The organism is Xanthomonas sp. GPE 39 (assembly GCF_000963005.1).
In the GTDB taxonomy this organism is placed as follows: Bacteria; Pseudomonadota; Gammaproteobacteria; order Xanthomonadales; family Xanthomonadaceae; genus Xanthomonas_A.
The window spans coordinates 1,256,935-1,314,226 of the sequence record NZ_JZHZ01000007.1 but is presented as its reverse complement, the minus strand read 5'-3'; the positions used below and the strand labels follow the sequence as shown (position 1 = coordinate 1,314,226).

Sequence of the window (57,292 nt, the reverse complement as noted above, 5' to 3'; positions counted from 1 at the left end):
GGCAGCGCCGCAGCCAGGTCGCGCTGCGGATCGATCGCCTGCAACAGCGGCGCGGACCACTGCCGGCTGCGCACATCCAACCAGCCGCTGCCGGAGGCATCACCGAATTCGGTGTAACGCTCGCCGGTGAGCCAGAAGTTGACGTAGTCATGCGGCAACAGCACCGAGGTCATCGCGGCGTAGGCCGTATGACGATGCTTGCGCGTCCACGGCAGCTTGGAAGCGGTATAGCCGGCCATGATCGGATTACCGGCCAACTCCACGCAGCGCTGCGCGCCACCGACCGCCTGCATGATCTCCTCGCACTCGCGCTGGGTGCTGGTATCGCACCACAGCTTGACCGGCGCGGTGACCTGCCCTTGCGCGTCCAATGGCACGAAACCGTGCTGCTGCCCGGAAACGGCGATCGCCCGGACCTGCGCACGGCGTTCGGCACCGAGCGCGGCGAAGCAGGCAACGATACCGTCGATCCACCACTGCGCCTGTTGTTCGCGAGTGCCATCGTCGCGACTGATGAGCTCCAGCGCATGACCGTGCGTGGCGACCACGCGGCGGCTGTCCGCATCATAGGCGAGCAGTTTGACGCTCTGTGTGCCCACATCCAGGCCGATATACAGGCTCATCGCCGCACCCACCGCTCGTTGCGCAAACCCAGGTCCATTGTCGCTCCAAGATAAAAAGCGGCGGCCAGGGGCAGGCCGCCGTCGACACAGTGTAGTCCGACAGACGCCTGTTGCTCAGCCCCGCCGACCTCCGGCACGCATCGCATCAGCTTGCCGGCGCGCCTGCGATGTGCATCGAGGCAAGTGCGAAGCAAACTGGAGCGCCTGGAAACACGGCATGCAGCAACGTCTGTGTGCACTGCAACAAGTGTGTGCGCTGCAGCAAGGCTCGTGGGCGGGCTCCGGAATCAGTGCAGCGCCGGGGACGAAGCCACAGGCCTGGCCACACGCACGGCATCGCCACGATACTGCACCTGCAGGTCGGCCCTGGGCTCAAGTGCGCCGGTATCGGCACGCGGACCATCGACGAAGCGCACCTTGAAGGTACGCCGGGCCTGCATCCCCGGCCAGCGACCCTCGCGCGCGCCGATGGTCAACACCCCTGTGCGCTGGTCCCAGGCCAATGGAATCCGGCTGAATTGCCCCTGCTCGTAGCCGTAGCCATTGCCATCGTCCTCGTACAACGAGAAGCGACCATCGGCCCCCGTATAGACCACAAGCGTCAGCGGCGCATCCGGCGTTTCGTCAACGTACTGCTGCACGCGCGCGGTCGGCACGATCGCGCCGGCACGCACGAACAACGGCATGCGCTCCAGCGGCGCGGCCGCATCAATGGTCTGGCCGCCGTCGTAGCGCTTGCCGCTGTTGAAGTCGATCCAACTGGTCCCGGCCGGCAAGTACACCTGACGCGAGGTCGCGCCGAAACAGGTCACCGGCGCGACCAGAAACGCCGGCCCGAACAGATACTCGTCGTTGATGTCGGCGACCTTGGGATCGTGCGGGAAATCCATCGGCAAACCACGCATGATTACCCCATCATGGTGGTAGGTGTCGCCGGCGAGGGTGTAGAGGTAGGGCAACAAGGTGTAACGCAGACGACTGTAGTACGCCATGCTGGCGTAGTACGGCGTGCCTTCCGGGGCGATGTTCCAGATCTCGCGGTACGGAAACTGCCCGTGCGAACGGAACAACGGCACGAACGCGCCGAACTGGAACCAGCGCGTATTGAGTTCGCGCCATTCCGGCAGATGCGCCGGATCCTGGTGTGCGTCATGCGTCTCCACCGCAAAACCGCCGATATCGAAGGTCCAGTTCGGCAGGCCCGACATCGACAGGTTGACGCCGGCGGAAATCTGCTCGCGCAGATCGTCCCAGCGCGATGCGATGTCGCCGCTCCACACCGCCACCGCATTGCGCTGGATGCCGGCGTAGCCCTTGCGCGAGAGGATGAACACGCGTTTGCCATCGGCAGCGCGATCACCGGCGTAGACGCCATGGGTATGCGGCAACGGATAGGAATTGAAGAACTCGGTGGAAGGCCCCAGCGCGGTCGGCGTAGTGCGCGCCTTGCGCTCGGCGATATCCAGGTTGGAATGCACGTCGGGTTCGTCGGCATCCAACCACCAGGCATCGAACCCCTTGCGGTTGAGCGTCTCGTCGACCTGGCGCCAGTAGATCGCCTGCGCCTGGGCCGCGTAAGGATCGTAGAAGGCATTTTTGTAACCCTTGCCGATCCAGTCGCGTTCACCGACCTGGACATTGCGTCTGTAGATGTAGCCGGCCGCGTCGAGTTCTTTGTAGTGGGCGGTGCTCGGATAGAACTTGGGCCATACCGAGATCATGATGTGCGCGTGCAGGTCGTGCACCGTCTTGACCATGCCATCGGGATCGGGGAAACGGCTCTTGTCGAAGGTGTGCGCTCCCCAGGCATCCTCGGGCCAGTAAGACCAGTCCTGCACGATGTTGTCGATGGGCAAGCTGCGCCGGCGATACTCCGCCAGCACCGCGAGCAATTCGTCCTGGCGTTTGTAGCGTTCGCGGCTCTGCCAAAACCCATAGGCCCATTTCGGCAGCAACACCGCCTTGCCGGTGAGCGCACGGTAACCGGCGATGACTTGATCGGCGTTGTCGCCGGCGACGACGTAGTAGTCGATCATCTGCCCGGCCTCGGACCACAGCGACAGATCCTTCGCCTCGGTCGCCGGTAAGGGATCGCGATGCAGCAGCGCGATGTAGCTGGGATCGATCAGGTTCCATTCCAGCTTCAGCGTATGCCGCTGGCCCGGCTTAAGCTGCAACGCGAACTCATGGTGCCAGGGGTTCCAGTTCTGCCGCCAGCGGTCGAGCACCAGCCTGCCGTCGATCCACAGCTTGGTGTATTCGCTGGCATACAGCGAGAACGTATGTTCGCCGCCACTGCGGGCTTCGAACGCGCCCTCCCAGACCACCTGCATGCGGCGCGTGTCGCCGGGCTTGACCTGTTTCGGAAACTTGGCGAGATCCTTGATGTACTGGTAGTCGATCTCCTTCTCGCGCCGTTCCAATACCGGCTTGCCGTCGAGCGCATAGCGCGCCGTCAACGCACCGGGCTTGCCCTGCGCGTCGTACAGGGTCAACGATGCCGGTAGCGGTTGCAGACCGCGCGGATCGCCCATGCGGGTGATCGCGTTGTTGTCCCACAAAATGCCGTAGTGGCGGCTGGATAGAAAAAACGGCACCGCCATGTCCAGATTGCTCTGCAACAGTTCGATGTTGTGCCCTTTCTGATTCATCCAGCCTTGCTGATGCTGGCCGAAGCCATACAAGGCCTCATCGTCCGGTGAGGCGAAGCGCTGACGCACACTGAAGTACGCCTTGCCCTCCACCGTCAACGGGACAAAGCTGCGCCCACCCGGCACTTCCGACAACAACGACCGGCCGTGCGCATCGACAACACTGACGTGACCATCGATCGTGGAGACTTGTGCGCTCAATCTGGCGGTCCGGATCCGCACCGCATCGCCCTGACGCTCGAAACGGAAGCCGGTATCGCCCTGCACCGGCACACGCATCAGGCTCGGGGTGCGTTGGAAGGTGCCATGCGGATCGGCACTGACCCGCAACAGATTGCTGTCCACCACCTGCAGGCGAACCGGCACGCTGCCCTTGGCGCTGGGCCGCACGGTGATGCCATCGGCCTGCTGGGTCACCTGCTGGGCGAGCGCGCCGTCGGCAACGCACACACTCATCGCCAAAACCACGGCGAATAGATGCCGCAGCGGCGTCATCATCGAACGGACGGTGTGACTGGAAATATGCATCCTCGTTCCCTTCCCACACGCAAACCTAAAATTGCAGCAGACACCTGCAACCAGCACACCATGCTGGCTGCGGGATAAGAACCACCGGAAAGCGCCGCAGCTCACCAGGTATCGGTACGGAACGGAGACACTGGCAATTGCTCGCGATTGACCAGGTTGGCGTCGGCCGGGTTCTCGCTCCAGGCGTAACGCACCGACTGCGGCTGCGGCACCGCCGCGCTGCGCACCAGCACGTGGTCGCCCTCGATGCGCGCTTGCGCAGGATGAAAGCGGCGATCGGCTCCGGCAACAACGAAACCATGCAATTCCCCGCCACCACGTACTGCCAGCGCGCTGCCGCGCAGATCGAAACGCAGCCTCGCCTGACCGTGACCGAAATGCGCATCGGCCAGCATCGGCGCGGTGTAGATCAGGTTTTCACCGTAGGCGACGTGGCGCGCGGCAAGCGCCAGACGATGACCGACATCCTGCTTGTCGGGCGGATGGATATCGCCAGGCGTGCCGATATCGATGGTCACCACCTGCGCCGTCGCTGGCAGCGCCAGCGCTTTGGATTGCGATTCGCGCAGCAGCGCCCATGGACTGAGATCGTCCGTGTCGCTACCAGCACGGAAATTGGCCAGTTGCACCCACAGAAAAGGCAGTTGTGGCTGCCCGCGTTCCTCGCGCCAGTGCCGGATCAGCGTGGCGAACTGCTCGCGATAACGCAGCGCGCCGGACACGGTGGCATTACTCTCGCCCTGGTACCAGATCACGCCGCGAACCGGGAACGGCTGCAACGGATGGATCATGGCGTTATAGAGCAACGTCGGCTCGTGGTACTTGTCATCGCTCAAATTCACCGTGACCTTGGCCGGGCGGAATGTCCAACCCTGCAATAGGCGTCTGGCACCACCAGCGACTTCGACGAAACGCTCGCTATCCTCGCCATGCAGACCACCACCGCCACCGAGATCGGTCACCTGTACCGCAATCGAGTTGACGCCAGGCTTCAGCACCGTCGCCGGCACTGGATACACGCGCGCCTGGTTCCAGCGGTTGTCGGTGCTGCCGACCTGCTGACCATTGACATACGTGACATCGGAATCGTCAACCTTGCCCACGCCCAGCACAATTCCAGCCTTGGCTTCGGCGGCGCTGAGGACGAAGGAAGTGCGGTACCAGGCGATACCGTCCATGCCCTCGTAACCGCTACTTTCCCAAGTGCGTTCGACCGAAATGTGGTCCCACTGACTGTCGTCCAGATCCGCCGCACGCCACTGCTGCGCGCTGTCCTGCACCGCCGGCCAACGTGCGATGCGCTCGCGCACCTGCGCCAGGGTCCGCGCGTCCTTGGCCTGCTGCTCGGCGTTGCGCTGTGCAATCTGCGCCTGGTCCATGCCCAACGCTGAGCGGTCCATCCATGCCTCGATGGAACTGCCACTCCACGTGCTGTCGATGATGCCGATCGGCACGCTTGTCTGTTTACGCAGTTCGCGCGCGAAAAAATAAGCCACAGCGGAAAACGTGTAGGCATGCTCGGGCGTGGTGGCCTGCCATGCTCCGCCGGCCAAGCGCGGCTGCGGCTGCGGCGACCAGGTGTGCGGCACCTTGAAATCGCGCAATTGCGGGTCCTTCGCGGCGGCGATCTCGCTTGCGCTGTCGCGCGCCATCACGATCGGCATTTCCATATTGGACTGGCCGCTGGCCAGCCAGACATCGCCGATCAGCACATCGTCGATCCGCTGCTGGCTACCGTCGCCCTGCACCTCCAGCACATAGGGACCGCCCGCCGCATGCGCTGGCAATTGTGCCTGCCAGCGACCATCCAGCGCAGCGACGGCGTTGGCCTGCGCACCATCCAGACGTACCTGGATGCGCGCCCCCGGGGTAGCCCATCCCCACACGGGCATCGGCACATCGCGCTGCAACACCGCACCATCGGCGAACAGCAAGGGTAATTGCACTTTTGCCGCCGCCGGCCACGGCAGCGCCGCCACGGCCAACAGGGTCAGCCAGCGAACGGAGGAAAACCTGAAAACGGGCATGGCGTGAATCCTGGAACGTGTCATTCGAGGGCGAGATGCGTGCGAAACCGATGGAGCCACTTGCGACAAGGCGTGTGCCTTGCCCAGGCGGTAGCCGCCAGGGCAAGGCGCGCACCGAGGTTTCGGCACGCTCCGGATCGCGTCCGGCAACGCTGACCGTCAGCGGCGCGCTGCCGCTGCGGCAGGATCACCATTACCAGTTGGCGCGCAACACCAGCGAATAGCGACGGTCGTTGACGAACCAACTGCGGGTGTACAAGTGCGGATCGACCTCGCCGTCGCTATAGGACGTCGGCCCCATCAGCACCTTGGTCACCGTATTGGTGAGGTTGTTGGCCTGGATCCCCAATTGCAGGTGCGGCGTGAAGCGGTAGAACAGCGAGGCATCCAGTTGCCCGAAATCGTCCGACCACGCCGGCAACTTGGTGATCACGTCGCTGGCGGTCAACAGGTAGCGCGAGCGCCAGTTGTAGGCCAGACGCACCGACAGCGGCCCTTTCTCGTAGATCCCGGCCAGGTTGTAGCTACGCCGCGACAACCCTTCCAACGGCAGGCGCACGCCGGTGACGGTGGTCTTGGTGTAAGGATCGGTCGCGGTATTGACTCCACCATTGCTATCAACAAAGGTGAAATTGGCATTGACACCAAGGCCGCTCATCCAGCCTGGCAGGAAATCGAAGAACTGGGTATACCCGTATTCGAAGCCGCCGATATGTCCCTTGTCCATGTTGTAAGGACGCGTCACTAGCCACGGCTGGCCGTTGTAGATCTCGGTGACGGTCTGGTTGGAGAAGTAATCCCTGACGTCTTTGTAGAACAACGTCAGATACATCATGTCGCTCTTGCCGAAATACCACTCCAGCGCGGTGTCGTACTGGTTGGCCTTCATCGGTTTCAGGTTCGGGTTGCCGGCGGTACCGGTCCATTGCGTCACCACGCCATCTTGAATCGTCGCAGCGAGCAACAGATACGGCTGTAGCTGGCTGTAATCCGGACGCGCGATAGCCTTTGAAGCGGCAATACGCCACTGCAGCGCGTCGGAGAACTTGAAGCGCATATTGAAGCTCGGCAATACGTTGGTATAGCTCCCCTTGGCATTATTGGGGAAGTACTGCCCGGTGTACTCCGCCGCCAGTGCGGCCGAAGAGGTGCTGGCAGATAGGTCGGGAAACTGACCATAACCCGTCGCAGTGGTCTTGGTCTGTACCACGCGTACGCCGACATTCCCATCCACGGGAACACCCAAGGCCGTATCGTTGCCGAAGTACAGCATCATGTACGCGGCCTGGGTACGCTCGAACTGACGATTGATGTCCTGCAATTGGTAATGTTCCGGCGACCAGCCGGTACCGCGCAATGCGACGATCTGCTCGATCAACTTGGTGGTGCCGGCATAATCCTTGACCGCCGCATCGCTGGGGAAATACAACTGTTTCGGTACGTTCACATTGCCCCGGAACAGGTTCGACAAGGTGTACCAGGACGAGGATTGGGTCATGTAATCGGCCAGATCCGCCAGCCCGGTGGACGTCCCGGGAATGGGTGCCCAGTTATCCGAAATCACGCCCCAGTTGTAGCGGGTGTTCTTGTTGGTCTGGGTGCGGGAGGTGCCGCGAATACCCGCACGGAAACTGCGCAACCAGGGGTTATCGTCGTAGCTGTAGTCCAGATCGAAGCGCGTGGCCAATTCGCGGCCACTGTTTTGCCCCAGGTGATCCATCGCCGCGCTCCAGAAATAATTGGCAGGAGCGGAGAGATAACCAGGATTGGCAAGCGTCACCGAGGGGTATTTGCCACTCAGGTCGAAGGTCAGGCCCGGCAGGTAGATCGAATCGAATAGGGTGAAATCCAGCGCATCGCTGTGCGACTGCACCAACTGCATGTCGCCGCGCAGGCTCAAGCGGTCGGTCAGGCGATGGGTGAAACCACCGGACAGATCCGCGGTGGTGGTGGTCTGCTGCGCGTAGCGATTCTGGGTATAGAAGCGCACGCCGTCATTCCCGGTGATATTGCCGCGCCAGGAGCTGGACACCGGCTCACCACTGACGAAGCGACCTTCGTCGTTATAGGTGAACATGGTCCCCGGCGCAGGGCCGACCGCATTGCTCTGATCGTTGAAGAACGCCGCGTGCTCCTGCCAGTTCATGTCGTAGGTCGAGCGCAGGTACTGCACATAGATATCGGTGGCATCACTGGGACGCCACTGGAACGCGGCCGCGATGCCCTTGCGCTTGCGCTCGGAATCCATTTGCCGCCAGTTGACCCCACCCGGCACATAGACCTTGGAAAAATTGGTCCCGGCCAGCAACGCCGGATCGGTACGGCGCACGAACGGCTCGACCTGCACGCCATCGCTGCGCGTGGCCATCGACGAGTACGCCGCGTCCAGCATGAACCCCATTTCGCCCAGGTCGGTGTTCCAGCGGTCACTGAACAGGAACGAGCCGGACGGCTTGTAGGTCTTACTGAGGTCGCCGTAGTTGGCGTCGGCGTTGAAAGCGATGCTGCGCCCCGGCTGGTCGAACGGCATGCGCGTGCGCAGGTTCACCGTACCGCCAAGTCCGCCTTCAATGATCTCGGCCGATGGATTCTTGTAAACGTCCACACCGGCCATCAGTTCGGCCGGGACATCCTCGAAGCTGAGGCCACGACCACTGGCGGCGCTGAAGCTGTCGCGACCATTGAGCTCACCGCGGACCTGGGTCATGCCGCGAATCATCACGCCACTGCCTTCGGCAGAGAAATGATCAGGATCGTTGCGGGCCATGAAGTGATCGATGGTCACGCCACTGACCCGCTGCAGGCTCTCGGTCACGCTGCGATCGGGGAGCGCGCCGATATCCTCGGAACTGACCGAATCGACGACTTGTTCAGCATCGTGTTTGATCGACTGCGACTTGATCAAACTGCCGCGCACGCCTTTGACCTGCACCGCATCGAGTTCGGTGACGGACGCATTTTTTTTATTGCCGCTATCGTCGGCCTGCTGTGCCAGTGCCTGCGCACTGAGCAATAAACCGATACTCACAGCGATGACGGAGCGGGCCAGAATGTGCGTTGCACACGGCCGTTCGGTCGGCAGAGCCGAGCCGAGTGGGTACTGCGATGACATGACCAATCCCTCCCAGGATACACGCACACAGACACAGGCAACGGATGCGCGAAAACGCTCCGCCAGATAAGTTGAAAAAATAAAAACGTGACAAGAACCACAGCGGATCGATGGCCGCATGAGCGCCATACACGGCGCTCACATCGCATTAACTATCCACCGTAATGGAGCGAGACTAGGAACGAACCACAAAACGAACAAATGAAAGTTTCCGGATGAGCTATGTGCGTTTGGACTATGTGAACCCACTCGCACATCTCACCCGCACCCACGCGGGTGACACGCACACGCACGCCTTCATCAACACCCCAATTGCTCCGCAGCCGCAATCGCGGCACCACACAGCTCACGCCAGCGACACATGCTCCGGATACAAACGTCGTGCTGCGTTGCGCAACGCCATCAACACGCGCTCGGCACCCGGTGGCAGCAGGTAATCGCGACGACGGATGATTCCGAACGACTCCATCCGCACGCCCAACCCAATCGGCAGCACCGTCAGCAGTTTGGCCTGCACATAGGGCGCCACCGCCTCCGCCGGCAACGCAGCGAGTAGATCGCTGCCACGCAACAAACTGGTGATCACCGGCAACGACGAGGTTTCGATCACGTTCTGCGGCACCGGCACCGCATGTTCCAGAAACATCGCATCCAGGCGTGCGCGCAACACGCTGTCCAGCGGTGGCAACACCCAGCCGTACCGCGCCAGATCAGCATGGCGCAGCTCCGCGCGGGCGGATAACGGATGACCGGCACGCGCCACCACCGAATGCGGCTCGTCCGCCAACGGCTCGAAGTCCAGTTCCTCGCCGCCGTATGGGCCAAGGATGCGACCGATCACGATGTCGAGCTGGCCATCCAGCAGCCTGGCCACCAGTGGCCGGCTGTAATCCATCTCCACCCGTACCAAGATGCCCGGAAACTCGCGCTTGACCTCGATAATCGCCTGCGGCACCAGATTGGTCCCCGGGTTGACCACCGTGCCGATCGAAACCTGACCCACGCGCCCTTGGCGCAGCGCGGCGATCTCCTCCTGGGCACGACCGATCTCCGACATCGCCGCGCGGGCGCGGCGGATCAGCACCTGCCCATACCAGGTCGGCTCCACCCCACGCGCATGCCGCTCGAACAGGCGCACCCCCAACAAGTCCTCCATCTCTGCCAGCAACTTGGACGCCGCCGGCTGGGTCATGCTCGCCGCCTCTGCGGCGCGCAACACGGAACGGTGTTCGTGCAACTGCAGCAACAGCAGCAGATGCCGGGTCTTCAAGCGCGATGCATTGAACCAGGGATTATTGGAAGCGATCATCGTGAACGAACATCCTGAATGGGGGTTTTGTATTCGCAAGAAGAATAGGATATGCCTAAAATTTCATTTGCAGCACATAGCTGACACGCGCACGCTAATTGTTCGCGGCTGCTCTTGTCGCAGTGCCGTTGCACCGTTCTCTCCCAACCGACGGACCCGTTTGCGGGTCCGCGTCAACGCGGAGGCGCTGGACGCTCGGCGCGTTGTTGCGGCATCGATGGCTCGCCACTTCTCTGTCCCTATCGCGGCGCACGCCGTGTATTTCCCTGCCAGCTAAGCCGATGCCCGCCACCTCCGTGTTCAAACTCCCCCTGATTGCGATCTTGCGCGGCATCCCGCCCGAGGACGCACTGGCGCATGTCGGCGCGTTGGTCGACACTGGTTACGACGCCATCGAGATCCCGCTCAATTCGCCACGCTGGGCCGACAGCATCGGCTCCGCCGCGCAGGCGTTCGGCCAACATTGCTGGATCGGCGGCGGCACCGTGCTGCATATCGACGACGTCGATACCCTCGCCGACTTGGGCGCGCGCTTCATCGTCACCCCCAACACCTGCCCAACGCTGATTCGCCACGCACTGACGCGCGGCCTGCAAGTGGTGGCCGGCTTCGCTACCGCGACCGAGGCATTCGCCGCACTCGACGCCGGCGCGCAAATGCTCAAGCTATTCCCCGCCGCCACCTACGGCCCCGGCCATGTGCGCGCATTGCGTGCCGTGTTGCCGGCACAGGTGCCGGTGTTCGTGGTCGGCGGCGTCACCATCGACACCCTGCACGACTACCTTGCCGCTGGTGCAATCGGCGCCGGCATCGGCGGCGAACTGTATCGACCGGGACAAGCGCTCGCGCAGACCCAGGCACATGCCGCCGCCTTCCGCCACGCCTATCAGGATCGCGCATGAAAATCGTCCGCCTCACCACCTACCACGCGGCGCCGCGCTGGCTGTTTCTGAAGGTCGAAACCGACGAAGGCATTACCGGCTGGGGCGAACCGGTCATCGAGGGCCGCGCGCGCAGCGTCGAGGCTGCGGTACACGAACTCAGCGGCTATTTGATCGGTAAGGATCCCGGAAGAATCAACGATCTGTGGCAACTGCTTTATCGCAGTGGCTTCTATCGCGGCGGCCCGATCCTGATGAGCGCCATTGCCGGCATCGACCAGGCCTTGTGGGACATCAAGGGCAAAGCACTCGGCGTGCCGGTCTACGAACTGCTGGGCGGGTTGGTACGCGAACGCATGAAAACCTATCGCTGGGTCGGCGGCGACCGCCCCGCGGCGACCATCGCGCAGATCCAGAGCTACCGCGACCTCGGTTTCGACACATTCAAATTCAACGGCACCGAGGAGATGAAGCTGATCGACGGCCCCCGCGCGGTGGACGCGGCAATCGCCAAGGTCGCGCAGATCCGCGAGGCCTTCGGCACCAGCATCGATTTCGGGATCGATTTCCATGGCCGGGTCGCCGCGCCGATGGCGCGCGTGCTGCTGCGCGAGCTGGAACCGTTCAAGCCGCTGTTCGTGGAAGAGCCGGTGCTGCCGGAACTGGCCGAGTACTACCCGCGCCTGGCCGCGGCCACACCGATCCCGCTGGCCGCCGGCGAGCGCATGTTCTCGCGCTTCGACTTCAAACCGGTGCTGCAAGCCGGTGGCCTGTCGCTGCTGCAACCGGATCTCTCGCACGCCGGCGGCATTACCGAATGCCTGAAGATCGCCAGCATGGCCGAGACCTACGACGTCGGCCTGGCCCCGCACTGCCCGCTCGGCCCGGTCGCCCTGGCCGCCTGCCTGCAGGTGGACTTCGTCTCGCACAACGCGGTGCTGCAGGAGCAAAGCATCGGCATCCACTACAACGAAGGCGCCGACCTGCTCGACTACGTGCTCAATCAGGACGACTTCGCCTGCGACGCGAGCGGCAGCATCGCCGCATTGCCCAAACCGGGCCTGGGCGTGGAAATCGACGAAGACCGCCTGCGCCATGCCAGCGCCAATCCACCGGACTGGCACAACCCGGTCTGGCGCCACGCCGACGGCAGCATCGCCGAATGGTGATTGCATGAACACACACGCCTCTTGTGCCCAACACAGCGCGACGCTGGCCGTGGATAGCCGCTGCGCGCATGGCGAAAGCATCCTGTGGTGCGAGCATCGCCAGGTACTGTTCTGGGTCGACATCACCGGCCGTCGCTTGTGGCGGCACGCCCCAGGCAGCGGCGCGACCCGGCACTGGGACCTGCCCGACCGTCCCGGCTGCCTGGGCCTGTTCGACGATGGTCGGCTACTGCTGGCGATGGTCAAGGGCGTGTACGTCGCCGACCCGGATGCCGCCACCGACACGGCCAGCACCTTGTTGCCGCTGCAGCAACTCGCCGAACTCGAACCCGAGCGCGACGACACCCGCAGCAACGATGGCCGCAGCGATCGCCACGGCAACTTCGTGTTCGGCACCATGAGCGAGCGCGCCGATCGGGCAGCGGTCGGCAGCTTCTACCAATGGTCCGCGCGCCACGGTCTACGCCGACTGCCACTGCCCGGCGTGGCCATTCCCAACGCGATCTGCTTCAGCGCCGATGGCCGCACCATGTACTACTGCGATTCGGTGCAACCACGCATCCTGTGCTGCGACTACGACGCCGCCAGTGCTCACACCAGCAATAGCCGAGTGTTCGTCGAACTGGAGCGCGACGGCGGCGAACCGGACGGCGCCATCGTCGATGCCGAAGGCCATGTGTGGAACGCACAATGGCGCGCCTGGCAGGTGGTGCGCTACCGCCCAGATGGCAGCATCGAGCGGCGTGTCGCACTGCCGGTCAAACATCCCAGTTGTCCCGCCCTGGGCGGTGCAGACGGCACCACGCTGTACCTGAGCACCTCGCGCCAGGACCACAGCGAGGCCGAACTGGCGCGCACACCGCAGGCCGGTGGCGTGTTCGTCGCCGCAGTCGGCATTGCCGGCCTGCCCGAAGGACGCATCGCCAGCGCATGATCGTCATCGACTGGGGGACCAGCAGCCTGCGCGGCTATCGGCTCGACGCCGACGGCGGCATCCTCGAACAACGCCGCAGCGATCAAGGCATCGCGGTCTGCCAAGGCCATTTCGCCGCGACCCTGGCCACATTGATCGACACCTGGCCGGGCGACGTCGTGCTCTGCGGCATGATCGGCAGCCGCAATGGATGGATCGAACTGCCCTACGCGCCCTGCCCCGCCGACACCGCCGCACTCGCTGCGGCGATGCGCCCGCTGCAGGATCCGGCGCTGCCTGGACGCACGCTGTGGTTCGTACCCGGCGTCGCCACCAGCACCCATGCACCCGTGCCGGACGTGATGCGTGGCGAGGAAACCCAATTGATCGGGCTGCTCGACATCCTGGCGCAGGAGCGGCAGGACCACGCCCACCACAGCGTTTGCCTGCCGGGCACCCACAGCAAATGGGTGGATCTGGAACACGGCCGCATCGCCGCACTGGTGACAATGATGACCGGCGAACTCTACGCACTGCTGCGCCAACACAGCCTGCTGGCGCGGCTGATGGAACCCGACGACGCCACGTTCGATGCCCCCGGCTTCGCTGCCGGGGTGCAGCGCAGCGGCGATCCCGGAGGATTGCTGCATCATCTGTTCGGCGTGCGCAGCCTGGGATTGTTCGAACGCCTGAGCGCAGCGGCGGCGCCGTCCTACCTGTCCGGGTTGCTGATCGGCCACGAACTGCGCGCACGCCTGCCGCTGGCGCCAATGGTGCATCTGGTCGGAGGCAGCGGCCTGCTGACGCGCTACACGCACGCATTGCGCGCACTCGGCAGTACCGTGCACACCCACCCGGAAGATCTGGCCGCACGCGGGCTATACCGGCTGGCACGGCAGCACGGCGGCATCGCCAGTTGATCCGTCCCCGTCAGGCGAGCGGCCACGGATCCATTCTCCACTCCACGACATCGACTGTTTTAGAATTGCAGGCTTAATTTACGGATCGAACCATGCCTTTCGTCGTCACTGAAAACTGCATCAAATGCAAATACACCGACTGCGTGGAGGTGTGCCCCGTGGATTGTTTCCACGCCGGCCCAAACTTCATGGTGATCGACCCGGACGAGTGCATCGACTGCACCCTGTGCGAACCGGAATGCCCGGCCAACGCCATCTATCCCGAGGATGACGTGCCGGCCGGCCAGGAAGGCTTCGTCGCGTTGAACGCGGAACTGGCCAAAGCGTGGCCGGTCCTGACCACGCGCCAGGAACCGCTAGCAGATGCGGCCGAATGGGACGGCAAACCAAACAAGTTGTCGTTACTGCAGAAATAGGCGACGCGCAATCATGCGCGGCTGTGCAGCTCCATGCCTGCCCGGCCAGCACGAGCGCTCCCGAAAAACCTGGTGACGCTCGCGCACAACCACATCAAAAACGCCGCGACACAAAAACGAACGGGCACCCTGAGGTGCCCGTTTCATGTTTTGCGCGCCACAGCGGGCGCGAACGCCACACTGCCAACGCTTGCTCAAGTTCAGTGGACGAGCTTGGCCTTCAGCGCCTCGATCAGCTTGACCGGGGCCTCACCGGACGCCGGCAGGCCACGCGCATCGACCGCCGACACCGACACCCCGGCATCCACGGGCACCACGCGGATCAGGAAATTGCTGCCTTCATAGCCCACGTCATAGGAGCCGAGCAATTTCGCGCTGCTGGCAATGGTGACGCCCGGGATACCGCCCAGGGCATCGCCGACCTGGCCGAACACCTGATCGCGCGCGCCCGGCACCACGAAGCCACTATTGGACGCGGCCGGAGCCTGGGCCGCCGCCGGACGTTGGGCCGACGCCAGCGCTGGGACCTTCATCGCCGCCGAAGTATCTGGCACGCTCAGGTCCGGTGGCACTTCCAGCGGCCGCATGGCGGGCGGCAACAAGTAATCGCCCCGCGGCTTGCCCTTGTGGAACCAGTGGCAACCGCTGGTGGCCGCGACCATGGTGGTCGCCAGAACGGCGGCCGATAGCACGCGGACGTAGGGAACGGAAGCACGCATCAATCAATCTCCTGGGGTCAGGCCGCGAGCGTTTCGCGGCTGGATAAATGTTCCAACGCGACGGCGTCGGCAGCAAGACGGTCGGCCGTGGCATGGTGCGCCGCCGACAACGGCAGCAGCGGCAGCCGCAAGCCCTGGCCGATCCCGGCACGCTGCAATAGCGCTTTGACCGGGATCGGGTTGGATTCGATGCCGCAAAAGGCGTGGAAGGGCCGCAGACGCGCATCCCAGGCCTGCGTCGGCTCGACCTGCTGGGCCCGCGCCAGATCGCACAAATGGCGATAGGCGCCGGGCAAGGCATTGGACGCCACCGAAATTAGGCCGTCGAAGCCGCTCAGCATGGCCTGCGCGGCGCTGCCGTCGTCACCGCTCAGCACGGCAAAGTGCTCACTGCGCAGGGCCGCGAGCGCGGCGATACGCTGCGGATCGCTACTGGCCTCTTTGATGCCGACGATCGCGGGGTGCTGCGCCAGTTGCGCCACGGTTTCAGGCAACAAATCGCAGCCGGTGCGTCCTGGCACGTTGTACAGCACTACCGGCAGGCCACCTTGATCGGCCACTTGCGTGTAGTGCGCCAGCAAGCCAGCCTGCGTCGGACGCACATAAGGCGGCGTCACCACCAGCGCGTACTGCGCGCCATTGGCCGCCGCGCGACGCGTCAACGCCACGGTCTTGGCGGTAGCGGACAAGCCCGTGCCAGCCAGCACCGGCACGCGCCCACCGATGGCAACAACCGCCTCGCGCATCAGCAGATCGTATTCATCATCCAGCAACGCGGCCGCTTCGCCGGTCGATCCCGCCACCACGACACCCTGAACACCGCCTCCGAGCTGAGCCTTGAGCAACCGCTGCCAGGCGTCGAGATCGAGATCGCCATTGACCTGGAAGGGCGTGGCCAGAGCGGTGATGATGCCGGAGAGAGACAAGATGCCGAGTGCTCGCTGGGAAATGAGGGCCGCGCGGCCTGCGCCGACGGGTTTGCCGTGCATGTTACTTGCGGCCCGAAAGCGCGGGCAAGTATGCTGCACTTCATGTCGGGCCACTGCCCTGACGCCGTTCAGCCATACGCAATGCCGGAAGCCCCTTTGACAGACACCACAACCCGGCCCGCGCCGACCGAGAACCACCTCCTGATCAACGCCTACTCGACGCATCCGGAGTCGCCCTTATTGCCGGTCACACGTCGTATCACCGATAGCGGTTGCAACCTCGTCGATGCGCGTCTGGCCACTGTCGGTCGCGACGTGTCGGTGACCGCATTGGCGACCGGCTCCTGGGACGCGGTGGCCAAACTGGAAGCGATGCTCACCCGGCTGGAGCGCGATGAAGGCATGAAGCTGGTGTGGTACCGCACCGGCCCCAAGCAAGCGCAGTCCAACCTGCTGCCTTACATCGTCGAGGTCATCGCCGCCGACAAACCGGGCATCCTGTTCCAGTTGGCCGATTTCTTCGACCGCCAGGGCATCACCATCGAAAACCTGCAAAGCACGCGCTACCGCGCAATGCAGACCGGCGCGGAAATGTTCTCGGCGCAGGTGACGATCGGGGTGCCGGCGAATATGCACATCGCCGCACTGCGCGACGACTTCCTCGAATTCTGCGACCACCTCAACCTGGACGCGATCATGGACCCGATGAAGTTCTGAGACGCGCTGGACAGCGACGCAACCGAACGCCGATGATGGCGATGCACGCGGAGGACACCCCATGAAGGATGGCGATACCCTGGATCGAAGCACGCTGACCTTGCCGCTGGCCCTGTCTGGGGGCACCAGCGCAACGCTCGGCGACTATGCCGGTGGCTGGCTGGTGCTGTATTTCTATCCCAAGGACAGCACGCCTGGCTGCACCACCGAAGGGCTGGATTTCAACGCGCTGTTGCCGCAATTCCAGAAAGCCGGCGCCGTGGTGCTTGGTGTATCGCGCGACTCGGTGAAGTCGCACGACAACTTCTGCGCCAAGCAAGGCTTCCGCTTTCCACTAATCAGCGATGCCGACGAGGCGCTATGCCACGCCTTTGACGTGATCAAGGAAAAGAACATGTACGGCCGTCAGGTGCTCGGTATCGAGCGTAGCACCTTCCTCATCTCGCCTTCGGGCCAAGTGCTGCACAGCTGGCGCAAGGTCAAGGTTGCCGGTCACGCCCAGGCCGTTCTCGACACACTGCAGACCGCCACCCAGCAGTGACAACCCTGGTTCACAGTACATCGCATCCCCCTGCCAAGCAGGCGGCGATGGTTTTTCCCTGCCCCTTTTCCAGGAATCCACGATGACCCGAGGCAAGCGCATCTACGTGTTGGATACCAATGTGCTCATGCACGATCCGACCGCGCTGTTCAAGTTCGAGGAACACGACGTATTCCTGCCGATGCAGGTGATCGAGGAACTGGACAACGCCAAGAAGGGCATGTCCGAAGTCAGCCGCAACGCACGGCAGGTCAGCCGCTTCCTCAACGAGTTGATCGAAGGCGCCGGCGCCGAGCAGATCGCCTCCGGCATCCCACTGAGTCACCCGCAAGGCATCCAACTCAAGAGCAACAGCGGCATCGGCAAGCTGTACTTCCAGATCCAGCCGGTCGAGCCCGCGCGCAGCTTCGGCAGCGTCGCCCCGGACAACAAGATTCTGGCCTCCGTGCTGGCGCTGTGCGAGGAGCGTCCGGAAACGCCGGTGATTCTGGTCTCCAAGGACATCAACCTACGGATCAAGGCGGCGATCAGCGGCCTGGCCGCCGAAGACTACGAGAACGACCGCGCGCTCGACGATTTCAGCCTGCTCTACACCGGCGCGATCGAACTACCAGAGCATTTCTGGCAGAAACACAACCAAGACCTGCGTAGCTGGAGCGACAAGGGGCGCACCTGTTACGAAATTGCGCTGGCCACCGACGAGGACTGGTATCCGAACCAGTACCTATATCTGCCCGGCGACGACGAGGTGGAACTACGCGTCACCAAGGTCAACGCTGACCGCAAGGCCACGCTGGCGCTGGTGGACGACTTCCGCAGTGGCCAGCACGCGGTGTGGGGCGTTGCCGCGCGCAACCGCGAGCAGAACTTCGCGCTCAACGCACTGATGGACCCGGAAATCGACTTTGTCACTCTGCTCGGCACCGCCGGCACCGGCAAGACCCTGCTGGCGCTGGCGGCGGGTCTGGCACAGACCATGGACCAGCAGCGCTACCGCGAAATCATCATGACCCGTGCGACGGTCAGCGTCGGCGAAGACATCGGCTTCCTGCCTGGCACCGAGGAGGAAAAGATGACCCCATGGATGGGCGCACTGACCGACAACCTGGAAGTGCTGACCCACACCCAGGAAGGCGGCGCCTGGGGCCGCGCGGCGACCAACGACCTGCTCGCCAGCCGGATCAAGATCCGCTCGATGAACTTCATGCGCGGGCGCACGTTCCTGTCGCGCTATCTGATCCTGGACGAAGCGCAGAACCTGACGCCCAAGCAGATGAAGACGCTGATCACTCGTGCCGGCCCCGGCACCAAGATCGTCTGCCTGGGCAACGTCGAACAGATCGACACCCCCTATCTGACCGAAACCACCTCCGGCCTCACCTATGCGGTGGACCGCTTCAAAGCTTGGCCGCACAGCGCGCACATCACCCTGCGCCGTGGCGAGCGCTCACGTCTGGCCGACTATGCCTCGGAGGTGCTGTGAGTATCGTGGGCGTGCGCCTGAGCGGCGCGGCACTGGTCATGGCCCTGCTCGGCGCCTGCGCCACCGCACCCGGTCCAGCCAGCGTACCAACCGCGCTCAAGGTCGGGCAATCGTGGGTGATCACGCGTAACAGCACCGCCGCACAGGTGCTGGACACCTGCGCGCGCGACAGCCCCGCACACCACGAGCGCGCGGTGAGCGGCTACTGGATTCCAACGCCTGAGCAGATCGCGCAACTGGAAGCGCATCTGGCGCAACTACAGCCGCAGATCGCCGATCCATCGGGCTCAGATCGCCAATATGTGGGCATCGTGTACAACGGTAAGCAAGCGATCTATGTCAACGCTTTCGCCCCGGACGACGACAGCAATCGCAACCCAAGCGTCGATGCAGTACGCGCCTGTGGCGGCGGCGGTCGCTTCTGGGGCGCGGTCTACGATCCGGCCAACCTTAGCTTCTCCGAGATCGCGGTCAACGGCAGCCACTGAGATGGCCGCGTGCCTGCGCCGCTGTCAGATACATGCGCGTCAGCAAACCGCATGAGCTTCGCGTTGCCAGGCTGGGCTTGGATTTTCGCCGCTGCATTGGCCAGCGTGGCCGGCATGGTCAACGTGGTGGGCTACCTCGGCTTCGAGCATCAGGCGGTGACCCACCTCACCGGCACCACGACCTTGCTCGGCGCGGCGCTGGCTGACGCTGACCTGCGCGCCATCGGTCAACTCAGTGGTGTGGTGCTGGCGTTCCTGAGCGGCGCGGTGCTGGCGGGCGGCCTCGTGCGGGATCGCCGGCTGCGCCTGAGCCGGCGCTATGGTCTGGCGCTCGCACTGGAGTCACTGCTGTTACTTGCGGCAATACAGGCATTCAAACATCAGCCGTTGTTTGGCGCTCTGCTCGCCGCAACCGCCTGCGGCCTGCAAAACGCCACCACCACGATCTACAGCGGCACAGTGGTACGCACCACCCACCTCACCGGCATGTTCACCGATCTAGGAATCGGCCTGGGCCAGGCACTCAGCGGCCTACCGCTACCGCGCCAGCGCATCCGTCTGAGTCTGCTGATCATCGGCGGATTCCTGCTCGGCGGCGTCATCGGCGCATTGGCGTACCGCCGCATCGGCTTCAATGCGCTGTTGGTGCCGGCGCTGCTGACTGGCACGGCCGGCACGCTGTACATCCTGCTCCTGCACTCCCGCTACCGTGAGCGCGAAGAGTGATCAACAAAAGCCTCGCCAGTCGCGGGTGAGCGCGGACAGCACGTAAGCAACCCAGGGTGCTGCCAGCACATGAGGATTCAACGCACTGCCTGTGCCCAAACAGCGGCAACACCGCCGTGTTGTTAGCGGCGCTAAGCACACCATCGCCAAGGCATCGCCAGCACGGCACAATCCAGGTATGAACGACCCCATCGCCGTCTCCGCGCTGAGCATCGCCGGCACCGATTCCGGTGGTGGCGCCGGAATCCAGGCCGATCTGAAAACCTTCGCCGCGCACCGTGTGCACGGCCTGTCTGCGGCGGCCGCACTCACCGCGCAACACACCCGCGGCGTCACCGCCGTGCATATTCCGCCATTGCCATTCCTGCGCGCGCAGATCGACGCCTGCTTCGCCGATTTCGACATCGCCGCGGTCAAGCTCGGCATGCTCGCCAATGCTGCGGTGATCGACCTGGTCGCCGATGCGCTGGAACACCACCGCCCGCCTTACGTGATTCTGGACCCGGTGATGGTGGCGACCAGCGGTGCCACCCTGCTGGAAGACGATGGGCTGGACGCGCTGCGCCAGCGCCTACTGCCGTTGGCGACCTTGGTCACACCGAATATTCCGGAAGCGCAATTACTGCTGCGTCGCCCGATCGAGAACGCCGACGATGCCGAGCACGCGATCGCCGCCCTGCTTGAGTCTGGCGCGCGCGCAGTGTTACTGAAAGGCGGCCATCTACACGAAGGCCAACGGGTGATCGACCGCTACGACGATGGCGCCAGCCGCAGCGAATTCAGCCATGCACGGCTGCCGCTGGACGCGCACGGAACGGGCTGCACCCTCGCAGCGGCGATCGCCGCACAACTCTGCCAGGGCCTGTCATTGGCAGCGGCCTGCGCAGCGGCGATCGACTACGTGGCCCGCGCACTGCGCGGCAGCTACCGTCCTGGTCGCAGCGCAGTGGTTGTATTGGACCATTTCGGCGCCGCACGCGGCGAATGAACAAGCTTGTACATCGCGGGAAAGAGACATCGCGCCACTGCCTGCAATCGACACCGCTCCAGCATCTACTCGTCGCTACGCCTTCGCCGCAGCGAAAGCTGTTGTGGCAGAACCTCCCAAGATGATGCGCGCATCCGAGGTACGCACTGATCTGAACCACCTACGCGATGGCGGGCACGACAGTGGATCTGCTTTTCAGCCTGCCCCAGGCCGCCCTGCGGGAGTGCTGGCGCCCCCGGAAGATTGGTGTGTAGAGCTGCGCATGCCCGCAAGCTCATGCCCATGGATGCGTACAGCCCGAGCCGAGCCGGCCGGCCACACCTCCTGAATCGAGCAAGCGGTAATCCTGGCGCAAGGCCTCGCTGAACGAGATCGGCTGAATTTTTTGAAGGAAGGATTGACGCCTCCAACCATCTCACGCATAATTCCGCTCCTGACAACGCGCCCGTAGCTCAGTTGGATAGAGTACCTGGCTACGAACCAGGCGGTCGGGAGTTCGAATCTCTCCGGGCGCACCAGTCAGATAAAAAACGACAAGCTGTTGCTTGTCGTTTTTTTTGTTTTTAGCAAGCTCAATCGCGGCGACGAACAAAGCGCCCGCGATGTCATCACCGCCAGCCTGCATAGAACACCTTTTGCACGCAAAGCGCAGCGGCACGCAGGCATTACCCTCCTTGCGCCCACACGCTCACGCAGCACCCACACCGTGATGCGACGCGACAGGCGCAGCCCCGACCTCGCCGACCGCCATCACCGGATAACCGGCCATCTGCCACGCCTCCAACCCACCCCGCAACGGCACCACGTCATCGTAATGCCGCTGGCGCAGCCGCCTAGCCAGCACCGCGGCCGACACTTCATTCGGGCACGCACAGTAAATGACGATCTTGCGCTCGCGCGGCAACACCGCGACGATGTCATTGATGCGTCGCTCGTCCACACACATCGCCCCCGGAATGACATACGACTGCAGCGTGCGATAGCCCGGAGCACGGATATCCAACACCACCGGCACCGCATCGCCCTGCATCAACGCGTAGAGTTCGTCCACGTCGATGCGCGAGGCCTCCATCGACTTCATCAACCTGTAACGACGCCAAGCCCGATAACCCACATAGAAGGCCAGCAAACCGGCAAGCAACAGCGACGCGCGCACTCCCAGCAAACTCAACCAATCCAGTAATGCCTGCACTTGGCCGGCAAAGCATAGACCGAGCAGCAGACCACAAGCCGCCCACAGCGCGGCCCCCAACGTGTCGTAGCGTAGGAACGCGGCAAGTCGCACCTGCATCGCACCAGCCATCGGCACCGAGACCATGGACAAGCCAGGCACGAACTTTGCGATCATCAGCACGCCAACCCCCCAGCGTGCATAGAAGCGCTCGGTTTGCCTCATGCAGCTGTCGCGCGACAGCGAGAGCCGGCACAGCGACTGCAACGTGCGATTGCCATAACGGCGACCAGCCCAGAACCAGAGCAGATCACCGAGCAGGCTAGCCAGAATCGACACCGCAAGCGCGCTCAACAGTGCAACCCACACCCCCACACCATGGAGTAACGCATAAGTCGCACCCACCAGAATCAGGGTTGGCAATGCGGGGACAGGCAAGCCCAACGACAACGCCAACACGTTGACGAAGAGCAGACCCAGGCCATAACGCGCGATCAATTCCTGCATTTCATGCTGTGCTCAAGACGAAAAACAACCGCCGCCATTATCCTCCCGACACCGACGGCACGCGTACACGCCGACGCATCACCAACGGAACAGATCCACCCATCTTCACTCAAGGCATGCACACGACGATCCTCACCATCCACACCTCGCCCGGACCACAGCAAGCGCAGTCAAGCGCACCAACCAGCCAATGCAGGCGACTCCCTGCCAGCGCACCAAACAGCCTGACATCACTTATCGATGCCTTTAGCCCGCCGAACCGCTCGCGCCGCAGCGCGCAGCGAGAGTCCGCGCAACAGATTCCCGACAGGCCAGCGATACGCAGGCAGCCCCGCTACAACCAGCGCATGCCACGCATATCGAAAATGCGCACGGCATCGTGAGCGAATAGTCTGGCAAGCTGATGCCGCGCCAAGTCCACCAGCACTATCATGCAATGTGCACGCAACCCGGGGCAGCGAACACGGGCGCGTCATTGCACCGGCAAGCACAAGGCCCACCTGCGTCGCAGCAAGGATCGGCATTCGCAGTGCAACGGACTTCTATCTATCCGCCCTCTCGTCATTGCCTGGAAAATCCTCACCGACCAGACGTTCGATGAGCTTATACGCTGCCGAACTCGCAGTGGGTTGAACACACAAACGAACGTCGTCGTGGCGCAATGGCGTCGCGCGGAGGACAGTCCAAAATCGTATACAAGCGTCTCGCCATAGCGAGAGCTCACTGGCGAGAAAAAAGAAACGCCTGCAAATCATTACTTTGCAGGCGTTCCTTCACTACTGGCGGAGTGAGAGGGATTCGAACCCTCGATAGAGCTTTTGACCCTATACTCCCTTAGCAGGGGAGCCCCTTCAGCCGCTCGGGCATCACTCCGGATTTAAGCGTTGCGGGTATTCCGCGACCGGCCGCGAAGAATACAGGGTTGGAGCATCTCAGGTAAACCCTTTCTTCAAATCAATCGACGGACGAGTCACCATGCCCACCGGAGCCATGGGAATTCGGCTCGTCGCCGCGCTGGATGCGCTGATAGATCTCTTCGCGATGTACTGCCACGTCCTTCGGCGCGGTGATGCCGATACGCACTTGATTGCCCTTGACCCCGAGCACAGTCACGGTGACCGCATCGCCGATCATCAATGTTTCGCCTGCCCGGCGAGTCAAGATCAACATTTTTAAAATTCTCCTTAGGACCGGCACTCCCACCAGCACGACACCCCACATGGGGCGCGCCATAACCAATAGGGAAAATGAAGTTCGATATTAATCGAAGCCGTGCGCTCGCAGCAAGCTGCGCCGATAGGGGTTCAGGGGAGATGTTGTTTGACCCATGCCGGGACGCCTGCCAAGGCATGGACAAGGGCGGGCCCGTCCTCACCACCACCCTGGGCGAGGTCCGGGCGACCGCCGCCCTTGCCCGATATTTGACTGGCGATCTGGCTCAACAGTTCCCCGGCCTTGACCCGTCCCATTGGGCTGCCATTCACCCCTGAAACCAGGGCGGCCTTGCCCTCGCTAGCGCCAGCCAACACGATCACACAGTCGCCAAGCTGCTGCTTCAAGCGATCCATCGCCTCGCGCAATGCCTTGGCGTCGAACCCCTCCAGCCGTACCGCGAGCACTTTCACCCCGCCCACATCGACCGCAGAACCGGCCAAGTCGGCCGTCGCACTGGAGGCCAACTTGGCCTTTAATGCCTCCATTTCGCGCTCCAGGCGCCTGTGCTTGTCACCAAGCTGACGAATCTTGTCTACCATGTCAGTCGCGCTGCCACCGACTAACTCGGCAGCCTCATGCAACATGGCTTCTTCGGCCGACACGTAATCCAACGCGCCCTGACCTGTCACCGCCTCGATGCGGCGGACGCCGGCAGATACGCCGCCTTCACTGGTGATTTTGAACAGGCCGATGTCGCCTGTCCGCGTTACATGCGTACCGCCGCACAGTTCAGTGGAGTAGTCGCCCATCTTCAGTACGCGCACGCGCTCGCCATATTTTTCGCCGAACAGCGCCATCGCACCGAAGTCCAGCGCTTCCTGCATTCCCATCTGATGCACTTGGACCGCATTGTTCGCGCGCACCTGCTGGTTGACCTTGCGTTCGATCAGTGCCAGCTCCTTGGCCGCAATCGGCTGGAAGTGCGAAAAATCGAAGCGCAGGCGATCTGGCGCCACCAGCGAGCCTTTCTGCTGGACATGCGTTCCCAAGACCTCGCGGAGCGCGGCATGCAACAGATGCGTCGCAGAGTGGTTGAGGATAGTTGCACGACGCCGCTCGGCATCGACCTGACCGGAAAGCACATCGCCGATCTTCAGAGTACCCTCGATCAACGTACCGACATGGCCATGGAACTGACCGGCGAACTTCTGCGTATCGGTCACAGCAAAGCGCGTGCCGCCCTGCAGCAACATGCCGATATCACCGACTTGACCGCCAGATTCCGCATAGAAGGGTGTCTGATCGGTCAGCAGGATCACCGCATCGCCTGCCTGCACAGACTGCACCGGCCGCCCGTCCTTGAGCAATGCGACCACACGCAAGTCATCGGACTGCAAGCTGTCGTAGCCCAGGAACACGGTCGGCGCCAGTGTCGCGACCAAGTCGGCCGGCAACTGCACGCCGCCGCCGAACTTGCCGGCCTCGCGCGCGCGCCTGCGCTGCTCTTCCATTGCCGTCTGGAAACCCGGCTCATCCACGCACAAAGCGCGTTCGCGGGCGATGTCCTGAGTCAAATCCAGCGGAAACCCGTAAGTGTCGTACAAACGGAAGGCATCTTCGCCAGCAATCACGCCTCCCTGCGCACTCGCAGCAACGTCTTCGAAGATCTTCATCCCGGCGTCGAGAGTTTCGGCAAAGCGCTCTTCCTCGGCCTGTAACGCGCGCAACACGGTGTCCTGCGCCGCGACCAGTTCGGGATAGGCCTCGCCCATCAGCGCAACCAGGGTGGGCACGAGCTTGCTGAAGAATGCCTGCCGCACGCCGAGCATCCAGCCATGGCGCAAGGCACGGCGGATGATCCGACGCAGGACATAACCACGCCCCTCGTTGGATGGCAGCACACCATCGACGATCAAGAATGCGCATGCACGGATGTGATCGGCGATCACACGTAACGATTTGTTCTCCAGATCGGCCGTCGCGGTCAGCTCGGAAGCCTTACGGATCAGCGTCTGGAACAGGTCGATTTCATAGTTGGTGTGCACATGCTGCAGGATTGCCGCCAAGCGTTCCAATCCCATCCCGGTATCCACACAGGGTGCCGGCAGCGGCACCAGGTTCCCGTCGGGCTGGCGATCGAACTGCATGAACACAAGGTTCCAGATTTCGATGAAACGATCGCCATCCTCCTCCGGCGATCCCGGCGGGCCTCCCGGGATATGTGCGCCATGATCGTAGAAGATCTCGGTACAGGGCCCGCAGGGCCCGGTATCGGCCATCTGCCAGAAGTTGTCCGAGGCGTAAGGCGCACCCTTGTTGTCGCCGATCCGCACGATGCGCTCTTCGGGCACACCCACCATATCGCGCCACAAGCCATAGGCCTCGTCGTCCGTGTGGTAGACCGTGACCAACAGACGCTCGGCCGGTAATTTCCACACCTGCGTCAGCAACTCCCAGGCCCAGCTGATCGCCTCTTTTTTGAAATAATCGCCGAAGGACCAGTTACCGAGCATCTCGAAGAACGTGTGATGGCGGGCGGTATAGCCGACCGAGTCCAGATCGTTGTGCTTGCCGCCAGCACGCAGACAGCGCTGCACATCCGCCGCGCGCACGTAACTGCGCTTCTCCGCACCAAGGAACACGTCCTTGAATTGGACCATGCCGGAATTGGTGAACAGCAGCGTCGGATCGTTACCGGGGACCAGCGGGGCGGAGGGCACGATGGTATGGCCCTTGCCCTTGAAGAACTCGAGGAAGTCACTACGAATCTGGGAGGTGGAGAATTTGGCGGGTGCGTTCATGGGCTGGCTGTAAACGAGCGGGCGGGTTTTCAGGTGCGCCCTCAACGATCAAGACGCATAGAAACCGGACAAGATAAGCCGCCAAGGGTAACAGGCCCGACCTCTTCAGTCCTCCGCAGCATCGCGCATGGCTGCGCGGATGCTGTCGCCGTCGAAACCCCGCCGTGCCAGCAGGTCGGCGGCCTTGCGCTGTTGTTGCAGATCTGTTGACCCTTCCGCGCCGAAACGCCGCATCACCAAGTCGCGGGCATTTTCGACCCAATCGCCTTCGAACGTTGCCATGGCCATCGCGATGGCATCGCTATCGAACCCATGCGTGCCTAGAATTGCGCGGATATACAACGGCCCATAGCCCAGGCTGGCACGGCTGCGGACCAAGAGTTCAGCGAACCGGCCATCGTCCTGCCAGCCATCTTCACTGAGACGATCCACTGCCGCATTGGCGGCCTCTACCTCCACACCGCGCGCTAACAGCTTGCGGGTCAATTCCTTGCGTGAATGCTCGCGCCGCACCAACAGTCCCAAAGCCTTCTGTAGCGGTGTCTGCTCAGGTTGTCGGCGACGCCGATGTCGCGTTTGTGCAGGCTCTTCACTCATGAAAATCCACCACCCGTCATGCGTCCCTCCCTGGCACGCGTGCTCCTTCGCTTGATCAAGACTGCCGAGGGAGACGAGCGGCACTGACTCCACCGCTCCCCCGGCAGAAAACCATTACGCTTCCAGGTCTTCGGCGTCGGCTTGGCTGGGTGCGATTTCCGTGGGTTGGAACTTCTCGCGTAGTTCGCTTTCCAACTTGGCCGCGACCTGAGGGTTGTCGCGCAGGTAGCCGCGAGCGTTGTCCTTGCCCTGGCCGATGCGCTCGCTGCCGTAGCTGTACCAAGCACCCGCCTTTTCAACCAGTTTGGCTTCCACACCCATGTCGATCAGCTCGCCCTCGCGGCTGATGCCTTCACCGTAGAGGATTTCGGTGACGACCTGCTTGAACGGGGGAGCCAGCTTGTTCTTGACCACCTTGATTTTGGTCTGGTTGCCGATGATTTCATCGCCCTTCTTGATCGCGCCGATGCGGCGGATATCCAACCGCACCGAGGCGTAAAACTTCAGTGCGTTACCGCCGGTGGTGGTTTCAGGACTCTGCCCCGGCATCATCACGCCGATCTTCATGCGCAACTGATTGATGAAGACGACCAGGGTATTGGAGCGCTTGATGTTGCCGGTGAGCTTACGCAGCGCTTGGCTCATCAGACGCGCCTGCAGGCCGGGCAGTTGATCGCCCATTTCCCCTTCAATTTCGGCTTTCGGAGTCAACGCGGCGACCGAGTCAATCACCACGATGTCCACCGACCCCGAGCGCACCAGCATATCGGCGATTTCCAGCGCTTGTTCGCCGGTATCCGGCTGCGACAGCAATAATTCGTCGACATTGACGCCAAGTTTGGCGGCGTAGACCGGGTCCAGCGCATGCTCGGCGTCGATGAACGCAGCGGTGCCGCCGTTCTTCTGACACTGCGCGATGGCCTGCAGGGTCAGGGTGGTCTTACCCGAAGATTCCGGACCGTAGATCTCGACCACCCGCCCCTTCGGCAGGCCGCCGATGCCGAGTGCGATATCCAGCATCAGCGAGCCGGTCGGAATCACTTCCACGGCTTCGATGACACGATCGCCCATCCGCATCACCGAGCCCTTGCCGAACTGCTTTTCGATCTGACTCAGGGCGGCCGCGAGCGCGCGCTTCTTGTTCTCGTCCATTGTTGTTTCCTTGGAAGGTGAGGAGGATGTGCGGAGTGGGTTCAATGTAATGGCCTGGTATCGCACAGGCTGAGACGACGCGTGGCGCAGCCAAAATAATGTGATCGAGCGTGCCTAGGACAGCGGCGAATGGCGATCTGCAAGGTCGGGGAAGTCCCAAGAACTGTGTCGTGCATGCCCTGCCCCCGCTGCATCAGCGATTTGGACGCAGCAGACCGCAATACAGCCCTTCGATGGCGAAGTCCTGATCGGGCAACACTTCGATCGGCGCGTAGTCCGGATTGCGTGGTAGCAGACGAATGCGGTCCTTGCCGATCTTGAGCAGCTTGACGGTGATTTCTTCCTCGATCCGCGCCACGACAATCTGGCCCGAACACGCATCGCGAGTACGGTGGACACCGATCAGGTCGCCATCGAAGATGCCTTCGTCGCGCATCGAGTCGCCCTGCACTTTCAGCAGGTAATCCGGCGCTGGCGAGAAAAACACCCGGTCCAGTACCACGAAATCGTCGGAGCCGATGTCCGCACCAATCGGCAAACCGGCCGCGACGCGCCCCAGCACCGGTAGGCGCAGGACCTCGGCCTTATCCACCTGCGGCGGCGGTGCCGGCACGCCCGTTCCGCCCAGCAGGCGGATTCCACGCGCCTGTCCCGGCACGCGCCGGATCGCGCCTGCCTGCTCCAGCGCCTCAAGGTGATATTGCGCGGCGCGCACGCCCTTGAAGCCGAGGGCACGGGCAATTTCCGTTTGCGACGGCGGGACGCCCTCGTGTTCGATGCGCTCGGCGATCAAGTCGAGAATCGCCTGCTGGGTTTCGGTTAGCTCCATGGTTAGTAGTAATACTACTAAAAACCTAAAAAGGCAACCCTCCATGTCGCCACCACGCACCAATCACTCCAATCGCATGCTTTGCCCGACGTGATTGAGCGCTTGACAGCACGGCACGCAAGGGTCGCTCCGACTGCAACCATCAGCATGCTCAGCATTCGTTGCGCCAGATCCAGAAGAACATGCCGCAGGCTCGAACCGGCAAGTATCGTGCGGCAGATCGCCAGGCGGTTGCCGTGCGGCAAGCACGACGCGGCAAGCAAGAGAAGTGACGCCAACAGAATTGAAAATCGCCTTATCGTTGCCTCGCCCAGGGCATCGATGAGCTGCGGCAGGCTGACGGGTGATCCAACGTCGGCGCCACGATCACGGTTTTCCACATCGCGCACATCCGCTATCGCATGTGCTCAGCGGCGTTCACAGCAGCGCGTCCAGACCGCGTAGTGCCGCAGCCACGGTCTGCCGACGCACCGCGTCGCGGTCACCGGGGAAGTGGAACAGTTGTGCACTGGCATAATCACCGCGCCGCTTCCAGCCCAGCCAGACGCTGCCCACGGGCTTGTCCGCCGAACCGCCACTAGGTCCGGCGATGCCGGTGACCGCAACCGCGATGCTGGCCCCGGAACTGACCAACGCGCCAGACACCATTTCGATCACCGTCTCGCGGCTGACCGCGCCATGCTGCTCCAGCGTCTGCGGACGTACTCCGAGCAACGCCTGCTTGGCTTCGTAGCTGTAGGCGACGATGCCGCAGTCGAACCAGGCCGACGAGCCGGCCACGTCGGTCATCACTTTGGCGATCCAGCCACCGCTGCAACTCTCGGCGGTGACGAGCCGTTCGCGTGCGCAACGCAGTCGTTCACTCAGCTCGGTGGCAAGATGCAGCAGGTCTTGATCGGTGGGCAGGCTCATGGCACAACTCGGAAAACCAATGCGCTTTGTAGCCCAATTCGCCGTGGCTGTCGCGCGCGCACGCGCCAGCACATGGCCTGGACGTTTGTAACAGCGACACATATGCCAGATCGACGCCGATAGCGCTTCGCCTGATCAATGTCGTGCGACAGCTCAGCACCAAGCAGAGCGCTCAGCGCTGCTGCCATTCCTCTTGCTCGCGCGGCGGCAACAGCGCGCGGATCGGCGCGCCGTCAGCGCTTGCGGCAAGGCGCTCGGCTTCGGTGATCGGGATGTCCACCTGCAGCAGCCAGCCATCCTCGTCGCTCTGCTCACTGCGGATCACTTGCAACTGGTGCAACTGCGAACGCAGGCGCCCAGCGCTCGGTGGAAGGCGCAAACGTCCCTGCACGTGACGCAATCCCAGCCGCTGGCCGAGCACCTGTTGCAGCAGATCCTGGCCACGTCCGTCGCGTGCCGAGATCCACACGCGCTCGCGCCGCGCCGTGTCGGGGACGCCATCCTGTGCATCGTGGCGCGCTTCGGCACCCTCGATACGATCGATCTTGTTGAACACCAGCAACTGCGGCAGCTCGCCAGCGCCGACCGCGTGCAGCACCTCGTCGACCTGGGCGATGCGCTCCTCGCGCAATGGATCGGCAGCATCGACGACATGCAGCAGGAAATCGGCCTCACGCGCCTCGGACAGGGTGGAGCGGAACGCGGCGACCAGTTCGTGCGGCAGGTTGCGCACGAAGCCGACGGTATCGGCGAGCATTGCATTGCCACCAGGCAAGGCGATCCGGCGCACGGTCGGGTCCAATGTCGCGAACAACTGATCGGCGGCATAGGCCTCGGCACCGGTCAGCGCATTGAACAGGGTCGATTTGCCCGCGTTGGTATAGCCGACCACGGCGATCCGTGGCAGTTCGCTGCGTACCCGCGCGCGACGCATCTGCGTGTGCTGGACTTCGACCTTTTCCAGGCGCTTCTGCAACTGCTCCACCCGCTTCTGCAGCAGGCGTCGGTCGGTTTCCAACTGGGTTTCGCCAGGACCGCGCAAGCCGATCGCACCACCGCGCTGACGCTCCAGGTGGGTCCATCCACGCACCAGGCGCGTGGCCATGTGCCGTAATTGCGCCAGCTCGACCTGCAGTTTGCCTTCGTGGCTGCGTGCGCGCTGGGCGAAGATGTCCAGAATCAGCCCGGTGCGGTCGATCACGCGCCGCTCCAAGTATTTCTCCAGATTACGCTCTTGGCCCGGGCTGAGCGCGTGATTGACCAGAATCAGATCGGCGCCGCTGGCATCGGCGGCCGCCTTCACTTCCTCCAGCTTGCCGCTGCCGATCAGGGTGGACGGGCTGGGCTTGTCGATGCGCGCGGTCACGGTCACCGCGATGCTGGCGCCAGCCGAGCGTGCCAGATCGGCGAACTCTTCCAACACGTCGTCTTGCAACGGACCACCCGCGTAGGGCTGGATCAACAGTGCGTGTTCGCCGCGACGCGACCGATCAAACACCTGCAACTCCAGCCATCAGCAACCCACTACTCAGCTTCGTCATCGCCCGCACTGCCACCTTCATTCTGCTGCACATAACCGCCGCCCGGCCCCACACGCACATTGCGCGCCGGCACCACGGTGGAAATGGCGTGTTTGTAGACCATCTGACTCACGGTGTTACGCAACAGCACCACGAACTGATCGAACGACTCGATCGTCCCCTGCAACTTGATCCCGTTGACCAAATATACCGACACAGGCACCCGTTCACGCCGTAGCGCGTTGAGAAAAGGATCTTGCAAGGATTGCCCCTTAGACATGCTTCACTCCCGAACTTATAGTTTTTATTGTCCGGCACGCCAATGCAGCTCCCCTGCCGTGGTCCGGAACGCTGATGGTACACAACCACGAGCGCAAGCACAGCGCGACAGGAATCCGGCTCAGGCGAGGAAGGATTCCAGCGCCGCCTGCAACCGCCCAGCATCGCCCTCCGGGTCGAACCAGCGCGCGTCCAGTTCGCCGCGTAGCCACGTCAATTGACGCTTGGCAAGCTGGCGGGTGGCGGCGATACCGCGTGCGCGGAAGGTCGCCGCGTCGGTCTCGCCGTCCAGGTGTTCCCATGCCTGACGATAGCCGACCGCACGCACCGCTGGCAGTTGCAGTGGCTGTTCCAGCGCAACCATGGCGGGCAAAGCGCGCAATGCACGCACCTCGTCGAGAAACCCTTGCGCCAGCATCGCGTCGAAACGCGCTTCGATGCGCCGATGCAGCACGCTGCGCTCGCTGGGTGCCAAGACCAATTTGAGTACCCGTAGCGGCAACCGAGGTGGCCTGGGCTGGGCCTGCCAGTCACTGATCGGCCGCCCACTGTGTTGGTACACCTCCAACGCGCGCTGGATGCGCTGCGCATCGCCGGGGCCGATCCGCTGCGCTGCCACCGGGTCGACCTGCTGCAATTGCGCATGTAATGCGGCCCAGCCTTCGGCACCCGCACGCGCGGCCAATGCGGCCCGAAATTGCGCATCGGCCGCCGGCATCGGCGCCAGGCCTTCGAGCAGGGCCTGAAAGTACAGGCCGGTCCCGCCGGCAAGGATCGGCAGGCGACCACGGGCGACGATTCCCTGCAGTGCGGCACGCGCATCCACCGCGAATTCGGCCGCCGAATAGGTCTGCCAGGGATCGCGCAGGTCCAGCAGATGGTGCGGCACCCGTGCCCGCTGTGTGGGGTCGGGCTTGGCCGCGCCGATCTCCAGATTTCGGTAAACCAGGGCCGAATCGACACTGACGATCTCGCCACCGTAGCGCTCGGCCAGGGCGATGGCCACCGCGGTCTTGCCCGAGGCAGTCGGGCCCATCAACGCGATCGCGCGCGGACGCTGGTCGGCCGGCATCAGTCCTCGTCCGGCCAGCGGATCGGCGTTGCCGTCCCGGTCGCAACACGTGGCGACGGCACGGCGTGTACCGCCTGCCAGACCGTCAGTGCATCCACGGTCGCGGTGACGTCGTGCACGCGCAGCAGCAATGCGCCGCGCTGCGCCGCCAACAGGTGCGCGGCGACCGAGCCGGCCACACGCTGTTCCGGCGCCGCGCGTCCGGTCAACTCGCCGATACTGCGCTTGCGCGACAAACCCGCCAGCACCGGAACGCCCAACTCGCACAGACGCGGCAAGTGCGCGAGCAACTGCACATTGTCGGCAGTGCTCTTGCCGAAGCCGAAGCCTGGATCGATCAGCAAGCAACGCTTTTCAATCCCAGCCATCTCCGCAGCGAAAATCCGCTCGACCAGGAATCGATGCACCTCAGCGACCACGTCGTCGTAGTGCGGCGTATTGCCTGCCGCGTAGGCGTCGCCGGGCATGTGCATCAGGATCACGGGCACGCGCAAGTCCGCCGCCGCATCCAACGCGCCGGGTGCACGCAAGGCTTGCACGTCATTGATCATGCCGGCACCGGCCGCCACCGCCGCGCGCATCACCTCCGGCTTGAAGGTGTCAACGCTCAGCGGCAGCGAGGTCTGCGCGGCCAGGCGCTGGATCACTGGAATGACGCGACGCAGTTCTTCCTCCACCGGCACCGGGGTGGCGCCAGGCCGGGTCGATTCACCACCGATATCGAGCAGGTCCGCGCCTTCCTCGGCCAGACGCAGGCCATGCGCAACCGCCGCTTCGACCGTCGCATGCGCGCCGCTATCGGAGAACGAATCGGGGGTGACGTTGACGATGCCCATGATCCGTGGGCGGTCCAGCATCAGGATGCGGCCAGCGCAATCCAGGCGAGGCGAGGTATCGAACATCAAACAAGTCTCCTGGTCATCTGTGCAGCCGGAAAGGGCCGCCTACGCGCCGCGACGGTTACGCCGATAACAGCACACGAGGGCAACAACGGCATGCCGTTGACGGCCGCGTCGAACGGGACCGCAGCATGGCAATGGACACACCGCGAAACATCATTGTCGCGCAGAACCACAGTCGCGCGATAAGCATGGTGTTTGCGCACCCCGACCAAACTTCCGCCGGAGACAAAAAAGCCAGGGATCGCTCCCTGGCTCGTCTGCGCACGTGAGCGCTGGCAACGCTACAACTGCTCGGCAGGCCCGGCAATCGGCGGTAATGGCCGCGAACTGCCCTGGTCGTTCCCACCGTCCTTGCCGGACTTGCCCCAGCCCATCGGCGGCGGCGGATCGCGGCCTTCCATGATCGCGTCGATCTGCGGGGCGTCGATGGTTTCGTACTGCAGCAGCAACTGCGACATGGTGTGCAGCTTATCCAGGTTTTCGGTCAGGATCTGCGTGGTCTTCGCATACGCCTTGTCCAGGATCGAACGCACCACTTCATCGATCCGCCGCGCGGTGTCATCGGAGACGCTCTTGTGCTGGGTCACCGAACGGCCCAGGAACACTTCGTCGTCTTCTTCGCCATAGGCAATCGGCCCCAGTTCGTCGGACAGCCCCCACTTGGTGACCATGTTGCGCGCCATCTTGGTCGCACGCTCGATGTCATTGGAGGCGCCGGTGGTGACCTTGTCGGTACCGAAGATCAGTTCTTCGGCCACGCGACCACCATATAGCGAGCACAACTGCGACTCGATCGCCACGCGATTCATCGAGTACTTGTCGCCCTCCGGCAGGTACATGGTCACGCCCAGCGCCCGCCCGCGCGGGATGATGGTGACCTTGTAGACCGGATCATGTTCAGGCACCAATCGGCCGACGATGGCATGGCCGGCCTCGTGGTAGGCGGTGAGGGTTTTCTCGTCCTCGCTCATCGCCATCGAGCGGCGCTCGGCGCCCATCAGGATCTTGTCGCGGGCGCGGTCGAAGTGTTCCATCCGCACCTCTTTGACCGACTCGCGCGCGGCGAACAGTGCCGCCTCGTTGCACAAGTTGGCCAGGTCCGCGCCGGAAAACCCGGGTGTCCCACGCGCGATCACCAGCGGCTCGACATCGTCGGCCAGGGGCAGCTTGCGCATGTGTACCTTGAGGATCTGCTCGCGACCACGCACATCGGGCAAGCCCACTACCACTTGGCGGTCGAAGCGCCCCGGACGCAGCAACGCCGGATCGAGTACGTCGGGACGGTTGGTGGCAGCGATCACGATCACGCCCTCGCCGCCCTCGAACCCGTCCATTTCCACCAGCAACTGGTTGAGCGTCTGCTCGCGCTCGTCGTGGCCGCCGCCCAGACCAGCGCCACGGTGACGGCCGACCGCGTCGATCTCGTCGATGAAGATGATGCACGGCGCATGCTTCTTGGCCTGCTCGAACATGTCGCGCACGCGGCTGGCACCGACGCCGACGAACATCTCCACGAAGTCCGAGCCGGAGATGCTGAAGAACGGCACCTTGGCCTCGCCAGCGATTGCCCTGGCAAGCAGGGTCTTACCGGTGCCGGGCGGGCCGACCATCAGCACGCCGCGCGGAATCTTGCCGCCGAGTTTGGTGAACTTGCTCGGGTCGCGCAGGAAGTCGACCAGTTCGCCGACCTCCTCCTTGGCCTCGTCGCACCCGGCGACGTCGGCGAGGGTGATCTTGATCTGGTCCTCGCCCTGCAGCTTGGCCCGCGATTTACCGAAGGACATCGCGCCCTTGGCACCGCCACCACCGCCCTGCATCTGGCGCATGATGAACAACCAGAAGCCGATGATCAGGATGACCGGCAGGAAATTCAGCACCAACGACCAGAAGCCCGGCCCGCTGGTCGGCTTCTGCCGGGTCATCTCCACGTTCTTGCTGTAGAGCACGTCGACCAGCTTGTCGTCGCGTGGGCCGTAGACCGTGGCTTCGCTGTTGTCGTCGCGCTTGAAGCGGATTGCCGTGACCGACAAGCCAGTGTCGTCGGTGAAATCGACCGACTTCACCCGGCCAGCATCCACGTCCTTCAGGAACTGCGTATAGGTCACGGTGTCGTTGCCCCCGCCACCGGCCAGCCGCGGCGAGAAACTCTGGAAGACCACCATCAGCACGACGGCGACGACTACCCACAACAGCAGATTTTTGGTCAAGTCGTTCATCCTCATTGGCTCCGGTGCCCCTTCAACTCTGTCTCGATGCGTAACATAGCGTGTTCAGTTTACTTAATTTGGTCGCGCTTACCCTGTCCCAGGGCATAGACCTCCGGCGAGCGCTTGCGCGAGGCGGCCGGCTTGCGGATGGTCACCTTCTCATAGCGGCGGCGCATCGCGCGAATGTAGTCGTCGAACCCAACTCCCTGGAACAGCTTGATCAAGAACGCACCGTTCGGCTTGAGGTGGCTATCGGCGAACGCCATCGCCAATTCCGCCAGATGCATCATGCGCGGCTGGTCCACCGCATCCATTCCACTTTTATTTGGGGCCATATCCGACAACACAAGGTCCACCGCCGTCTCGCCCAGCATGGCTTCAAATTGCGATAGCACGGCTTCTTCCCTGAAGTCACCATGAAGGAACTCCACACCGGCCAGCGGCGGCATCTCCAGGATGTCCAGCGCCAGGACTCGACCGCGCTCGCCCATCGATTTGCGCACCTGCTGCGACCAGCCACCGGGGGCTGCGCCAAGATCGACCACGACCATGTCCGGCTTCAACAGCCTGTCGCGTTGCAAGAGTTCTTCGAGCTTGTAGGCGGCGCGCGAACGCATGCCTTCGGCCTGGGCCTTCTTCACGAAGGGATCGGCGAAATGTTCGCGTAGCCAGCGTTGGCTGCTTTTGCTGCGGGTGGCCATGGACGGGCGGGCGGAAAGGGCGACCATGATACCCTGATCGCCCCTGCCAACCCTGCTACCACTTGCATGTCGATCCGACTGACCCCGTCCCAGAACCGCTTCCTGCGCGGCATGGCACACGACCTCAAACCCCTGTTGCAAATCGGCAGCAAGGGCGTCACCACGGCGTTCCTGGCCGAATTGGACGAGGTGCTGGAACGTCACGAACTGGTCAAAGTGAAAGTCGGCGGCGACGACCGCGAAACCCGCGATAGCGCCATCGGCAGCTTGGTCGAACAGTCGCACAGCGCGCTGGTGCAGCGGATCGGCCACACTGCCATTTTGTACCGTCCGGCCAAGGAAGACCGCCAGATCGTGCTACCACGCGGCTGACCGCAACAGGGTGACGTCATGCAACTGACCCAGGAGCTGCCCGATTACAGCTACGCCCTGCGCATGGCCGATGGCCGTCAGGCCAAGGTGAACGAACGCCTGCTGACCCGCAGCTTCATCCTCGCTCCGGACACCCTTGTCGAGGAATGGGAGACGGCAACGGCGAGCGAGTTGGATCCGCGGCATCTGCAACCCCTGCTGGCGTTGAACCCGGCCCTGGTCATTCTCGGCACGGGCGAGCACCAGGTATTTCCCTCGGCGGCGGTGATGGCGCTGTTCCTTACCCGCGGCATCGGTATCGAGGCGATGAGCAACGCCGCCGCCGCCCGCACCTACAACGTACTGGCGGCCGAGGGTCGGCGCGTGGCCGCCGGCTTTCTGCTCGAAGGCTGAGCGCAAACACGCCGTCCGTCGGCGCGCGGCGGCGTCCACGCTACTCTGCGATCCCGCTTTGCGGCTGACGCATTCGCCGCCAGCGCGATACGCATTGGTCCGGAACGATAGGTTTTGATCCATGCGCGCAGCGTGCTGCGATTCATCGGATTGCACAGATCGAGCACAGCCGGCCGATCTGGCTTGAATCGGCTCAGAACCGGCAGCGCGGGACAGCAGCGGCTACTTGGCTGGCAAGTACAGCAGCGGGTCCACCGGTTTGCCGTTGTAGCGAATCTCGAAGTGCAGCATGTCGCGCGCCGCGCCGCTGTGGCCCATTTCGGCGATCTGTTGGCCAGCCTTCACGTTCTGGCCTTCGTTGACCAGACGCTTGCGGTTGTGACCGTAGGCCGACAGCCATTGATCGTTGTGCTTGACGATGATCAGCTCGCCATAGCCAACTAGGCCGGCACCGGAGTACACCACCACGCCGTCCGCAGCGGCCCGCACCGGCTGACCGCTGCTGCCAGCGATATCCACGCCCTGCCTGGTCGCCTCGCCACCGACGAAACGGCTGACGATCGCACCATCGGCCGGCCAACGCCACCCGAAACCGCTGCTCGCCGGGGTTGTCGCTGGGGTTGCGTTCGCAGGCCGGGCCTCCGTGGCTGCGGCGGTGACGGTGGCTCCGGTCGGCGGCGGCGACACCGACGCACTACCGGGCTGAGCCGCAGTCGTTGTCCCAGGTGGATAAAGCTTCAGCGACTGCCCAGGATAGATCGTGTACGGCGGCGACAACCGGTTCCAGGCGGCCAGATCCTGCGGGGTGACATTGTTGGCGCGGGCGATCGCGTACAGGGTGTCGCCGTGATGCACGGTCGCGCTGACACCGGGCTTGGCGGCGGACACGCGCGGCGTCGGGACGCTGGAGCGCACCGGTGTCTGGGCAGAAGAGGAAGTCCGCACCACCGTGGCACTACTGCACGCACCGAGCGCCAAAGCGAGCAGCACCAGGGCGCCACCACGCAGACCACCCCGCATGATCGGATCGATGCTCATCCGTATTTCGCTCTCCATAGGATCCACAGCACCAACAGCACCAGAATCGCCATCGCGCACCAGCCCAGCAGCTCGATCCAGCGGCGCAACGCAGCTTCCGCACGTGGGCCGCCGAGACGGATCGCGCCTGCCAACAGATAGACACGTTTACCGCGACCGACCAGCATGCTCGCCAGAAACGGTAGCAGCGGCACTCCAACAATGCCTGAGGCCCAGGTGAATATCTTCAGCGGGATCGGCATAAAGCCAGCCAGGACCAGCAACCAGAATGCCTGCCAGGGCGAGGCGACGACCACCTCGCGCAGGTGGCTGACCTGCGCATCGATTTTCTGCGTCCATCCCAGCCAATCGATCAGCGGCTGTACTGCGGCGAAGGCGAAGTGACCCAGCAGATAGCCGATCATGGCACCGGCGATCGAGCCGATCAGGCTCAACGTGGCGAACCACAGCGAACGCCGCGGCTGCGCCAGCGACATCGGGGCCAGCATGACTTCCGGCAACACCGGAAACACGATGGCTTCGGCGAAACTCAGCGCGGTCAGCAGCATCGGCGCGTGACGATGCCGCGACCAGAGGATGGCACGCTCGTACAGCGGCCCGAATATCTTCATGCGGTGCGGCTCCGGTGGTTCAATCCAGCATGCCCGACAGCAACGGGACAAAGGTCACCGGGGCCAGCACGTCGTGTTCGATGACGCCGTCAGCATCGCGACGCAGGCGCACCAGCGACTGCGCCGATGCCTCGCCCACAGGTGCCACCAGGCAGCCACGCGGAGCCAATTGCTCGACCAGCGCATCCACCAGCGCCGGCGCTGCGGCGGTGACCACAATCGCATCGTAGGGACCATGCTCGGGCCAACCGATACGACCATCGTCATGCTTGCTGCGCACGTTCATCCCGAGCTGGCGAAAGCGCTTGCGCGCCTGCCGCAGTAAATCGCCGATGCGCTCGACCGTATGCACCTCCAACCCCAGCGCGGCCAGAATCGCCGCCTGATAGCCGGAGCCGGTGCCGACTTCCAGCACCTTCTTCGGCGCGACGTCGAGTACGGCCTCGGTCATCCGTGCAACCACCCAGGGCTGGGAAATGGTCTGCCCGTGACCGATCGGCAGAGCGGTGTCCTCGTAAGCACGCGACGCCAGAGCCTCATCGATGAACAGATGCCGAGGCACGGTACGCACGGCGTTGAGCACGCGCTCGTCGGCGATACCGGACTCGCGCAGACGCGTCACCAAACGGTCGCGCACGCGCTGCGAGGTCATACCGATGCCAATCGCTTCCGATTGCAGGCGCAACCGTGGGGTCATGCCGACCGACCCAACGCCGCGCTGAGGCCACCGACCCAACTGGCGAGCGTTTCCAGCGCCTGATAGCGGGTGAGATCGACCTGGATCGGGGTGATCGAAATGAAGCCGGTACGCACCGCATGGAAATCGGTGCCTGGGCCGGCATCCTGCTCACGCCCGGCCAGGCCGATCCAGTACACGGTGCACCCACGCGGATCCGATTGCGGCAGGCAGGCTTCGGAGCGGTGGCGATTGCCGAGCCGGGTGACTTCGAAGCCTTTGATGTCCTGCCATGGCAGGTCGGGTACGTTGACGTTGAGAATGGTGTCCGCCGGCAGCGGATCGGCCTTCAGTTGCGCCACGATCTCGACGGCGGCCCGCGCGGCGCTCTGGAAATGCTGCGGAGCGTGGTTGTGCGAGGCTAACGACACCGCCACCGCAGGCAGGCCCAGGAAGCGGCCTTCCATTGCCGCCGACACCGTTCCGGAATAGATCACATCGTCGCCGAGGTTGGGCGCGTTGTTGATCCCGGAGACCACCATGTCCGGCTCGAAGTCGAGCATACCGGTCAGCGCCAGATGCACGCAGTCGGTCGGCGTCCCGGCAACGCTGCACGTGTCGTGGTCGATGCGCTTGATCCGGATCGGTACATCCAGAGTCAGCGAGTTGCTCGCACCGGAGCGATCACGGTCGGGCGCGACCACCGTCACCTGATGGCCGGCACCGCGCAGATGCTCAGCCAGCATACGGATGCCGGGGGCGTCGACGCCATCGTCGTTGCTGACTAATACGCGCATGGTGCTCCTCGAAAACCGAAGCATGATACCGGATGCACTGTGCCAGGTCGCTGCCGACATGCTGACGCGGCACACCATGCCATCTCGACGAGCCGCCCACGCACGGCACCATTTCCCCTCAACCCACACGACACGCTCTAAGCTGTGCGCATGTCGCATCCCGAAGACGAAGACCCCACCGCCTTGTTCCGCGCGGCAATCGGCCCGGTGGCGCCGCTCAACGCGACGCCACCAGCCAATCCCAAGCCACGGCCCAAGCCGCGTGCGCGCATGGCCGAACGCGATGATGCCCAGGCGCAAAGCGAGTTCCAAACACTGCTACGCGAACGTGCGCCGCTGGAAGCCGGCGATATCGCCAGCTATCGCCGCGCACATCTACCGGCGCGGGTGTTCCAGCGGCTGCGCAAGGGCCAGTTCTCGGCACAGGACGAGCTGGACCTGCACGGCGCTACCGCCACACAAGCCGAGGCGCTGCTACGCCAGTTCCTGGCCGAGGCGCACGCGCACGAATTGGGTTGCGTGCGCATCGTGCATGGCAAGGGGCTGCAATCGTGCGGCACGCCGTTGTTGAAGAATCTGGTGGACCGCCTGCTGCGCCAGCGCAACGACGTGCTGGCGTTCCATTCCGCGCCACCGGCCCAGGGCGGCACCGGCGCGCTGCTGGTGCTGCTGGCGCGGCGCTGACACCGCGCGCGGTTACGGCGACTCCGCAGTGGAATCGTCGCGTGTCTGGCCCGCGTCGACGACCTCGCCCAGTTCGTGCAACAAGGCCGTGGCGTAACTGCCCGGCGGCAGCGCGAAACGCAACTCCAGCACGTCATCGCGCCCGTCCAACCAACGCCAATGCAGATCGGCGACACGCAAGCGGGTCGCACGCCGTTCCTGTTTCAGCCCCTCGCGCTCCAGCCCATCGCGCAGACGCAGCGCAAGCGCATCGTCCAATGCCGCCAGTTCCAGCGCCTGCGCCGCTTCGGCGCTGCGCAATGCGCCACTTCCCCACAGCGGTGCCGAAGGATGGATATCGAAGCGCTGCAGACGCTCGGCCAGCGCATCGGTCCATGGCTCCGGACCGAACACGCTGCGGCTGCCATCCAGCATCCAGACTTCGCCATCGAGCGGGCGATCCCAACTACCCGCGCTCACCCGCGCCGCCAGCACCCGGTTGAACAATTCCGAACGCGCCGCCGACAGCAGCAGCGTGCGCTGCTCGCGACGCACCCGACGTCCGCCGAACATCGCCAGCGCGGCTGCAACGTTGCCGCCGTCACGGCCGAAGCGCTGCTCGCCGAACCAGTTGGGAATGCCACGCGCGGCGATCTGCGCCAACTGCGCATCAATCGCGGCACGCGCGCCACGCACTTCGCGCAACACCAGCACGAAGGCATTACCGGCCAGCGCGCCACGCGGCAGCTTGCGATTGTGCCAATGCGTTTCCAGCACTTGCAGGTCGGCATCGAGCAAGGTTTCCAGGGCTGGAGCCACGCGTTTGGGCAGATGCACCGAAAAACGCTGGGTGGTGACCGCATGGCGATCCTTCATGCCCGCATAGCCGATCGCCATCTCTGCCACGCCAGCCCACTGCGCAAGGCGGCGGGCGACAAACGCGGTGTTCATGCCACGCTTGCGCACGCTCAATAACAAGTGCTCACCCTCGCCACTCGGCGCGAACGCGGGCACTTCGTCGACCTGAAAGTCTTCCGCCGCACAACGCATCCGCGCCTGCAGCGCAGCCAAGCCGAACGCGCGCGGCAATGCGCTCATTGCGCCACCAGCAGCACCACCGCCTGCGCCGCGATGCCTTCGCCGCGCCCGGTAAAGCCGAGTTTTTCGCTGGTGGTGGCCTTGATGCTGACGCAATCCACATCCACGTGCAGCAAGCCGGCCAGACGCGCGCGCATCGCTGGCGCATGTGGGCCGATCTTCGGCAACTCGCAGACCACGGTGATGTCGGCATTGCCCAGACGCCAGCCGCGCTCGCGCAACAGGCTGTGGCAATGCACCAGGAACTGCGCACTGTCGGCGCCTTTCCAACGCGGATCAGAAGGCGGGAAATGCTGGCCGATGTCGCCCAGCGCCAATGCCCCAAGCAAGGCATCGCACAAGGCATGGATCACCACATCGCCGTCACTGTGGGCAAGCACGCCATGCGCATGGGGGACGCGCACGCCGCCCAGCATCACGTGGTCGCCATCACCGAAGGCATGGACATCGTAGCCATGGCCGATACGGAAGGCAGGCAGGTTAGACATCGACATAGAGATGGAAAGGTCGTCCGCAAAAGGAAGAGATTCGCACGCCGCACCAAAGCGCAGCGTCGGTCGTACACAACGGGCCGGTCACGGTTGCCGTTCGCGCTGGAACAACGCGAACTCGAAGCGTGCCAGATCGGCCGGGGTGGTGATCTTGAAGTTGTCCTCCGCCCCCTCGACCAGGAGCGGCCGCAACCCCAGCAACTCCATTGCCATGGCGTCGTCGGTCACCTCCACACCATTGGCCTCTGCCTGCTCCAACGCACGACTCAACTGAAAACGACGAAACAATTGTGGAGTCAGCGCACGCCACAAACGCTCACGCGGCTCGGTTCCGTCGATGCCACCATCATCGCCAGCGCGCTTGAGCGTGTCGCGTACCGGCGCGGCCAAAATCGCACCGACAGGATCGCCGCGACCGGTCTCCAGCAGTCGGTCCAAATCGGCCAGCGCTAGATTGGGACGCGCCGCGTCGTGCACCAGCACGAAATCGTCCGCCTTGACCGACTCCGGCAAGGCATGCAACGCGGCCAGCACCGAGCCGGCACGGCTGCCCGCGCCGAGACAAGTCAGCACCGGCTTGCCAGCCAGCTCGGTCCAACCCGGCCACTGCGTATCGTCGATGCCAAGTGCGACCATCGCCCCAGCCACCGCCGGATGCGCCAACAGCGCCTCCAGCGCATGCGCGAGCAAGGGACGCCCACCGGCCTGCAGATACTGTTTGGGGGTGACACCGCCGAATCGGGTGCTGCGACCGGCCGCCGGCACCACGGCCCAGACCGCCGCCATCAGGGCTGCTCGCCCGGTGCTGGGGACGCTGTGGACGCCGGCGACGGGTCAGCGTCCGGTGCCTTGGACACCGGCGCGTTCTCGACCACGCGGTAGAACTTCTCGCCAGGTTTGATCATGCCCAGTTCGCTACGCGCGCGCTCCTCGATGGCCGCCTCGCCGTCCTTGAGGTCCTTGACCTCGGCAGCGAGTGCGGCGTTGCGTTGTTGCAATCCTTCGTTATCGCGCTTCTGGTGCTCGACCTGACTTTCGAGCACCAGCACCTCGCCGGAATTTCCCGGACCGAACCAGAAGCGGTACTGCAGCCACGCCAGCAGTCCGGCCAGCACCAGCAACAGCCAGCGCCAGTTGCGCACGACTATCGCTTGAGCGAGACGAACGCGTGACGCCCCGCATAACGCGCGGCGCTGCCCAGCGCTTGTTCGATCCGCAACAACTGGTTGTATTTGGCCACGCGGTCGCTGCGGCACAGTGAACCCGTCTTGATCTGGGTCGCGGTGGTCGCCACGGCGATGTCGGCGATGGTGGTGTCCTCGGTCTCACCGGAGCGGTGCGACACGATGGCCGCGTAGCCAGCCTGGTCGGCCATGGCGATGGCTTCCAGGGTCTCGGTCAGGGTGCCGATCTGGTTGACCTTGATCAAAATCGCATTGGCGGTGCCGGACGCGATCCCCTGCTTGAAGATCTTCGGATTGGTCACGAACAAATCATCGCCGACCAACTGCACCTTGCCGCCGATGCGATCGGTGAGCAGCTTCCAGCCCGCCCAGTCGTCCTCGGCCAAGCCGTCTTCGATGCTGACGATGGGGTACTGCGCGGCCCAGTCGACCAGGAAATCCACGAACTGCTCGCTGCTCAGGCGCTTGCCCTCGCCCACCAGGTGGTACTTGCCGTTGTCGTAGAACTCGCTGGAGGCCACGTCCAGGCCCAGCAGCACATCGTCGCCAGCGGTGTAGCCGGCCTTGCCAATGGCTTCGAGGATGGTGTCCAACGCTTCGACGTTGCTGCGGAAGTCCGGCGCGAAGCCGCCCTCGTCGCCGACCGCAGTGGACAGGCCATGGCCCTTGAGCACCGACTTGAGCGCGTGGAAGATCTCGGTGCCGGCGCGCAGCGCCTCGGAGAAGGACGCCGCGCCGACCGGCAGCACCATGAACTCCTGGAAGTCGACGTTATTGTCGGCATGCGCGCCGCCATTGATGATGTTCATCATCGGCACCGGTAGCGCCACGTTGTTCGGGTGAGCGGCCGACAACGACTGCCACAACGCCTGTTTGCGCGAGGCGGCGACCGCGTGGGCATTGGCCAGCGACACCCCGAGCAGCGCATTGGCGCCCAGGCGGCCCTTGTTCTCGGTGCCGTCCAAGTCGATCAAGCGCCGGTCCAAGCCTTGCTGATCGGCCGCATCGAAGCCCTGCAATGCGTTGGCGATGGTCGTATTGACGTTTTCCACCGCCTTGCGCACGCCCTTGCCCAGATAGCGGGTCTTGTCGCCATCGCGCAGCTCGACCGCCTCCTTGGTGCCGGTGGATGCGCCCGAGGGCACTGCGGCGCGGCCCAGGGAGCCGTCAGCCAGCGTCACCTCCGCTTCGAGCGTGGGGTTGCCGCGCGAATCGAGGATCTCGCGAGCGTGGATCTTGGCGATAGTGGTCATAAGTGCAGTCGGTTACCAGGAATAAGGGGGAAGGCGGCAAACCATCGGATTATCGCCGTAGTGCCGCAGCTTGCCAAATGCGTCACGCGTTACGGCGACATCACGCATGCAAGGAGGACTCTCCACAGCACAGACGGCCAGTGTGCGCGGTCCGCCGGGTCAGCCCAGGCCGTGCTCGGGGAAACCACTGCGCTTGGCGATGGCATCCAGGGCAAGCAAGGTTTCCAGCAAGCCCTCCATCCGCTCCAGCGGCCAGGCATTGGGACCATCGGACAAGGCCTTGGACGGATCCGGATGGGTTTCGGCGAACACGCCGGCCACACCCACCGCGACCGCCGCACGCGCCAGCACCGGCACGAATTCACGCTGCCCACCGGAACTGCTGCCCTGCCCGCCAGGCAACTGCACCGAATGGGTGGCGTCGAACACCACCGGACAGCCGGTCTCGCGCATCACGCTGAGCGAGCGCATGTCGCTGACCAGGTTGTTGTAACCGAAGCTGGCACCGCGCTCGCAGACCATGATCTGCGCGTTACCAGTGGACTTGGCCTTTTCCACCACCGGCTTCATGTCCCACGGCGACAGGAACTGGCCCTTCTTGATGTTGACCGGCTTGCCAGCAGCGCACACGTTCTTGATGAAATCGGTCTGCCGCACCAGGAACGCCGGGGTCTGCAGCACGTCCACCACCGCCGCCACTTCGTGCAGCGGGGTGTATTCGTGCACGTCGGTCAACACCGGCACACCGATCTGGCGCTTCACTGCCTCCAGCACCTTGAGCCCCTGCTCCAGGCCCGGGCCACGGAAGCTGGTGCCGGAGGTGCGGTTGGCCTTGTCGAAGCTGGACTTGAACACGAAATGGATACCGAGCTTGTCGGTGATTTCCTTGAGCTTGCCGGCGACGTCGAGCTGCAGTTGCATCGACTCGATCACGCACGGGCCTGCAATCAGGAACAACGGCTGATCCAGACCGACCTCGAAGCCACACAGTTTCATGCTGCCATCAATTTTCATGCACTGCTCCATCCAGCATTTTGATGAGCTTCGCTGGCACGCCACCAACGACTGCAAATGGCGGAACGTCGTGAGTGACTACCGCTCCAGCAGCCACAACCGCGTGTTCGCCGATGATGCAGGGGCCTAGAATGATCGCCCCGGTACAGATCCAGGCGCCGCGTTTTACGACAATATCGCGCCCTTTTTGCGGAATGCTGGTTTGCCGCTCTTGGTCCAACCGTGTCGCATCGTGACTGCCAGTCAACAACTTCACTTCGTGACCAAAGAACGCCCAATCTTCGATACTGATGCTGCCTGACGACAGATTGAACGTGGCGTTATTAACGACCGCGCTGGCTGCGATATCGAGCGTGTTGGAACCATCCGAAGATTCGAAAACCAACGGTTTGTTGAGGACGATCTCTTTGACGAACGCTTCCGTTTCAGGGTCTTTCAGGATCTTGCGCAGTAAGACCTTGTAGTCGTCCTCAATCATTGGGCAACCGCTTGCTTCAACAGCTTGCCGCCCGCCTTGCGCTCCCGCGCAGCACGGACAAATCCGATGAACAGCGGATGGCCGTCGCGCGGTGTGGACAGGAATTCCGGATGCGCCTGACAGGCCAGGAACCAGGGATGCACATCGCGCGGCAGTTCGACCATCTCCACCAGGGTGTCGTCCATGGACTTGGCCGAAATCACCAAGCCGGCATCTTCAAGCTGGGTACGGTAACGGTTGTTGAACTCGTAACGGTGGCGGTGGCGCTCGGCCACCACATCCTTGCCATACAGTTCGCGCGCCAGCGTGCCCGGCTTGAGCCGTTGTTCCTGCAACCCAAGGCGCATGGTGCCACCGAGGTCGGAACGTTCGTCGCGCTTTTCGAGGTCGCCGGTGGCAGTGCGCCATTCGGTGATCAGGCCGATCACCGGATACGGCGACTGGCGGTCGTTTTCGGTACTGTTGGCCGCATCCAGGCCAGCGACATGCCGCGCGTAATCGACCACCGCCGCCTGCATGCCGTAGCAAATACCAAAGTACGGCACCCGGTGTTGACGCGCGTAACGCGAGGTCATCACCTTGCCTTCAAAGCCACGGTCGCCGAAACCACCAGGCACCAGAATGCCATCGACATCGGCCAGGGCGGCCATGTCAGTGCGCTCCAGATCCTGCGCCTCCAGCCACTTCAGGTTGACCTTGGTGCGCTGTCGCAAGCCGCCATGCTTGAGCGCCTCACCGACGGACTTGTACGCATCCTGGTGATCCACGTACTTGCCGACTACGGCAATGGTGACTTCGTCGAGCGGATGCTGGACCGCATCGACCACGGCCTCCCATTCCGACAGGTTGGCCGGACCGACCTTGTCGCGCAGCTTGAATTGATCGATGACGATCTCGTCCAGGCCTTGGCGGTGCAACTCCAACGGCATGCCATAGAGCACGTTGATGTCGGCGGCGCTGATCACCGCGCGCTCGGAGACGTTCGTGAACAGCGCGATCTTGCGCCGCTCCGAATCCGGAATCGCTTGCTCGGAGCGGCACAGCAACACATCCGGCTGGATACCGATCGAGCGCAATTCCTTGACCGAGTGCTGGGTCGGCTTGGTCTTCAGTTCACCGGCAGCGGCGATGTACGGCACCAGGGTCAGATGAATAAACATCGCCTTCTCGGCGCCGCGCTCGGTACGCACCTGACGGATCGCCTCCAGGAACGGCAGCGACTCGATATCGCCGACGGTGCCACCGATCTCCACCAGCGCCACATCGAAACCGGCGGTGGCCTCGTCCACGCAGCGGCGGATCTCATCGGTGATGTGCGGGATCACCTGCACGGTGGCACCGAGGTAGTCACCCCGACGCTCCTTGCGGATCACGTTCTCGTAGATGCGCCCGGTGGTGACCGAGTTCTTACGCGATAGACGCGTGCGCACGAAACGCTCGTAATGTCCAAGATCCAGGTCGGTCTCGGCGCCATCGTCGGTGACGTAGACCTCGCCGTGCTGAAACGGGCTCATCGTGCCCGGATCGACATTGATGTAAGGGTCCAGCTTCATCATCGTGACCGACAGGCCACGCGCCTCGAGAATGGACGCAAGCGAGGCGGCCGCGATGCCCTTGCCAAGCGAGGACACTACGCCGCCAGTCACGAAAATCAGGGGGGTCATGGCTCTAGGCCTCCCGGAAAGCCATAGTTTAACGGCTGATGCGGATTTGCCCAAGCGCTTTCAGCGACATCGGCCACACAAAAACAAACGCCCCGGCTGCAACCGGGGCGTCGGATACCGACACTGCCACGCGCCATCAGGGCTTGCGGGCTTCTTCCTCTTCCTCTTTTTTGGGTGCCGCCGCGCCCTTGCCGGCGTTGTGCTCAGCGGCAGCGGCGGCACGCCGCTTGGCCTTGGCCTCGGCCTGGGCCTTTTCCTTGGCGACCTGCGCCTCATAGGCGGCGGCACCGGCGGCGGCCGGATCGGCGCTCTGCGCCTGGGCCATCGCCACCGGCACGGCGAGAGCTGCGGCGAACAGGGCAGACAGGATCAACGATGTGCGAATCTGCATGGCGGACTCCTCTTGAAACCTGCGACGAAGATGGGGGATGCCGTCGCACCTTTACCACCTACACCCTAGCGCAATGGCGCCACACCGGCCCTGAATACCGGGCCGCGTGCAAAAACCCCCCGCAGCCCGCACACTTCCGGCTCTGCTTCGCGCCACCTGCCAAAACGCATGAACACCCGCTACAACGCTGCCGACATCGAAGTTCTCTCTGGCCTGGATCCGGTCAAGCGCCGGCCCGGCATGTACACCGACACCGCACGCCCCAACCACCTGGCGCAGGAAGTCATCGACAACGCCGTGGACGAGGCGCTGGCCGGCCATGCCCGGCACATCGAGGTAACGCTATACAAGGACGGCAGTTGCGAAGTCTCCGACGACGGGCGCGGCATGCCGGTGGACATCCACCCGGAGGAAAAAATCTCCGGTGTCGAATTGATCCTCACCCGGCTGCACGCCGGCGGCAAGTTCAGCGACCGCAATTACACGTTCAGCGGCGGCTTGCATGGCGTCGGTGTCAGCGTGGTCAACGCACTGTCCAAACGAGTGGAACTGTTCATCCGCCGCGAAGGTAACGAATACCGTATGGCCTTTGCCGATGGTCATGCGGCTTCCAAGCTGGAAATCGTCGGCAGCGTCGGCAAGAAAAACACCGGCACGCGCCTGCGCTTCTGGCCCGACCCCCACTACTTCGACACGCCCAAGTTCGCCGTGCGTGCGCTGCGCCACCTGCTGCGTGCCAAGGCCGTGCTGTGCCCCGGCCTGACCGTCAAACTGCACGAGGAGGCGAGCGGCGAGCAGGACACCTGGTATTTCGAGGATGGCCTGCGCGATTACCTGCGCGGCGAACTGGCCGAACGCGACCTCCTGCCGGCCGATCTGTTCGTCGGCAACCTCAAGAAGGACCGCGAAATTGTCGACTGGGCGGTGGCTTGGGTGGTCGATGGCGAGCTGGTACAAGAGAGCTACGTCAACCTGATCCCGACCGCGCAACACGGTACCCACGTCAACGGCCTGCGCAGCGGCTTGACCGATGCGCTGCGCGAATTCTGCGACTTCCGCAACTTGCTGCCACGCGGGGTGAAGCTGGCGCCGGAAGACGTGTGGGACCGTGTCGCCTTCGTGCTGTCGCTGAAGATGACCGACCCGCAATTTAGCGGGCAAACCAAGGAACGCCTGTCCTCCCGCCAAGCCGCCGGCTTCATCGAAGGTGCCGCGCACGATGCCTTCAGCCTGTGGCTGAACCAGAACGTGGAAACCGGCACGCGTATCGCCCAGATCGCGATCGACCGCGCCAGCGCACGCCTGAAAACCGAAAAACAGATCACCCGCAAAAAAGTCACCCAGGGCCCAGCGTTGCCGGGCAAGCTGGCCGACTGCATCAGCCAGGATCTCTCGCGCACCGAATTGTTCCTAGTGGAAGGCGACTCCGCCGGCGGCAGCGCAAGACAGGCGCGCGACAAGGACTTCCAGGCGATCCTGCCGTTACGCGGCAAGATCCTCAATACCTGGGAAGTGGCTTCGGGTAGCGTGCTGGCCTCCGAAGAAGTACACAACCTCGCCATCGCCATCGGCTGCGACCCGGGCAAGGAAGAAATCGACGGCCTGCGCTATGGCAAGGTGGTGATCCTGGCCGACGCCGATTCCGATGGCCTGCACATCGCCACACTTCTGACCGCGCTGTTCCTGCGCCACTTCCCGTCACTGGTCAAGGCCGGCCACGTCTTCGTGGCAATGCCACCGCTATTCCGCGTGGACGTGGGCAAGCAAGTGTTCTACGCACTGGACGAGGAAGAAAAGCGCTCACTGCTGGAAAAGATCACACGCGAGAAGATCAAGGGCCAAGTCAGCGTGACCCGCTTCAAGGGCCTGGGCGAGATGAATCCGCAACAATTGCGCGAATCCACCATCCACCCCGACACCCGCCGGCTGGTGCAATTGACCGTGGACGAAGGCGACGACACCCGTGCGCTAATGGACATGCTGCTGGCCAAAAAGCGCGCCAGCGACCGCAAGCAGTGGCTGGAGACGAAGGGCGACCTGGCATCGCTGGATGTCTAGAGCGTGGTACACGCCACGGTGAGCGACAAGGGGTTGGATGACCATATTCATCCTGACCCTGTCTTTATGCACATCCACTGACAGCGCTATCGCCACTAGGATGCCAATCCCCATTACCGAGCGCCCATGCGTGTCGAACCTCTCCTCGTCCCTGCTCGCCAGCGTGCTATTGCTGGCCATGTTGCCGTTTTCCCCCGCGCTCGCCAGCGAGGCGGAGCACGGCAATGAGAAGCCCGATGCGGCTGCGCATGCAGACGCCGACAAGCCGGCACCGCTGCCCGACGATGCGCAAACCAGCCAAACCATTCAGTTGAACGGCAAGACCCTGCGCTACACGGTCAAGGTCGGCACACTCCCGGTCAAGGACACCCAGGGCAAGATCATCGCCGACGTGGTGTACACCGCATACACCATGGACGGCAAGGATCGACCGGTCACCTTCGCGCTGAACGGCGGCCCCGGAGCGGCCTCGGTTTATCTGAATCTCGGCGCGATCGGCCCGAAGGTGGTCACGTTCGGCAGCGAGGGCGACAGCAGCTCGGCACCGGCCCGCCTGCACGACAACCCCGGCACCTGGCTGGATTTCACCGACCTGGTGTTCATCGATCCGGTCGGCACCGGCTTCAGTCGCTCCCGCATCGGCGAGGAGCAGGCCAAGAAGTACCTCTACAACCCGAGGGCCGACGTCGAATATCTGTCCCGCACCATCTACGACTGGCTGCTGAAACACCAGCGTCTGCAATCGCGTAAGTATCTGGTCGGCGAGAGCTATGGCGGTTTCCGTGGCCCACGCATCACCCATTATCTGCAGACCCGGCTCGGGGTGGGCATGAATGGCGTGGTGCTGGTCTCGCCCTATCTGAACCCGATCCAAGACGACAACGGCGACGTCTCGCCGCTGCCATGGATGCTAACCCTGCCCTCGATCACCGCCGCGCACCTGGAGCGCGAGGGGCGCCTGACGCCCGAGGCGATGCGCAAGGTGGTCGAATACACCCGCGGCGACTATGTCACTGCGCTGCTGCGCGGACGTTCGGACCCTGCGGGCAGCAAACGCATGATCGAGCAGGTGACCACAATGACCGGACTGGATCCGGTTTACGTGCGCCGCGCCGGCGGCCGCTTGGAGACCCAGGCCTATCTGCGCGAGGTGTTCCGCGACAAAGGCGAACTCGGTAGTCGCTACGATTCCAACGTCACCGCCTTCGACCCGTTCCCGAACGCACCGGAGCAGCGTGCCAACGATCCAATCCTGGACAGCATCATTGCGCCCACCACCACCGCGATGGTCGACTTCGTGACACGCGTTGTCGGCTGGAAAGTGAATGCGCGCTACCAGGCGCTGAATTACGACGTGAACGCGCTGTGGGATTGGAACGACGACCCACACAAGGGCTCGGTGACCGAACTGCGCCAAGCGGTGGCAATCGACCCCAAACTGCGCGTGCTGATCGTGCACGGCTGGAACGACCTCTCCTGCCCCTTCATGGGTTCGGTGTTGATCGTGGACCAGATGCCGGTGATGGGCAACGACCCGAGCCGGGTCCAGGTCAAGAATTACCCAGGCGGCCACATGTTCTACAACCGCGCCGATAGCCAGCGCGCACTGCGCCAAGACGTCATGGCGATGTATCGGGCCAATTGAACCCGAAGATCGGCAAATGCCGCACGATGGACCGACATGCCACGCGCACCGGCAGCCGCAAGAGCCGGCCGGTGCGCGAAAGTGAATTGGTCCAGCCGCGGATGCTTGCATCCTTGAAGCAGCCCTAAGCATCGCCTTGGGCCGCACAGCTGGTGAGTCCAGCATGCGCGCGACAGTGTTACGACGGCGTCCTGACCGCGTTGCGAAATGATGTCGCCCAGCACGCTACAGACGACAACCAACGTGGACTCCCCCCACCCGATGCGGGGGCAGCCGAAGGCAAAGAACACCCTCCTCTCCACTGCACGCAGCAGCACTGTGACAGCGGTCGTTCGCCGATAACAATACACAGCACAATGACTTCTTCGCCTGTATACGAAATGCGCGAAACGATCCCGTCAAGCACAATCAGGCATGGAACTTGCCTTCCAAATACGGACGCTTTTATCTAAACCGCGCCGCTTTATGCTTATCGTTTCTCGCATCGCCCTTCCATACCGCACAAACCCGCACGGTCTTGCGAGCGCGGCATCATGACTGTGTCCATGCGCCGGCAATTCCGGCTCGGCATCATCAAGATTCTGGGGCCGTCTACCTCGTCACTGCTGCTGCTCTTCGGTGCCTACCAGGCATCGCTGGACCAACCCTGGACGGCAGTCGCCAGCCTGGCATTGGCGAATCTGGCAGCGCTGGCAACCTGGCTCTCGTTGCACCACGACGACGGACGCATAGGCCCCTTGCTATCGCTGAGTTGGCTACTGGGTTGCGCCCTGGTGTGTCATGCACTGCACCATGCGGCGGTGCCATGGCTTTACCTGGTGATGATGAGCAACTTCTTCGTGGTCACACGCAAGGTGGGAGTGGCCTGCAACACCACACTGATCGTGATGCTACTGGTCATCACCCCTGGCCCCCTGCTCGGCCCGGAACATATGTTTTCGCTGCTGACGGTTTCGCTGCTGATCACCGGGCTGGGCTATATGCTGTCGCTGCGCCTGGAAGATGATCGCGTGCAACTGGAACAACTGGCCTCGCACGACGCACTGACCGGTTTACCGAACCGACGCATGCTCGAACGCAGCCTGTCGCAACGTGTGGCCGATCCACGCCGGACGGTGCGGCGACATGGGCTGATCGTGCTGGACATCGATCACTTCAAAAAAATCAACGATCTGCATGGGCACGCCGAAGGCGACCGCACCCTGGCCGAACTGGCGGCATTACTGCGACTGCAAGTGCATGCGCCGGACGAGGTATTCCGCTTCGGCGGCGAGGAATTCGTGATCGTGGCCAGGCTGCAATCGATACACGAACTGACAGCGTTCACCAAGCGCCTGTACGAGGCAACGCGCAGCGTCCTGCACAGCCCCAGTGGCGCTATCACCGTGTCTCTGGGCGCGGCCATGCTCTGCGACGAGCAGCATTGGCAGGACTGGTTCTCGCGCGCGGACGCCGCGCTCTATCAGGCCAAGAACAAGGGACGCGATACCTACGTGGTGGCCGAGGACGTCACACAGAACTGAACGCGGCGACCGACGCCGCCGTCTTGCCGCCGAACGGATGCGGACATTGTCCGCACTCCGCATCGGTTCCGATGCATCAAGAACGCAGCGGCACCACACGAATCTCCACACGACGATTCTGCGCACGCCCGGCCTCGGTGCTGTTGTCGGCAATCGGATACTTCTTGCCGGCCCCCAACGTCTGGATACGCTCGGGCTGCACACCCTGCGCGCTCAGGTAGGCCGCCACCGAGGACGCACGCTGTTCGGACAGACGCTGATTGACCGCATCGCTGCCGATGCTGTCGGTATGACCAACCACTTCGATCATGGTCTGGTTGTACTCGCTCAGCGTCTTCGCCACGCCGTTGAGCGCGGAATAAAACTGCGGCTTGAGCGTGGACTGATTGAAATCGAACGTGATGCCGTCGGGAAGGTTCAAAGTGATGTTGTCGCCGTCGCGATGCACGTCGATGCCGGTGTTGGCGGTGCGTTCGCGTAGCGCGCGTTCCTGACGGTCCTGATAATTGCCGATCGCCGCGCCGCTCAGCGCACCGATACCGGCGCCAATCATCGCGTGCTGGCGACGTTCGGTGGCACTACTGCCACTGAGCAGACCGGCGACCACCCCCACTGCGGTTCCGATCAACGCACCGCGTCCGGTACGGTTCTCTTGCTCGGTGGGTTGACCATTTTGATCGCGTTGCACATACGATCCACCCGTGGCGCAGGAAGACAGCAGCAGCGCACCGATCAGCGCAACGGACAAACTTGAAAGAGCAATCGCTTTCATCGTGATTTCTACCGAACCTTGATGGAGGGGATCAGCTTAAACAGTCCTGCACACGATGCGGATGAACAGGACCATGCGTGGAATACGCACGGTTCAGGGAAGCGGCAGCAGGCCTTCCGCATCCACTGCACGCAAGGGATGCTCCCAGTTACCCATCAGCGCCAGGTACAGCAGTTTTTCGAACTCGGCCGCCACGCGCCGCATCACCGCATCCGGATCGGGAATCAGCCGCGCATCGCCGATCAGGCCGAAATGCACGCGATGGTTGTAGCTCATGATCGACACGCCAACACCAATCGAGCCGGTCTGCGGCACCCAGAACATCATCTCGCGCACCCGACTCCCCGCCAGATAGAGCGGTTGCTGCGGTCCCGGCACGTTGGTTGCCACCGTGGTCGCTTTGCGACTGAACAAGTCCAGCGCCGCAGACTGCAACCCCGCTGGTGCCATGCCCACTGCGGCCAGCAATCCGAACACCACCATCGCTTGCCGCGACTGCTTGAGTTGTTGCATCGACGCGGCGACGCACTGCAGTCGCCGCACCGGATTGGCTTGGCCCACCGGCAAATCCAAAAACACCAGGCCGAAATGGTTGCCGAGTTTGCGCGCGTGTTCCAGCGGACGCAGATTGACCGGCACCGTGGCGCGTAGCGTCACTCCCTCCAAGCGCTCGCCGCGTTCGAGCATATAGTCGCGCAACGCACCGGCCATGGTCGCCATCAGCACGTCGTTGACCGTGCAATCGCAAGCGCGGCCCACCGCCTTCACTTCGCTCAGGTCCAACGGCGCGGCCCAGGCCACACGCTTGCTCACGCCCAGACGACCCCGCAGCAACGTCGGCGGATCGTCGGACAACAGCAGCGCGTTGACCAGTTCGCGGCCGATCAACCCGCCTTCGCGCGCCAGTATGGTCGGCAGGTTGGGATCCTGCGCCATTGCACGGCCTTTATCGAGCATGCGCCCGCCGAGCCTGAGATAACGATCCATCGCACCGACCCGGCGCACGACGTCCTTGCCGTCGTCTTTGAGCCAGGCACGACCAAGCTGCGCCGATGGCTCCGGCACACGCTGCGTATCGGTCAACGACAACAGCACCTGCACCAACGCAATGCCGTCGGCATAGCAGTGGTGGATACGCACCACCAGCGCCGAACCGCCTTCGTAACGTTCGATCAAATGGAACTGCCACAGCGGCTTGGTTTTGTCCAAGGGTGTAGACGCCATCTGCCCGACAAAACGCTCCAGCGCTTTTTTCTGCCCTCGCCCCGGCAATGCCGACAGACGCACATGCCAGTCCAGGTCGAAATCGTCGTCGCGTTGCCAATAGGCGCCGGTGGTGGTCTCCACCGGCTTTTGCATAAAACGCGCAAACGCCAGAAAACGTTTGCGCACCAGTTGTTTGAGCCGGTCTAACGTCAATGGCTCGTCCAACATCAGCACGCCGGTGATCATCATCGGATTGGTTGGCCGATCCATCCGCAACCAGGCGGTATCCACGCGCGACATCGGTTCGCGCTGCGACTTAAGGCGAGCTGATCTGCTGGTGGCCATGCGGGCTCCTATGCGGAGTCGGAGTGAATCATGGCCCGGCAAAGGGCGTCAATCGCGTTCGTGCCGCTCGCGTGCAGCGTGCTGCGCTGGCGGCTCAGCCAGCGACGGTTTCACGGTAGGCGGCCAATGCCGCATCGCGGCCAGCGGCCAGATCGACAATCGGCTGACGCGGATAGTGCGGCGCAACATGAGCCAAACGCTGCGGCACCAACCACGGCGCGAAGCGATCAGCCGGCGGCAGCCCCGCCAACTCCGGCACCCAGCGCGCGATGTACGTCGCCTGCGGATCGAATTTCTGCGCCTGCGTCACCGGATTGAACACGCGGAAATACGGCGCGGCATCGGCACCTGTCCCCGCCACCCATTGCCAGCCCAACGTGTTGCTGGCCAGATCGGCATCGACCAGCGTGTCCCAGAACCAACGCGCACCCTCGGACCAGTGCACGCGCAGGTGCTTGCACAGATAACTGGCGACAATCATGCGCACGCGATTGTGCATCCAGCCGGTGTGCCACAACTCACGCAGGCCGGCATCGACAATCGGCACGCCGCTGCATCCGCGTTGCCATGCCTGCAACTGCGCCGGATCCGGGGTCGCCCAGCGGAAACGCTCGAAGCGCGGATTGAGGTTGCGCTCGGGCGTATGCGGAAAATGGTGCAGCAAGTGATAGGCGA

General features: G+C 63.4%; 55 protein-coding genes and 2 tRNA genes (2 of these 57 running past the window's edge). 19 read left to right on the top strand and 38 right to left on the bottom strand.

What is annotated here, in order from left to right:
• From xylB to XALGPE39_RS05505, 5 genes are all read right to left on the bottom strand, one after another.
• Nucleotides 1-623, bottom strand: the beginning of a protein-coding gene (xylB, locus tag XALGPE39_RS05530) for a xylulokinase (RefSeq protein WP_045727321.1). Its footprint begins 871 nt before the window's first position; 623 of the gene's 1,494 nt are visible here — the first part of the coding sequence; it begins with the start codon at nt 621-623; the stop codon falls past the left edge of the window.
• Nucleotides 624-910: 287 nt separating this feature from the next.
• Entirely contained in the window at nt 911-3,802 is a 2,892-nt protein-coding gene (locus XALGPE39_RS05525; RefSeq protein ID WP_045727320.1) for a TIM-barrel domain-containing protein, read from the bottom strand.
• A gap of 101 nt (nt 3,803-3,903) precedes the next feature.
• A complete protein-coding gene (locus XALGPE39_RS05520) occupies nt 3,904-5,829 on the bottom strand; it encodes a sialate O-acetylesterase (RefSeq protein WP_052690006.1) in 1,926 nt (641 codons plus the stop codon).
• A gap of 193 nt (nt 5,830-6,022) precedes the next feature.
• Nucleotides 6,023-8,878, bottom strand: a complete 2,856-nt coding sequence (locus XALGPE39_RS05510; protein WP_343123026.1) for a TonB-dependent receptor — start codon at nt 8,876-8,878, stop codon at nt 6,023-6,025.
• A gap of 409 nt (nt 8,879-9,287) precedes the next feature.
• Nucleotides 9,288-10,250 (bottom strand): LysR substrate-binding domain-containing protein, encoded by a 963-nt coding sequence (locus XALGPE39_RS05505; RefSeq protein ID WP_045727318.1) that lies wholly within the window; start codon nt 10,248-10,250, stop codon nt 9,288-9,290.
• 281 nt (nt 10,251-10,531) lie between these two features.
• On the opposite strand from XALGPE39_RS05505, the gene XALGPE39_RS05500 reads away from it, so the two are divergent.
• The 5 genes from XALGPE39_RS05500 (at nt 10,532) to fdxA (ending at nt 14,549) form a co-directional block, all read left to right on the top strand.
• Entirely contained in the window at nt 10,532-11,152 is a 621-nt protein-coding gene (locus tag XALGPE39_RS05500) for a 2-dehydro-3-deoxy-6-phosphogalactonate aldolase (RefSeq protein ID WP_045727317.1), read from the top strand.
• Nucleotides 11,149-12,300 (top strand): galactonate dehydratase, encoded by a 1,152-nt coding sequence (gene dgoD / locus XALGPE39_RS05495; protein WP_045727316.1) that lies wholly within the window; start codon nt 11,149-11,151, stop codon nt 12,298-12,300. The genes XALGPE39_RS05500 and dgoD overlap by 4 nt, the downstream gene beginning before the upstream one ends.
• A gap of 4 nt (nt 12,301-12,304) precedes the next feature.
• Entirely contained in the window at nt 12,305-13,234 is a 930-nt protein-coding gene (locus XALGPE39_RS05490) for an SMP-30/gluconolactonase/LRE family protein (RefSeq protein ID WP_045727315.1), read from the top strand.
• On the top strand, nt 13,231-14,133 hold the full coding sequence (locus XALGPE39_RS05485) for a 2-dehydro-3-deoxygalactonokinase (RefSeq protein WP_045727314.1): 903 nt from the start codon (nt 13,231-13,233) through the stop codon (nt 14,131-14,133). The genes XALGPE39_RS05490 and XALGPE39_RS05485 overlap by 4 nt, the downstream gene beginning before the upstream one ends.
• A gap of 92 nt (nt 14,134-14,225) precedes the next feature.
• Nucleotides 14,226-14,549, top strand: coding sequence for a ferredoxin FdxA (gene fdxA / locus XALGPE39_RS05480; protein WP_045727313.1), 324 nt, complete (start codon nt 14,226-14,228; stop codon nt 14,547-14,549).
• Nucleotides 14,550-14,749: 200 nt separating this feature from the next.
• Here the strand turns inward: fdxA and XALGPE39_RS05475 are convergent, their stop codons facing one another.
• Nucleotides 14,750-15,268, bottom strand: coding sequence for a hypothetical protein (locus tag XALGPE39_RS05475; RefSeq protein WP_045727312.1), 519 nt, complete (start codon nt 15,266-15,268; stop codon nt 14,750-14,752).
• A gap of 17 nt (nt 15,269-15,285) precedes the next feature.
• The gene (gene dapA, locus XALGPE39_RS05470) at nt 15,286-16,194 is read right to left on the bottom strand and encodes a 4-hydroxy-tetrahydrodipicolinate synthase (protein WP_045728993.1); all 909 of its coding nucleotides are present in this window, start codon (nt 16,192-16,194) and stop codon (nt 15,286-15,288) included.
• A gap of 144 nt (nt 16,195-16,338) precedes the next feature.
• Here dapA and XALGPE39_RS05465 point away from each other — a divergent pair, with 144 nt between their 5' ends.
• The 7 genes from XALGPE39_RS05465 (at nt 16,339) to XALGPE39_RS05435 (ending at nt 21,658) form a co-directional block, all read left to right on the top strand.
• Nucleotides 16,339-16,914, top strand: a complete 576-nt coding sequence (locus XALGPE39_RS05465) for a glycine cleavage system protein R (RefSeq protein ID WP_152624825.1) — start codon at nt 16,339-16,341, stop codon at nt 16,912-16,914.
• A 61-nt stretch (nt 16,915-16,975) separates the two neighbouring features.
• Complete coding sequence (locus tag XALGPE39_RS05460) at nt 16,976-17,455, top strand: peroxiredoxin (RefSeq protein ID WP_045727311.1); 480 nt, start codon at nt 16,976-16,978, stop codon at nt 17,453-17,455.
• An 82-nt stretch (nt 17,456-17,537) separates the two neighbouring features.
• On the top strand, nt 17,538-18,938 hold the full coding sequence (locus XALGPE39_RS05455; protein WP_045727310.1) for a PhoH family protein: 1,401 nt from the start codon (nt 17,538-17,540) through the stop codon (nt 18,936-18,938).
• A gap of 38 nt (nt 18,939-18,976) precedes the next feature.
• The gene (locus XALGPE39_RS05450; RefSeq protein WP_045728991.1) at nt 18,977-19,426 is read left to right on the top strand and encodes a hypothetical protein; all 450 of its coding nucleotides are present in this window, start codon (nt 18,977-18,979) and stop codon (nt 19,424-19,426) included.
• 51 nt (nt 19,427-19,477) lie between these two features.
• Complete coding sequence (locus XALGPE39_RS05445; protein WP_045727309.1) at nt 19,478-20,152, top strand: YoaK family protein; 675 nt, start codon at nt 19,478-19,480, stop codon at nt 20,150-20,152.
• Between the two features lie 178 nt (nt 20,153-20,330).
• On the top strand, nt 20,331-21,140 hold the full coding sequence (gene thiD, locus XALGPE39_RS05440; RefSeq protein ID WP_045727308.1) for a bifunctional hydroxymethylpyrimidine kinase/phosphomethylpyrimidine kinase: 810 nt from the start codon (nt 20,331-20,333) through the stop codon (nt 21,138-21,140).
• 441 nt (nt 21,141-21,581) lie between these two features.
• Nucleotides 21,582-21,658, top strand: a tRNA-Arg gene (locus XALGPE39_RS05435).
• Between the two features lie 170 nt (nt 21,659-21,828).
• Here XALGPE39_RS05435 and XALGPE39_RS05430 read toward each other — a convergent pair.
• Nucleotides 21,829-22,818: a DedA family protein/thiosulfate sulfurtransferase GlpE gene (locus XALGPE39_RS05430; protein WP_045727307.1), complete on the bottom strand. Its 990-nt coding sequence runs from the start codon at nt 22,816-22,818 to the stop codon at nt 21,829-21,831.
• 8 nt (nt 22,819-22,826) lie between these two features.
• Between XALGPE39_RS05430 and XALGPE39_RS15525 the strand changes: the two genes are divergently transcribed.
• Nucleotides 22,827-23,201, top strand: coding sequence for a hypothetical protein (locus tag XALGPE39_RS15525; protein ID WP_152624824.1), 375 nt, complete (start codon nt 22,827-22,829; stop codon nt 23,199-23,201).
• 397 nt (nt 23,202-23,598) lie between these two features.
• Here the strand turns inward: XALGPE39_RS15525 and XALGPE39_RS05425 are convergent.
• The 14 genes from XALGPE39_RS05425 to rlmE form a co-directional block, all read right to left on the bottom strand.
• Nucleotides 23,599-23,691, bottom strand: a tRNA-Ser gene (locus XALGPE39_RS05425).
• An 81-nt stretch (nt 23,692-23,772) separates the two neighbouring features.
• A complete protein-coding gene (gene csrA, locus XALGPE39_RS05420) occupies nt 23,773-23,988 on the bottom strand; it encodes a carbon storage regulator CsrA (RefSeq protein ID WP_045727306.1) in 216 nt (71 codons plus the stop codon).
• A gap of 134 nt (nt 23,989-24,122) precedes the next feature.
• Nucleotides 24,123-26,774, bottom strand: a complete 2,652-nt coding sequence (gene alaS, locus XALGPE39_RS05415) for an alanine--tRNA ligase (protein WP_045727305.1) — start codon at nt 26,772-26,774, stop codon at nt 24,123-24,125.
• A 105-nt stretch (nt 26,775-26,879) separates the two neighbouring features.
• Nucleotides 26,880-27,371, bottom strand: a complete 492-nt coding sequence (recX, locus tag XALGPE39_RS05410; RefSeq protein WP_045727304.1) for a recombination regulator RecX — start codon at nt 27,369-27,371, stop codon at nt 26,880-26,882.
• A gap of 114 nt (nt 27,372-27,485) precedes the next feature.
• Nucleotides 27,486-28,523 carry a recombinase RecA gene (gene recA, locus XALGPE39_RS05405; RefSeq protein WP_045727303.1) on the bottom strand — a complete coding sequence of 346 codons (1,038 nt, stop codon included), beginning with the start codon at nt 28,521-28,523 and terminating at the stop codon, nt 27,486-27,488.
• A gap of 193 nt (nt 28,524-28,716) precedes the next feature.
• Nucleotides 28,717-29,352 (bottom strand): transcriptional repressor LexA, encoded by a 636-nt coding sequence (gene lexA, locus XALGPE39_RS05400; protein ID WP_045727302.1) that lies wholly within the window; start codon nt 29,350-29,352, stop codon nt 28,717-28,719.
• Nucleotides 29,353-29,369: 17 nt separating this feature from the next.
• Entirely contained in the window at nt 29,370-29,741 is a 372-nt protein-coding gene (locus tag XALGPE39_RS15520) for a hypothetical protein (protein WP_152624823.1), read from the bottom strand.
• 28 nt (nt 29,742-29,769) lie between these two features.
• A complete protein-coding gene (locus XALGPE39_RS05395; protein ID WP_045727301.1) occupies nt 29,770-30,264 on the bottom strand; it encodes a nicotinamide-nucleotide amidohydrolase family protein in 495 nt (164 codons plus the stop codon).
• Nucleotides 30,265-30,436: 172 nt separating this feature from the next.
• Entirely contained in the window at nt 30,437-31,762 is a 1,326-nt protein-coding gene (hflX, locus tag XALGPE39_RS05390; RefSeq protein ID WP_045728990.1) for a ribosome rescue GTPase HflX, read from the bottom strand.
• 26 nt (nt 31,763-31,788) lie between these two features.
• Nucleotides 31,789-32,064 carry an RNA chaperone Hfq gene (gene hfq, locus XALGPE39_RS05385; RefSeq protein ID WP_045727300.1) on the bottom strand — a complete coding sequence of 92 codons (276 nt, stop codon included), beginning with the start codon at nt 32,062-32,064 and terminating at the stop codon, nt 31,789-31,791.
• 120 nt (nt 32,065-32,184) lie between these two features.
• Nucleotides 32,185-33,135: a tRNA (adenosine(37)-N6)-dimethylallyltransferase MiaA gene (gene miaA / locus XALGPE39_RS05380; protein ID WP_045727299.1), complete on the bottom strand. Its 951-nt coding sequence runs from the start codon at nt 33,133-33,135 to the stop codon at nt 32,185-32,187.
• Nucleotides 33,135-34,037: a dihydropteroate synthase gene (gene folP, locus XALGPE39_RS05375; RefSeq protein WP_045727298.1), complete on the bottom strand. Its 903-nt coding sequence runs from the start codon at nt 34,035-34,037 to the stop codon at nt 33,135-33,137. The genes miaA and folP overlap by 1 nt, the downstream gene beginning before the upstream one ends.
• A gap of 281 nt (nt 34,038-34,318) precedes the next feature.
• Nucleotides 34,319-36,253, bottom strand: coding sequence for an ATP-dependent zinc metalloprotease FtsH (gene ftsH, locus XALGPE39_RS05370; protein WP_045727297.1), 1,935 nt, complete (start codon nt 36,251-36,253; stop codon nt 34,319-34,321).
• Between the two features lie 59 nt (nt 36,254-36,312).
• Nucleotides 36,313-36,945, bottom strand: coding sequence for a 23S rRNA (uridine(2552)-2'-O)-methyltransferase RlmE (rlmE, locus tag XALGPE39_RS05365; protein ID WP_045727296.1), 633 nt, complete (start codon nt 36,943-36,945; stop codon nt 36,313-36,315).
• 66 nt (nt 36,946-37,011) lie between these two features.
• Between rlmE and yhbY the strand changes: the two genes are divergently transcribed.
• Together yhbY and XALGPE39_RS05355 are read left to right on the top strand one after the other, a co-directional pair.
• Nucleotides 37,012-37,317, top strand: a complete 306-nt coding sequence (gene yhbY, locus XALGPE39_RS05360; protein WP_045727295.1) for a ribosome assembly RNA-binding protein YhbY — start codon at nt 37,012-37,014, stop codon at nt 37,315-37,317.
• 18 nt (nt 37,318-37,335) lie between these two features.
• Nucleotides 37,336-37,710, top strand: coding sequence for an Mth938-like domain-containing protein (locus XALGPE39_RS05355; RefSeq protein WP_045727294.1), 375 nt, complete (start codon nt 37,336-37,338; stop codon nt 37,708-37,710).
• A gap of 222 nt (nt 37,711-37,932) precedes the next feature.
• On the opposite strand, the gene XALGPE39_RS05350 is transcribed toward XALGPE39_RS05355, so the two are convergent.
• Genes XALGPE39_RS05350 through surE form a run of 4 tightly spaced genes read right to left on the bottom strand, consistent with a single transcriptional unit; the run spans nt 37,933 to nt 40,832 of the window.
• Complete coding sequence (locus XALGPE39_RS05350; protein WP_152624821.1) at nt 37,933-38,748, bottom strand: peptidoglycan DD-metalloendopeptidase family protein; 816 nt, start codon at nt 38,746-38,748, stop codon at nt 37,933-37,935.
• Entirely contained in the window at nt 38,745-39,359 is a 615-nt protein-coding gene (locus XALGPE39_RS05345) for a YqaA family protein (protein ID WP_045727293.1), read from the bottom strand. The genes XALGPE39_RS05350 and XALGPE39_RS05345 overlap by 4 nt, the downstream gene beginning before the upstream one ends.
• 19 nt (nt 39,360-39,378) lie before the next feature.
• Nucleotides 39,379-40,056 (bottom strand): protein-L-isoaspartate(D-aspartate) O-methyltransferase, encoded by a 678-nt coding sequence (locus XALGPE39_RS05340; RefSeq protein ID WP_045727292.1) that lies wholly within the window; start codon nt 40,054-40,056, stop codon nt 39,379-39,381.
• On the bottom strand, nt 40,053-40,832 hold the full coding sequence (surE, locus tag XALGPE39_RS05335; protein ID WP_045727291.1) for a 5'/3'-nucleotidase SurE: 780 nt from the start codon (nt 40,830-40,832) through the stop codon (nt 40,053-40,055). The genes XALGPE39_RS05340 and surE overlap by 4 nt, the downstream gene beginning before the upstream one ends.
• A gap of 150 nt (nt 40,833-40,982) precedes the next feature.
• Between surE and XALGPE39_RS05330 the strand changes: the two genes are divergently transcribed.
• Nucleotides 40,983-41,516, top strand: a complete 534-nt coding sequence (locus XALGPE39_RS05330) for a Smr/MutS family protein (RefSeq protein WP_045727290.1) — start codon at nt 40,983-40,985, stop codon at nt 41,514-41,516.
• 12 nt (nt 41,517-41,528) lie between these two features.
• Here XALGPE39_RS05330 and truD read toward each other — a convergent pair whose 3' ends face one another.
• The 9 genes from truD to XALGPE39_RS05285 all read right to left on the bottom strand — a co-directional run bounded on the left by truD (nt 41,529) and on the right by XALGPE39_RS05285 (nt 49,068).
• Complete coding sequence (gene truD, locus XALGPE39_RS05325; RefSeq protein ID WP_045727289.1) at nt 41,529-42,593, bottom strand: tRNA pseudouridine(13) synthase TruD; 1,065 nt, start codon at nt 42,591-42,593, stop codon at nt 41,529-41,531.
• A complete protein-coding gene (gene ispF / locus XALGPE39_RS05320; RefSeq protein ID WP_045727288.1) occupies nt 42,590-43,087 on the bottom strand; it encodes a 2-C-methyl-D-erythritol 2,4-cyclodiphosphate synthase in 498 nt (165 codons plus the stop codon). Before ispF ends, truD begins: the two co-directional genes overlap by 4 nt.
• Nucleotides 43,088-43,168: 81 nt before the next feature.
• Complete coding sequence (ispD, locus tag XALGPE39_RS05315; protein WP_200893902.1) at nt 43,169-43,873, bottom strand: 2-C-methyl-D-erythritol 4-phosphate cytidylyltransferase; 705 nt, start codon at nt 43,871-43,873, stop codon at nt 43,169-43,171.
• Entirely contained in the window at nt 43,870-44,226 is a 357-nt protein-coding gene (gene ftsB, locus XALGPE39_RS05310) for a cell division protein FtsB (protein ID WP_045727286.1), read from the bottom strand. The genes ispD and ftsB overlap by 4 nt, the downstream gene beginning before the upstream one ends.
• Nucleotides 44,227-44,228: 2 nt before the next feature.
• Entirely contained in the window at nt 44,229-45,521 is a 1,293-nt protein-coding gene (gene eno, locus XALGPE39_RS05305) for a phosphopyruvate hydratase (RefSeq protein ID WP_045727285.1), read from the bottom strand.
• Nucleotides 45,522-45,680: 159 nt separating this feature from the next.
• Complete coding sequence (gene kdsA / locus XALGPE39_RS05300) at nt 45,681-46,517, bottom strand: 3-deoxy-8-phosphooctulonate synthase (protein WP_045728988.1); 837 nt, start codon at nt 46,515-46,517, stop codon at nt 45,681-45,683.
• A gap of 7 nt (nt 46,518-46,524) precedes the next feature.
• A complete protein-coding gene (locus tag XALGPE39_RS05295) occupies nt 46,525-47,013 on the bottom strand; it encodes an acetyltransferase (protein WP_045727284.1) in 489 nt (162 codons plus the stop codon).
• Entirely contained in the window at nt 47,010-48,677 is a 1,668-nt protein-coding gene (locus tag XALGPE39_RS05290; protein WP_045727283.1) for a CTP synthase, read from the bottom strand. The genes XALGPE39_RS05295 and XALGPE39_RS05290 overlap by 4 nt, the downstream gene beginning before the upstream one ends.
• Nucleotides 48,678-48,813: 136 nt before the next feature.
• Nucleotides 48,814-49,068 (bottom strand): hypothetical protein, encoded by a 255-nt coding sequence (locus XALGPE39_RS05285; protein ID WP_045727282.1) that lies wholly within the window; start codon nt 49,066-49,068, stop codon nt 48,814-48,816.
• 168 nt (nt 49,069-49,236) lie between these two features.
• Here XALGPE39_RS05285 and parE point away from each other — a divergent pair, with 168 nt between their 5' ends.
• From parE to XALGPE39_RS05270, 3 genes are all read left to right on the top strand, one after another.
• The gene (parE, locus tag XALGPE39_RS05280; RefSeq protein ID WP_045727281.1) at nt 49,237-51,126 is read left to right on the top strand and encodes a DNA topoisomerase IV subunit B; all 1,890 of its coding nucleotides are present in this window, start codon (nt 49,237-49,239) and stop codon (nt 51,124-51,126) included.
• Nucleotides 51,127-51,304: 178 nt separating this feature from the next.
• Nucleotides 51,305-52,771 carry a S10 family peptidase gene (locus XALGPE39_RS05275; RefSeq protein WP_235429867.1) on the top strand — a complete coding sequence of 489 codons (1,467 nt, stop codon included), beginning with the start codon at nt 51,305-51,307 and terminating at the stop codon, nt 52,769-52,771.
• A gap of 533 nt (nt 52,772-53,304) precedes the next feature.
• On the top strand, nt 53,305-54,294 hold the full coding sequence (locus tag XALGPE39_RS05270) for a GGDEF domain-containing protein (RefSeq protein ID WP_045727279.1): 990 nt from the start codon (nt 53,305-53,307) through the stop codon (nt 54,292-54,294).
• Nucleotides 54,295-54,370: 76 nt separating this feature from the next.
• Here XALGPE39_RS05270 and XALGPE39_RS05265 read toward each other — a convergent pair whose 3' ends face one another.
• From XALGPE39_RS05265 to XALGPE39_RS05255, 3 genes are all read right to left on the bottom strand, one after another.
• Nucleotides 54,371-55,066, bottom strand: coding sequence for an OmpA family protein (locus tag XALGPE39_RS05265; protein ID WP_045727278.1), 696 nt, complete (start codon nt 55,064-55,066; stop codon nt 54,371-54,373).
• A 93-nt stretch (nt 55,067-55,159) separates the two neighbouring features.
• Entirely contained in the window at nt 55,160-56,617 is a 1,458-nt protein-coding gene (locus XALGPE39_RS05260) for a wax ester/triacylglycerol synthase family O-acyltransferase (RefSeq protein WP_045727277.1), read from the bottom strand.
• Between the two features lie 94 nt (nt 56,618-56,711).
• On the bottom strand, nt 56,712-57,292 hold the end of the coding sequence (locus XALGPE39_RS05255; protein ID WP_045728987.1) for a deoxyribodipyrimidine photo-lyase. Its footprint extends 841 nt past the window's final position; only the last 581 of its 1,422 coding nucleotides appear in the window; its start codon lies beyond the right edge, outside the window — the gene reads right to left on this strand; its stop codon occupies nt 56,712-56,714.

Bases quoted from the DNA above. Each gene is read 5' to 3' on its own strand.
- XALGPE39_RS05485 (WP_045727314.1), top strand. From the start codon at position 13,231: ATGATCGTCATCGACTGGGGGACCAGCAGCCTGCGCGGCTATCGGCTC.
- XALGPE39_RS05395 (WP_045727301.1), bottom strand. From the start codon at position 30,264: ATGAGCCTGCCCACCGATCAAGACCTGCTGCATCTTGCCACCGAGCTG.
- XALGPE39_RS05290 (WP_045727283.1), bottom strand. From the start codon at position 48,677: ATGACCCCCCTGATTTTCGTGACTGGCGGCGTAGTGTCCTCGCTTGGC.
- ftsH (WP_045727297.1), bottom strand. From the start codon at position 36,253: ATGAACGACTTGACCAAAAATCTGCTGTTGTGGGTAGTCGTCGCCGTC.
- XALGPE39_RS05475 (WP_045727312.1), bottom strand. From the start codon at position 15,268: ATGCGTGCTTCCGTTCCCTACGTCCGCGTGCTATCGGCCGCCGTTCTG.
- XALGPE39_RS05505 (WP_045727318.1), bottom strand. From the start codon at position 10,250: ATGATCGCTTCCAATAATCCCTGGTTCAATGCATCGCGCTTGAAGACC.
- alaS (WP_045727305.1), bottom strand. From the start codon at position 26,774: ATGAACGCACCCGCCAAATTCTCCACCTCCCAGATTCGTAGTGACTTC.
- XALGPE39_RS05275 (WP_235429867.1), top strand. From the start codon at position 51,305: ATGTTGCCGTTTTCCCCCGCGCTCGCCAGCGAGGCGGAGCACGGCAAT.
- csrA (WP_045727306.1), bottom strand. From the start codon at position 23,988: ATGTTGATCTTGACTCGCCGGGCAGGCGAAACATTGATGATCGGCGAT.
- XALGPE39_RS05285 (WP_045727282.1), bottom strand. From the start codon at position 49,068: ATGCAGATTCGCACATCGTTGATCCTGTCTGCCCTGTTCGCCGCAGCT.
- folP (WP_045727298.1), bottom strand. From the start codon at position 34,037: ATGTTCGATACCTCGCCTCGCCTGGATTGCGCTGGCCGCATCCTGATG.
- XALGPE39_RS05500 (WP_045727317.1), top strand. From the start codon at position 10,532: ATGCCCGCCACCTCCGTGTTCAAACTCCCCCTGATTGCGATCTTGCGC.
- XALGPE39_RS05270 (WP_045727279.1), top strand. From the start codon at position 53,305: ATGACTGTGTCCATGCGCCGGCAATTCCGGCTCGGCATCATCAAGATT.
- surE (WP_045727291.1), bottom strand. From the start codon at position 40,832: ATGCGCGTATTAGTCAGCAACGACGATGGCGTCGACGCCCCCGGCATC.
- XALGPE39_RS05445 (WP_045727309.1), top strand. From the start codon at position 19,478: ATGAGCTTCGCGTTGCCAGGCTGGGCTTGGATTTTCGCCGCTGCATTG.
- truD (WP_045727289.1), bottom strand. From the start codon at position 42,593: ATGAGCGCATTGCCGCGCGCGTTCGGCTTGGCTGCGCTGCAGGCGCGG.
- eno (WP_045727285.1), bottom strand. From the start codon at position 45,521: ATGACCACTATCGCCAAGATCCACGCTCGCGAGATCCTCGATTCGCGC.
- XALGPE39_RS05260 (WP_045727277.1), bottom strand. From the start codon at position 56,617: ATGGCCACCAGCAGATCAGCTCGCCTTAAGTCGCAGCGCGAACCGATG.
- fdxA (WP_045727313.1), top strand. From the start codon at position 14,226: ATGCCTTTCGTCGTCACTGAAAACTGCATCAAATGCAAATACACCGAC.
- XALGPE39_RS05460 (WP_045727311.1), top strand. From the start codon at position 16,976: ATGAAGGATGGCGATACCCTGGATCGAAGCACGCTGACCTTGCCGCTG.
- XALGPE39_RS05520 (WP_052690006.1), bottom strand. From the start codon at position 5,829: ATGCCCGTTTTCAGGTTTTCCTCCGTTCGCTGGCTGACCCTGTTGGCC.
- kdsA (WP_045728988.1), bottom strand. From the start codon at position 46,517: ATGAAACTGTGTGGCTTCGAGGTCGGTCTGGATCAGCCGTTGTTCCTG.
- XALGPE39_RS05265 (WP_045727278.1), bottom strand. From the start codon at position 55,066: ATGAAAGCGATTGCTCTTTCAAGTTTGTCCGTTGCGCTGATCGGTGCG.
- XALGPE39_RS05295 (WP_045727284.1), bottom strand. From the start codon at position 47,013: ATGATTGAGGACGACTACAAGGTCTTACTGCGCAAGATCCTGAAAGAC.
- yhbY (WP_045727295.1), top strand. From the start codon at position 37,012: ATGTCGATCCGACTGACCCCGTCCCAGAACCGCTTCCTGCGCGGCATG.
- recX (WP_045727304.1), bottom strand. From the start codon at position 27,371: ATGAGTGAAGAGCCTGCACAAACGCGACATCGGCGTCGCCGACAACCT.
- XALGPE39_RS05345 (WP_045727293.1), bottom strand. From the start codon at position 39,359: ATGAAGATATTCGGGCCGCTGTACGAGCGTGCCATCCTCTGGTCGCGG.
- parE (WP_045727281.1), top strand. From the start codon at position 49,237: ATGAACACCCGCTACAACGCTGCCGACATCGAAGTTCTCTCTGGCCTG.
- XALGPE39_RS05490 (WP_045727315.1), top strand. From the start codon at position 12,305: ATGAACACACACGCCTCTTGTGCCCAACACAGCGCGACGCTGGCCGTG.
- XALGPE39_RS05465 (WP_152624825.1), top strand. From the start codon at position 16,339: ATGCCGGAAGCCCCTTTGACAGACACCACAACCCGGCCCGCGCCGACC.
- XALGPE39_RS05450 (WP_045728991.1), top strand. From the start codon at position 18,977: ATGGCCCTGCTCGGCGCCTGCGCCACCGCACCCGGTCCAGCCAGCGTA.
- XALGPE39_RS05350 (WP_152624821.1), bottom strand. From the start codon at position 38,748: ATGAGCATCGATCCGATCATGCGGGGTGGTCTGCGTGGTGGCGCCCTG.
- ispF (WP_045727288.1), bottom strand. From the start codon at position 43,087: ATGTCGATGTCTAACCTGCCTGCCTTCCGTATCGGCCATGGCTACGAT.
- XALGPE39_RS05525 (WP_045727320.1), bottom strand. From the start codon at position 3,802: ATGCATATTTCCAGTCACACCGTCCGTTCGATGATGACGCCGCTGCGG.
- hfq (WP_045727300.1), bottom strand. From the start codon at position 32,064: ATGTCTAAGGGGCAATCCTTGCAAGATCCTTTTCTCAACGCGCTACGG.
- lexA (WP_045727302.1), bottom strand. From the start codon at position 29,352: ATGGAGCTAACCGAAACCCAGCAGGCGATTCTCGACTTGATCGCCGAG.
- rlmE (WP_045727296.1), bottom strand. From the start codon at position 36,945: ATGGCCACCCGCAGCAAAAGCAGCCAACGCTGGCTACGCGAACATTTC.
- recA (WP_045727303.1), bottom strand. From the start codon at position 28,523: ATGGACGAGAACAAGAAGCGCGCGCTCGCGGCCGCCCTGAGTCAGATC.
- thiD (WP_045727308.1), top strand. From the start codon at position 20,331: ATGAACGACCCCATCGCCGTCTCCGCGCTGAGCATCGCCGGCACCGAT.
- XALGPE39_RS05355 (WP_045727294.1), top strand. From the start codon at position 37,336: ATGCAACTGACCCAGGAGCTGCCCGATTACAGCTACGCCCTGCGCATG.
- XALGPE39_RS05330 (WP_045727290.1), top strand. From the start codon at position 40,983: ATGTCGCATCCCGAAGACGAAGACCCCACCGCCTTGTTCCGCGCGGCA.
- XALGPE39_RS05455 (WP_045727310.1), top strand. From the start codon at position 17,538: ATGACCCGAGGCAAGCGCATCTACGTGTTGGATACCAATGTGCTCATG.
- XALGPE39_RS05430 (WP_045727307.1), bottom strand. From the start codon at position 22,818: ATGCAGGAATTGATCGCGCGTTATGGCCTGGGTCTGCTCTTCGTCAAC.
- miaA (WP_045727299.1), bottom strand. From the start codon at position 33,135: ATGCCGGCCGACCAGCGTCCGCGCGCGATCGCGTTGATGGGCCCGACT.
- dgoD (WP_045727316.1), top strand. From the start codon at position 11,149: ATGAAAATCGTCCGCCTCACCACCTACCACGCGGCGCCGCGCTGGCTG.
- XALGPE39_RS05340 (WP_045727292.1), bottom strand. From the start codon at position 40,056: ATGACCCCACGGTTGCGCCTGCAATCGGAAGCGATTGGCATCGGTATG.